This is a genomic window from Mucilaginibacter lappiensis (assembly GCF_050433765.1).
Taxonomy (GTDB): domain Bacteria; phylum Bacteroidota; class Bacteroidia; order Sphingobacteriales; family Sphingobacteriaceae; genus Mucilaginibacter; species Mucilaginibacter lappiensis_A.
Map to the genome: position 1 here is coordinate 173015 of NZ_JBNPWP010000011.1, position 57671 is coordinate 230685.

Here is a 57671-nt window from a genome sequence, read left to right on the forward strand (position 1 = left end):
GTAAACTGAATTGCTTTCATAAATATTAATTTGTATTGTTATTAAAAGAAACCTTTCGGTCTCAAAAAGGTCAAAAAATTTATATCAAAAAGGTTTCTATTTCATTTTTAAACATATCGGTCATCATTTTCATTTGTTCCTTGTTGTTAAACACACGACTTGTCAGGATAGAACCTTCCAGCGTGTTAAACATCCGTATGCCAAATGCATGCGCATCTATATCGGGTTTAAATTCGCCGGCGGTAATACCGTCTAAAACTATTTGGCCGAATGTGTTTTGTATTGACTTGATTGCTAAACCAACGCGACCTCTTATAGTTGGATCGGTATCGTCCGTTTCGGCGCCAAAATTTAATAACGGGCAACCGCCATTATCTATCAGAACCAGGCGGTCATGATAGAGGTCAAGAACTGCAAAAAGTTTTTCCTTTGCTGTGTTTTTGTTTTTAACTGTATCATTAATCACAGTAGCCAGTCTTTTTGAAAGGAAACTGAACGCCTCCTGCACAATTTCTTCTTTGTTTTCAAATTGCCTGTAGATACCGCCTTTTGTCAGTTTGGTAGCTTTCATAATATCACTTATAGCTGTTCCGGCAATACCTTTTTGGTTAAGTATTAAGGCCGCCTCTGTAATAATACGCTGACGTGTGTTTTCTCCCTTTTTCATGACAAGTCAAATATAGAGACCGAAAGGTCTCTATTGCAACTAATTTTTGTCATTCTATTGAAATAACATCATTAATAAATCATAGTTTCAGGACTGTAGAATTGAATCTTGACTATTCTAACCTGAATCCTTTAATTTACAGTCAGGAAAAGTAATTTTAGCTTTGTTCCGTAAAGCCTTGTTATTCCATATTAAATAACTAACCTATGTTTATCAGAAGATTATACACCAGCTTAATTTGTTTTTTGATTATCGTTTTGCCGGTTATCGGTTTTGCTAATCCAATAGCCGCAAAGCCGCAGGTGATTACTCTCAGTAACGCTAAACTTACCATGATGATTGATTATGGAGACAAAGCCTGTATTACATCACTGATCGTTAACGGTCAAAAAGTGATCAGTAATGCAAATGGAGTTTTTACATCTGTAAAGGTTGGAGGTGCTACTTACTCATCATTACATTTAAAAAAGAAACCGGTATTGGTGCAAACACAAGGCAGTATAAAGATCAGTGGGATTAGTTACGGCGATAAAGATTTAACTATTAATGAGAACTGGATCTTCCTGAAAAAGGGCAAGTCTGTAAAGTGGGTTATAGAAAGAAATTTATCCAAATTGGTGAAGGTAGAAGAGGCCGCCATGCCCGTTATTAATTTTGATGACATCAATACCTGGGAAGGCGCTTACCAGGGTTATGGCGGGCTGGCGTGGTTTTATCTGTTCAATGAAAAGTTGTGTACATACGGTGTGCACACAAGATCTTCCAGTTTTTGGAACAGCAAAAGCGGTAACGGGCTCAATATAACGGTTGATGCGCCGGGTAAAGAGGTAGCTATGAAATATACCCGTACTAATGAAGATAAACTGGCTTATACCATTACGGTTTCTAATCAGGAAATGCTGCCACGGACTGACAGTGGAACCAACAGGCGCCGGTTTATAAGAAAGGGAACAGATGTATGGTCTCCCTTTAATATAGCTGCAGGTACAAGTTCGCAAAGTTTAACATTCAGTTATTTTGATTATAATGAAAAATATGGCCGGGGTAAGCTCACGGGTATAAACGGGGAGCAGGTAAATGCCGTACTGAGTACAATTGCGCGCATTGGCGTGATTGATTCGCTGCATTTTGGGGGCAACAGCTGGCATACACCTTACGGGCCTATCTGTTTGCACGAACAATATATTGCTCAACTCGGCCTGGGGATAAACGATCCTAATTATCTTAAAGGATATAAAAGCTGTCTTGATTTTTACCGTGATCATGCTATAAAACCTGATGGACGGGTTTATCCCCGCTGGGCATATACCAATGAGGATGCCATGCCCGGGCAGTTTAATAAGTATGGCTTTTATGAGGCACAGTGGGGGATACTGATGGATTCCAACCCCGACTTTGTGACCAACGTTGCCGATTTGTACGATATGACCGGTGACAAGAGTTGGGTTAAAAGCCATCAGCTATCTTGTGAAAAAGCATTGGACTGGATACTAAAAAGGGACAGTAATCATAATGGTCTGGTTGAAATGATGACCGATAATCAAGGCCAAAAACAAAGCAGTGACTGGATAGATATCATTTGGGCATCGTATGAAAACGCCTTTGTTAACGCAAATCTGTATCATGCATTGGTTAAATGGGCCGATATAGAACGTCAGCTGAACAACAATGCCAAAGCACAATATTATGAAGGGTTTGCAGCCAAACTTAAAGCAAGCTTCAATAAACCAACAAGCGAGGGTGGTTTTTGGGATGAAGAAAAGAAATGTTACGTTCACTGGAGAGATAAGGACCAAACCATACATGGCCGCAACATGGTTACCCCGGTTAACTTTATGGCCATAGCCTATGATATTTGTGACGACGATGGCAGGAAAAAACTTATCCTGGATAATATTGAGGAGCAGATGCAAAAGGAAAAGCTTTTCTTTTGGCCGCTTGCCATGACATCATATGCACCCGGCGAAGGAAAAGAATGGCAGTGGCCCTTCCCCGGATATGAAAACGGTGATCTGTTTTTATCATGGGGATCAGTAGGGGTTAAAGCCTATGCAAGCTACAACCCGACCCTGGCTGTTAAGTATGTTAAAAATGTATTGGACAGGTATAGTAAAGATGGGCTCGCGTTTCAGCGGTATGGCCGTGTGAAACAAGATGGACTGGGCGATGATATATTATCTGGCAACAGCCTTTCCATAGTAGGATTATATCAGGCGATATATGGTGTAAATCCATTATATAACCGCTTTTATCTCGATCCGCATATCACTCCGGAGCTTGCCGGTACAGAGCTGAAATATAATTTCAGGGATCAACACTTAACTATCAACCTTGATAATGATAGCTATGCGGTATCAAACAAAATGTTTAAAATCATATGCAGTAAAAACTTCGGCTTTAATGCTACTAAAAATCAACTAAGCTATTTTGATGGTAGCAATTCTGTCGCTTCTTTACAAATCACTACAGACAGCCCACTAACCATAAAGTTGGATAACTGGAGCGCCGAAAAAATGGAATGGCAGCAAACCCTTACCAAACCTTCGGCAAAGGCACTTACTTATGTTATTAAACAATTAAAGCCCAATGCAAATTATATAGTATCTGTTAACGGAAAAGCCGTTCAAAAGATCAGGAGTGGCACGAAAGGTAACCTTTTGGTTAATCATCGTACGTCGGGAGTTGTTGAAAGAATTAATATAGACAATGGAAATTAATACTTATCCCCCGGATCAACAAAAAAGTCCCGGCGCGTTACGCGACCGGGACCATCTTTAATTATATATATTGATTTTTGAGGTAGATGCTCATTAAAAGACGTAAAATATACTGGCCTGTATACTATTATTCTTGAAGTCGCCTAAGATAGGCGAAGGTGTTTCCTGAACTTTTTGCATTCCGTAAACATACCTTGCACCGATTCCCAAACCCATTTTAGACTGATAGCCAAGACCACCGGCCACAGCAAAATCAATTTTTTTAGCAAACTTGGCATCAGTTATCCCTCCAATATCTTCCTTTACTTTAAAGCTTGCCTGCGGGCCGGCCTCAACATAAAAGCCGGAATTAGTACGGTATTTGAAAAGGATAGGGACAGAGGCATAAGAAAGTTTTATGTCTTGTCCGGCAAACGTTCCTGCCTTAACTTTGGCTCCCTGCAGGGAGTAGAGAAATTCTTCTGATACCAGGAAATTGTCAGTGAATTTGTAGGAAACCGTAAGTCCGGCGTGGAAACCAGGAAGTGGGTCTGTGGCAAAATTGGCACCTGTAAAATTACTGTAATTACCACCTGCAGTAATGCCGAACTCAAGACGGCTTGCGATTTTCTTAATAAAGCTTTGATTTTCGGGAGGTGTAGTGCTTGTCGTAGTTGTTTGGCTAAAACTCTTCGCGGATGCCAGAATAAGTACAGCTAAGATTAACTTTTTCATAAATTTCTTTTTTTATTATTATGCTTTTTTTTGTTTGCAGCCTGATGCTGATCGTGTTATTTGATTCAAAGGTGCACCCTGGAGCTGTATCCTGAATGGAAAAGGTGACCGAAGCGGGCAAAGTTGGGTTGGAAGCGGAATAAAAAGGCTTGAAAAAAAATGGAAATAGTTCTTTTCGGACGATTAAGCTTAGTTAGCAATCAGTTGATGGCAGAGAATGCAGTCCTGATCATCCATTGTTTTTTACAGGTGATACGGTTAGTGTAGCTGAACAGCTTATATTCCGGGAGCCACGCGGATGGCGTTTGATAACTGGGCATCCTTTGTCGGTATAAAAATGTACTTAAGGGTATCAGGCTTTTGTCAGCCAGCTGAGGAATTGAGAAGCTTTACCTTTACTGACGATCACTTTTTCACTAAAAGGGATATTCAGGTTCAGCGAGAGTTTTCGGGAGAAGAAACTGGATACGTCGATAATAGCTTTACGGCAAACCAGGAACTGGCGGTTTGCCCTGAAAAAATAATTCCCGGCCGATCTCTCCAGTTCGTCAAGGTTTTTATTAGGGTAAAAAGTTTTTCCTGAAAAGGTCAGCAAATGCGTGATCTCGTTTTCCAGATAAAACATAGCTATATCCTCAAGTTTTATAGGAATGATCTTATCCTGATGATAAACCAGCACAGAGGTGGCAGTTTGTGTTTCCCGGTTGAGCAGCATTTGCATCAGGGCATCATATTGCGGCGTTTGGTCTGCAGATAATACTTTTTTTAGCTGCCTGTATTTTTGGAGGGCCCAATCAAGGGTTTGGATGGTAAAGGGTTTTAATATGTAGTCTATTCCGTTAGCCTTAAATGCATCTAATGCATACTCGTCATAAGCGGTACAAAAAATGACCGGCACAGAAACAGGTTCAGCAACAAATATTTCAAAACTCAGGCCATCACCCAACTGAATATCGCTGAAGATTAGATCAGGGGCCTCCGACTTTTTGAAATAAGCTATAGCTTCCTTCACAGATCTGAGCTGGACAATATCCACTGGTTCGTCAATCAGTTGCTTGATGTTCAGTTCAAGTTCATCTGCAACTATCTCTTCATCCTCAATGATTACTATATTCATTTTTTAACAATTTAATACTTACTGAAAATGAGCTTTGATCTTCTTTGATAATAACCTCATCTCCCGACCAGAGATGGTAGCGTTCTGCGAGATTGGCCAGTCCGTAATTGGTTGATGAAACCTTCACTTTTTTCTTTTGGAGATTATTACTCATGATCAACCATTCATCTTTCTGGCTGATTTGTACCCTTAATGGCGCTTCTTGTGTAAAATCGTTATGCTTTATGGCATTTTCAAGTAAGGGCTGCAACGAAAAAGAAGGCAGGTAATAGTTTTTTAACGTTTCTTCGGGTAACATTATCGTACAATCCAACGCTTTACCAAACCTTATCCGCTGCATTTCAAGATAGTCGCATAACAATTCTACCTCATCTTCTAAGGTAGATATTCTTGATGCATGATGATAAATAGATGCCCTTAAAAAATTAGCCATATGAACAATATATGTATCTGCCGTATGCACGTCTTTGTGATAAAGGGCTTTTAAGGTATTAAGCGCATTAAACAAAAAATGGGGTTGTATCTGTTGCTTTAAAAGGAGGTTGGTGGCTTCGGCATTCGCTGTTTTTAATCTGGAAAGCTCCAGGTCGGCATGTAATTTATGTTCATATAACAACACGGAATTGTGCAACAGCATGATAAGCGTATTAATGACGATGCCAGACCCCACAAATGCAAAGAATGAACCGGCATCCCAAAATGACCATGCTTTGCCAGACACATAAGAAAAACAGGGCCTTAACAGGAGATAGATCAGCACGCTGACAGGGTAGGTTAACAGGACGCGGTAAGTTGAAAATTTTTTCGACCTGATCGAAAAGTATTTTGACAACACGATCATCAAACAGATATCGGCATGTCCGACCAGTAAAATACCGGACGTTGTAAGCAGCGTAAACGGTATAATATGACTTAGTGTGCCACTATTGTAAACGACCAGATAGAAGATAAAACCGATGATTACCGCCTGTAACCACGTCAGGCGGCTTAATCGTTTTATAGGTAGCTTCTCGTCCATAATAGCAAATGTAGGCAATAGATATATTGTTATTAACGATTGTTAACCGAAGCGGGCAAAAGCAGGTCTGAACTGTTCAAATTTGAATTGAAATGACAGGGACAGTTGCGAACAGCCAAAAATCACCTTTTTTCGGATTGATTCAATCTACTATATTTTATTGGTTAGTTCTACAGTCCATGGTCCCATCAGCGGCCCACACTGCGTTTTTTTCAGATAAGCTATAATAACATTCGGGCAGCATTTTGTCCGTTTCACTATGTTTTTTAATACATCAGCGCACTTTATGCCAATACCTTCGTCTCCAAATAAATGTCAAACTTAAATTTTACAAAATGAAAAAGACAAATGTATTCGGGATTAACCTGTTAATTGGCCTGCTGTTTATTTTCCTGGCTTCGTATATACAAACGCAGGAAACACAGGTTAAAGTTACCGGGATCAGATCCCCAAAGGGGAAGGTCATCCTTAATGTTTTTAAAGACAATGAAACCTACGACGACGAAAAGCCCTGCAAAAAATTCGTGTTTGATAAGAAAGCGCTTGTAAACGGAACACTGACCGTGAAGTGTGAGCTGGAGCCCGGAATTTATGGAATCACCCTGGTGGATGATGAAAATGAAAATGGCAAGATCGACAAAAATTTAATCAGAATGCCTAAGGAAGGATTTGGGTTCTCCAACTTCTTTATGGAAAAACTGAAAAAGCCAACCTTTGACGATTTTAAAGTTGATCTGAAATCTCCCAATAACCAAGTTGAAATAAAGGTAAAGTACATGTAATCCGCCCTTGTTCCCAATTACCTGAAAACAATCGGAAAACACCCTGCATTCCTCAATTCAATATTAAAAATCAATAAAAAAGAAATGAAAACAATATCAATATACAGAAAACTATTCACAGGCATAGCCCTGGTGGTATTAGCCATAAGCTTTTCATCATGTAAAAAAAATACCATAGATCCTTCGGGCCAATTCAATATCAAAGTAGTGAACGCTGCGTCTGCTTCGGGGCCACAAAGTTTTACGCTGGCAAATTCTGTGCTGGTGAACGGCGGATTGACTTTTGGTGATGCCTCTCCATATATTACCGCCCCTTCCGGGAAAAATATGGTTATGGAGTTTAAAGATGAGGGTACAAATAACGTACATGCATCTGGTTCGCTTTATACCGCTAATGGTGTAAGTTTTACCGTGTACATGGTTGGAAAAGGATCATCGGCCAGGGTGAAGTCATTTGAGGACGATCTGGCTGCCCCCAATAACGGCAAGGTAAAGATCAAATTTATCCATCTAAGTGATGAAGCACCTTCTGTTATCACTATAAAAAATTCGTCGGGAGATAACCTGGAGACTACTTTGGCCAGAAATATTTCGAGCGGTTATAAATATGTAGATCCTGGAACTCTTTCTGTCCAATTCTCAGGCACCGCATCAAGGAGTAATATTGGGAACTTCGACGTTACGGATCTGCAGGCCGGTAAAATTTATACGCTATACCTGATCGATTCGGCTAACGGCAGCCTCCTGTTGAACAAGATTCTGCATAACTAAGGAATTGAGTTTGGGAAAGCCTGGAGCCGTATTGTTTTTTAACGGTACGGCTTTTTATTGCAAACTGCCCGAAATGAATGTTACAGTAAGCGGTGTTTTACCGTAAAGGTGATACACCTTAAAATATCCGGGTTTCATAAACTGCTACCGGACAATCATTTATCTTTGATATAAAAACAACAAGAACACCGTGAGCAAAAAAGTGTATATAGCGGATGACGACCCCGGACGAATAGAATTGATAATTGTTTTTCTTGAAACCATAGGATACGAAGCGGAGGGAAGCACTGAGCTTTTAGATCTGCTTTTATTGGATACCATAAATTTGCCCGATGTTTTTTTGTTGAATATCGATATGTGGGGTGAAGACAGTGAGATGATAAGCAGCTACCTGAAAAGCAATGAGCCGACCAGAACCATTCCGGTGATCTTGTTTTCGACCTTAAAACAGGCTGAACAAAATATAAATGATCGTTATGCCGATGGTTTTATTTCGATACCTTTTGAAATAAATGATCTTCCCGGTTTGTTAAAAAAACTTACATCCTGATCTCTTGCTAAAATGCTAAATCAGACTGAGCGGGTGAGGCTATTCAGTAAGCCCCGATTGTAATTGGTTGCTCATCGAAGATCTGGTCCAGCCGACGTTTCCAGTTTTCCAGTTCTGCTGATAACTCCTCGGGTGATTGCCGTACTGGTCCGTAAATTACCTGGGGCTGCAATACCATGAAACCTGTAAACTCAAAAACACCGCGGTGTAATGGCTTCAGTATCCCGTCAAGGTCGCCGTTGAAGCCCGCCTTTAAATAATGATCGGCCGGGCCGCCAGTGGTTAGTGAAAGCATCGCCTTCTTACCGCTCAGGAGCCCGGTCTCATAAAAGTGCCCGTGCTTATAAAAACGCCCCATGGCAAATACCCGGTCTACCCAGCCTTTCAGAATAGCGGGAATTGCAAACCACCATAGAGGAAACTGCCAGATCATCAGGTCACACCATTCTACCTTTTCCTGCTCGGCATTAATTTCATTGGCAAAGCCACCAACTTCGGTGGCATAGATCTCTTCCAGTTGCTGTTTAAAAAAGGCCGGATCACGAACACTGCTGAAATTCTCCCGGTTGGAAACCGGATCAAACCGCATTGCATAAAGGTCGGAGGTTTTAACCTGGTGCCCGGCCGCTCTCAGGTGCGTTATGGCAGTGCGGTACATGGCGCCGTTCATACTTTGCGGTTCGGGATGGGCATAAATGATAAGTATATTCATTTTTGTGTCTTAATTTTAATGTCTGCTGCAAAATTATAAGGCGATCCGTAAATTAGATTTGCTGCAACCTATTGTGTGTGACATACAAAAATGTAAGTAATGAGTAAAATAAAACCAACATCTACCAATAACAGGAACCGGAACGAACTGATAGACTTTTGCGGAATGAACTATGCGCTAAATATGCTGGCAGGAAGATGGAAACTATTGATCCTGTATAAGCTCGAAAATAAAAAACTACGCTACGGGGATGTCAAAAAGCTTATGCCAAACATCACTGACCGCATGCTGACCTTACATTTACAGGAAATGGAACGTGACGGACTGATTATAAGAACGGTATATCCGGAAGTGCCTTTAAAAGTTGAATACGAACTAACTGAAAGCGCGGTTGCCTTAGCGCCTGTATGGAAACAACTGGAGCATTGGGGAATTGCGCATCGTAAAATGGTAGAAAGCCAATTAGTTAAATACTGATTGGTTTTTCTTTTTAGTGATAAAAAGTCCTTTTTTTGTAGAACAAACGTGTGCTTGAAATTATGAGCACGCTCTTGTTTAAATCAAAATACTAAATTGACTAAGAAGGAATCAGACATTATTAATTGTGATCACTCAGCAAAGCCGGCGATCTTTGAAATGCAATCACATATCGAGGCGATAGAGAAAAATGCTGCATTTTATGAAGAGAAAAACTTTGATAAACGCATAGAGATTATAGATCTCATCGAGTTTCAAATTATTGATCAGATTGAAGAACTCCTGCGAAAAACAGATCAACCAGATGAACTGACTTTACTAAAATATCGTGCTGAAAAAATAAAGTCTGAACTGGAAGAAATTGATATTAACCTATTTCAAAGGCTTCAGGCAAAGATCAAAACAGAGGGGTATACAGGGAAAGGATTCAAAAATCTGATCAATGAATATGTCGATTTTAATTGGGATCCTAACAATTACCAGGAAGAAATAGGTTATGATAACCTTGATATCTTTATCAATGGGTTATCTCCCTTTCAGACTATGCCGGAGCAGACTAAAGATTTGGAACCGGAAATGGTATATTACCAAAAAACACCAGCCAGAATAGTTTTCGAACTTGTAGAGAAAGTGCACTTCACGAAAGAAGACGTTTTTTTTGATTTAGGCTCTGGACTGGGTCAGGTAGCCATCCTGGTAAATCTTCTTGCCGGAGTTACAGCAAAAGGTATAGAGTTTGAGCCGACTTTTTGCGATTATGCGAAGGCTTGTGCGGCGGAGCTTAATTTATCGAACGTGTCATTTATAAATGTTGACGCACGGAAGGCAGACTATTCTGAAGGAACTGTATTTTTTATGTTTACGCCCTTCAAGGGTGAAATTCTGCAAGAAGTTTTAGCGGTTTTGAAGAAAGAATCCCTGCTAAGGAAAATTAAAATCATTACGTATGGGCCTTGCACTGCGCAGGTCGCCTTACAAAGCTGGCTGGATTTTGCAGCTCCTAAAGATGATAATATTTATAAACTGGGTGTTTTTACCAGTTTATAAAATTGAAGCGTTGTTCAGTCTATGGTAGGTGTTACCATCGCATTGAAATTTTATTTCACGTTTTCATGGGAAACGTAATACAATAGTTTTACAGCTATTGTATATGCTAACTTGTTGTATTGTAAAACTTTAATGGTAATTTTATAATACACTAAAACTTAAAACCATGAGAAGAATTATCATTGGCATGGCCGTATTGGCCTGCTTTTTATCTGCATGCAACAGCAAAACCAGTTCTACGGTAAACGGAAGCGATAGCACCGCGGTTTTAACAGCAAGAAATAAACAAGCCGCCCTAAACGCAGAGGAGGCTCTTATTAAAAAAGATGTGGAGGCAATGTTTAAAGATTGCGCCCCCGATTTTGTAGATTATGGAAATGGCGAATCCAAACCCATGACGAATCAGGACTCGATCAAAACCGGGCTGAAAAGCTTTTTAGCGGCTTTCCCCGACTTTAAGGGCGAAGATTTACAGGCTATAGCTCAGGGTGATACCGTAGTTGTAACCGGCTTATGGAGCGGTACCTTTAAGAATGCATTCATGGGCATGAAACCAACGCAAAAATCATTTAAAACCTCCGATGTCGATATTTTTAGCTTTAACAAAGAGGGAAAAATGACTTCGCACAGGTCTATACAATCTGAAGCAACTTTTTTTTCACAATTGGGAATCCCTACGCCGGCTAAAAAGTAATTAATTAAAGTGGCAATTATGTATAAAGCCTTCAGGTTAAATACTGAAGGCTTTTTGTGTTTATGAAGTTTATCTTTCATCAATTTAAAACTTGTTTTTAAACTGATACCGACTTCTTATTTAAATAACCCGGTAAAATGAATTTTACCTATTTCGTAACTACCATTCGGAATTTGTATATTGTAGAATATATTCCCCAGTCGGCATCGGAAATAGAGTGTTTTACTTTTAGAAGGGCCATAAAACGCTATAATTAATTTAGGACTAATTGTTGTAATAATTAATCTCTTAAGTAAGGTGAGTTAATAAACATGTTCAATTATATAAATGTATATTATTATAAAGCCTTTAAATTAAGCTTATTCATAGCTTTACTTTCATCCCCTTTGTTTGTTTCTGCCCAGTTAAAAAGACCCGGCTCCATTGAATATTTAAAAGCATGTAATGGTTTTAATGGCATTAAATTAGGATCAGATATTAGTGAGCTATCCGGTGGAGATTTATCATTCCTTGATAATAATAACCAGATAGATACCGATAGCTGCCTAAGTTATCTATATACAAATGCTGATGTATTAAAAATGGGTGAGGCTTTGTATATGGAGTCAATAGGTTTACGTGTTTATAAAAATAAGATTGTTAATATTTATCTTTTTTTCAAAAGATCTGAAGGCTATAAGGTTTTACGGGGTTTTTTAGCTGATTATGGTTTGTTCACCAGCAAGCCCGATGATTATGTTGATATTTATGATTGGAAATCAAGGGCGGTTAGCCTGTCTTTAAATTATGAAATTAGGATGGACATGGGGGTAGCCGTTTTTACCTGTAATGAAATACAAACCGAAATTCTGGTTAAAAGGCACAGGGCCAAAATTGATGCCCTGAATAATCCCGATGATAAGGGGATCAATTTAAAATCGGCAGGCGCTATCACACATTAATGTTACCAGGCTTGCCGTTTATTTTTTCTTATCCGGAAGTTGGGATAATACCTGCCATTTCTGATTTACAGCAGAGGCAAAGAAAAAAAGATCTTCTTTATTGGTGATATAAATGGTTGGCTGCTTCCCTACCAACACCACATCGCCGGTTACCTCTAATAAAGATTCATTAAGATTTTTTAAATCGCCTTCATCAAGTTTGAATTTGGGGGTTAAATTAAGTATTACTTTAAGCAGAGGTTTGCTGTTTTCTTTACCCAGGCTTATATCTACATAACCATTATGGGTTTTAACGTCAGAAATACTATCAACAACGGTCATTTTTTCGCCAATATGTTTGGCAACCCGATTAGCACGTATGGCATGCTGGGCAGAGGCAGTTAAACACCACAGCAGGGTAAATGTCATTAAGAAAATTGCTTTTCTCATATTTTTCAGTCAGTACTAAGTGGACCACTATATCAACATTATACGTATAAAACGGCAATATGTTATGCATATTGATCAATACAAAGGCATTTAAACTTAAATACTGGCTGTTGGTTAGTCGACTCTAAGCTGCAAAACAATAAAAAAGCACATAGCAATCTATTGTACATTGTATTGCTATGTATTATATTTGTTGTATGAATATTGAATTTGTTCAAAACTGGTTTTCCCAGGTAAAGAAAGGGACGCTATCTTATATCATTCTTATCATTCTTGAGGAAAAGGAATATTATGGCTATGAGCTTGTACAGGAAATAAAAATTCATACCACACTTGAAGTTGCCGAAGGTACATTGTATCCTTTATTAAACCGGTTAAAAACAGAGGGGATCGTGGATTCCAAATGGATAGAGCGGGAATCGGGCATACCCCGCAAATATTACACATTAAGCAAGGATGGCAAAGCAACTTTAGCTGAAATGAAGAAAATTTGGTCGGCATTAGAAATCGCTATACATAAAATTCAAAAATGAAGAGAATAATTTTTACCAATCCAACGGCCCAAAAGATCTATGACGATTATTTTAAAAGGGTTAACAGAAGCATCAGTATATTATCGACAGCTGACCAGCTTGAGATGCAGATGGAACTTAACAGTCATGTTTACGAGGCCACACATACCGCCTTGCCCGAAAATGAAATTGATGTACTCATGGATGCCCTTGAAAAATTGGGCGCGCCCGAAGTGGCACTGCAGCCGATTGTTGCAGTTAAAAAAGTGCGCCAGGCTACCCAGTCTTTTAATCCCAAACATGTTTTGCAGGCTCTATATCTGAATATTTTTAATGGTATAGGCTACTTCATACTGGCTTTTGCTTATATGCTGGTGTTGGCTTTTGGCTCACTGATAGTTTTCAAATTAGTTTCACCAACCCATACCGGTTTATTTGTTAGAGGGGAGCATTTTGTTGCATTTGGTTTTATGGTTGACCTGCCAGAGGCGGCTACTGAGTTACTTGGAGACCTGTTTATTCCGGTTGTATTCCTGTTAATGGGTGTGTTTTACTCTTTAACCACCCTCATATTTCGTTTATTGAAAAGGTAAGATCCTTTTTTGAATATCTATACATTGCTATGCTATGTATTTGCTATACTTAATTTATTTTCAATTTAAAACTTGTTTTTTAAACTGGTTGGGACTGATACCAACCTCTTTTTTAAATAATCTTGAAAAATAAGGGAGATTGTCGAAACCTAAGGAATAGGCGGTTTCGGCAATGTTATTATCCGAACCCTTTAGCAGATGTTTTGCTTCAGATATCAGGAAAATATGGATCAGTTCCATCGCTGTTTTGCCGGTTTCCTGCTTTAAAAGGTCACTGAGGTAATTTGGCGACAAATGAAGCTCAGAGGCCATCAGTTTTACGGTAGGCAACCCTTTTGTATGCAGTAATCCTTTTTCAAAATACTGCGAAAGCGCTTCGTTAAACCGGGACACCATTTTTCCTGACAGGTCAATACGGTTAATGAACTGTCTTTTATAAAAACGTTGTGAGTATTTTAGTATGGAATCAATGTGGCCCAGGATAATATCCTTGCTGTATTCGTCCTGGTTGTTATAATATTCTGTTTCAATTTTATTGAATAGTTCCCAAATGATCTGCTCTTCTTTTGGCGACAGGTGCAGTGCCTCATTGGTTTCATAATCAAAATAGCCATACTTTTTAATTTCTGAATGTAGTGCATGCCCGTTTAAAAAATCCTCATGTAGAAAGATAAGGAAGCCATCTTCTTCAAATTCAAGGTTTTTCAGCTCAATTATCTGTCGCGGTTTTACAAATGACATGGAGCCATTGTCATGGTCATACTTTGTACGGCCATATAAAAAGGTACCCGATTTCAGCTTTTTAAACCCTATCATATAAAAATCGCTGGTAAATGCCCTGTCGCCAATGGAACAGGTTTTATTGCAATGTACCAGGCTAAGCAGCGGATTTTCAGGTAACGGGAATCCGTTTTCACGATTCAGTTGGCCCAGGCTTTTATAATGTTTCATGGTTGAAAATAATTAAAGCATAATTCACACTATTAAAAGTATGAATTATGCCATGGTATTTAGTATGATCAAAGTAAAATTAGCATTGATTATTTTCCGTGGGCCGCCACCGCTACATCCTGCCATTCTTCCCATGATGCCAGGCGTTGTGCATACAATTGTTTTACCCATGGTAAAGCCACTTTGCCCAGGAAAAGGCGTAGCGGAGGGTTTTCGGCATCAACCAGTTTAAGCACAGCTTCGGATGTTGCTTCAGGCACTCCAAAAAATTCAGGAGTTGCACCCTCGGCGAAAGCGGCTTTTACGGCTTCATATTCGGGCATTGATTGTGTATGTATTGCAGAAGCGCCCCCCCAGTCGGTAGCAAAGCCGTTCGGCTCAACTATGGATACATTTATTCCAAAACCTTTAACCTCAGTTGCCAGGGTTTCGCTCAGTCCTTCTACCGCGAATTTTGAAGCGTTATAAATACCTAAAACCGGTAAGGTAGCTACACCCAAAACGCTTGATAGCTGGATGATATGCCCATGTCCTTGTGCCCTCATTACGGGTATCACAGCCTGGGTCAACCATAACAAACCAAATACATTGGTTTCTATCTGTTCGCGGGCTTCCTGTTCGCTGGTTTCTTCAATTGCGCCAAACAGGCCATAGCCAGCGTTATTGATCAGCACGTCAATAGTGCCAAAATGTTGTTTTGCCTTTTCGATTGCTGCAAAATCGGCTTCGCGATTATTTACATCCAATTGAATGGGAAGTATAGCGTCGCCATACTGCTGAACCAGGTCATTAAGGGTTTCAGGGTTCCGTGCGGTAGCTACTACTTTGTCGCCACGTTTCAGGAATGCTTCGGCCCAGAGCCTACCAAATCCGCGGGATGCTCCGGTTATAAAAATTGTCTTTGCCATTGTTAAATTATTGAAATTAAATATGATACAAAGCTATAGGAGGAGGCTCAGACAGATTTATACAAAAAAGGGGAAAACAGATACATATTAGGGTATTGATGTTTTATGTGAGGGATTTAAAGCTACTTTTTAGAGCAGGATAAGTAGATGGGGATGTACTTACCTTTTGATAAGACGGGAACTTGTAATATCTCCTGTGATCGCCTTAATTTTGCCTTTGTTTTCACTTATATCAAACCTGTCGAAATAAGTGATTGCCGCGTTACCTATTGATTTTAGCTTACCGATGTTATCAAGGCCGTCAAACCGGGTATAATAAGTGAATTTAGTGTTGCCGATAGACTTTAGCTTACCAATGTTATCAAAGCCATCAAACTGGTCATAATAAGTTATCTGCATATTGCCAATTGACTTTAGTTTACCAATGTTAGCAAAGCCATCAAACCGATCATAATAAGCTATCTGCATATTGCCAATTGATTTTAGCTTACCATAATTATCGGCAGCATCAAACCTGTCATACCAGGCAATGGCAATATTGCCAACTGATTTTAGCTTGCCAATATTATCAAGATCATACCTGTCGTAATAAGTGACTTGGATATTACCAATTGATTTAAGCTTGCCATAATTTTCATTCAGATCGTATCTGTCATAATAAGTGATGGCGTTGTTGCCAATTGATTTCAGCTTGCCAATATTATCAAAACCGTCAAATTGGGTCATGTAATCAAAATCTCCCCTTATACCGGTTTTTAGCGGGATGTTACCATTTATTAAAAGGTAAAGAATAATTTCATCATTAGCGATATCAATAGATTTGGCAGTGGTTTTTTGTGCCGAAATATCAGGATCAATATCTGAGAAAATTTGCGCCTTGCAAAATGTGTTGAGACTCAATAGAATGGTCAGCAAAAAAACAGGTTTAAACTGCATATTATAAGGATTGGTTTATGAATAAAATAAGGGATGTTATGCATCCCATTATATCCTTATGATTATAAATAACCATGATAGTTTAACCCTAATTATATTAAAAAGCTCCGGCCATATGGCCGGAGCTTTTTGCTTTTTAAACCTCCTCAACCTGCCAAACACCAGTAGCCACAGCTTTTTGGATATACTCAGAAAAATCTGTTGGTTTGCGGCCCAGGGCGCGCTGTATGCCATCGGTAAGGCTGGCATTACGGCCATCCAAAACCTCGGTGAACAGGTAGGTGATCAGCCATATAATATCCTGCGGCACCTCGTACTCAGTAAGCATGGCCGAGTAATCATTCATGGAGATCTGCTCATATTGGATAGGCCGGCCGGTGGCGTCCGCTATTTCATGCACAGCTTCCTGAAAAGTTAATAAACGCGGACCGGTAAGTTCATATAACTGCCCGGAATGCCCATCGTTGGTCAGTACCTCAACCGCTACGTCGGCAATATCATCAGCATCAACAAAAGGTTCGGGTATGTTGCCAACCGGGAGCGCTACGTGCCCGGCTAATACGGGATCTAAAAGGTAGCTTTCACTAAAGTTTTGGCAAAACCAGCTTGCCCGTAATATGGTCCAGTCGGTGCCGGCATCCATTATAATTTTTTCGCATTGTTGTGCTTCGTATTCACCCCGGCCCGATAATAAAACCAATTGTTTAACCTTACATTCTACGGCTAATTTGCTTAATGCCCTGATGCTGTCTTCGGCGCCGGGAACAGCCAGGTCTGGCTGATAGGTAATGTACACGGCATCCATGCCTTGTAATACAGGTAGCCAGGTGCTCTGGTTGTTCCAGTCAAAAGGTATTTCGGCTGATCGGCTTCCAACCCTTACGTTGTAGCCCATTTGTTTAAGTCTGTCTGTAACACGGCTTCCGGTTTTTCCGGTACCACCCAATACCAGTATTTTCCTTTCGGTGTTTTGTTGATCTTTCATAGTCTTATTTTTTTTAACAAAACTATATCAGCCCAAATTCAGAAAATAGAACAAAACCGACAGTGGGCGTTTAATTGGAGAGTGCGGATAGATTTTCGACGATCTCCTGTGATTTTTTTTGATACTGGACCGGCGAAAAACCGGCAAACTCCTTAAAGGAGCGTATAAAGTGCGACTGGTCGGCATAGTCGTTCTCAAAAGCAACATCCGTTAATTTATTATAATTGTTATTACGCAGATGGCCCAGGGATGCCTGAAAACGGCAAATGCGTGAAAACAACTTAGGCGGGATGCCAATGTATTCTTTAAACCGGCGCTCCAGGCTCCTTTCAGAAAGCTGTAAATATTTTTGTACCTCTCTTAGCGAAACAGCTCCTTTTGACTGCAGTATTTGAGCCATAGCATACTCCATCATATGGTTATGCCTGAAGTTATGGTTGATTTCCTGGGTTAAATAAGCAAATAATATATTGAATTGATCATGTACTGATGCTGTATTCAAAAGCTGCTCTGAAAGTTGATGTTCTTTTCTTTTTGCCAGATCATTTATATCAAGGCATGAGTTAGTTAATTCTTCGGCATTAAAACCAAATATGGATTTAAGCGCATTGGGATAAAAATAAATACCCAGCATGTTGAACATTCCGGTTAAATTCAATTCGGCATGGCGGGTGGTTTGCCCGAACAGAAAAACATCGCTTAGTTTTTTATCGCCCTGGGATAATATGCCCTTATGCAATGGTTGAAAAATAAGCCCAGGACAACCATCGGCCATTGTTCTGAAAAATTGTGGCGAAGTTTGGGCATTAGCGCTTTCCAGAACCCAGCAACTTCTGATGTATGCTTTAAGATGATCTGGTGGTTGAATTTGATAATAATTCATCGCTTTAAGGCATTTGATTGTACCACAATTGCTTACATAAATTTAGCAATTTTATATTTGACTATGCAAATGCCAGTTTATTACAGTTGAATCTCCAATTTATAACTGCGCTACAAAATCCCTCATCGCCTCGCCCGGATCGGGTTGTTTCATAAAGGTTTCGCCAATTAAAAAGCCATTAAAACCGGCCAATTTTAAATGCCTGATGGTTTCAGGGTCACTGATAGCGCTTTCTGATATTTTCATGAACTCGGCCGGAATGTGTTTGGCCAGTTCGTACGATGTTTCAACCGATACGGTAAAATCGGCCAGGTTGCGGTTGTTTACACCTATTGCATCCAGCTTGGGGTGGATGCTGCGCTCCAGTTCTTCGAGATTATGCACTTCAAGCAACACGTTTAAACCTATGCTTTTGGCCAGCGTAGCCATGGTATCAATTTGGGCGGGAGTAAGTATGGCTGCGATCAGCAAAATAATATCGGCGCCCAATGATTTGGCCTCGATAACCTGGTACTCGTCTATCATAAAATCCTTACGCAGGATGGGGATAGTATTTACTGAGCGGGCTTTAACCAGATCGGCTTTGCGGCCCATAAAAAAATTGCGGTCGGTTAAAACAGATAGAGCAGAGGCGCCTGCATTGGCGTAGCCGTTAGTAACGGCGCTAACCCTCACTTTATCATTAATAATGCCTTTTGAAGGCGATCTGCGTTTAAATTCGGCTATGATCCCGGTGCGCGTGGGGTCAAGCAAAAACTCTTTGAACGAATAGGTTTCCCGGTGAAAATATTCAGACTCTTCCAGCTCTACATATGAAGTACGCTTTTTTGCAGATGCTACTTCCTTTTTCTTGTAAGCAACTATTTTATCAAGTATTGTCATGCCCCCTAACCCCCTAAAGGGGGAATTTATTTGTTTAAAGTTTAAAAAATAATTTTGTCATGCCGAACTTGTTTCGGCATCCCACATGCAAAGCTGTACAACAAAATGGCCAGCTGCCCTGAGAGATCCTGAAACAAGTTCAGGATGACACCTCTTTAAAATTTGTTAACACAAAGTTATCATTATTTGCCAATTGCTATCAGCTTAGCCAGTTTTGCATTAACTCCTTACCGTATTGGGTCAATATCGACTCGGGGTGGAATTGTACGCCGCGCACATCATACTCTCGGTGCGATAATGCCATGATCGAATTATCTTCCTCGTCAATAGCGGTTACCTGCAGCACTTCTGGCAGGTCTTTGTCGCTTACTACCCATGAATGGTAGCGGCCAACCTTAAAGGTGTCTGGCAGGCCCTTAAAAAGCGGCTCCTGCCTGTTGGTTACCTTTATAGGTGTAGCTATCCCATGCATCGGCTGACTTAAATTATATAAGCTGCCGCCGAATACCTCGGCTATGGCCTGCTGACCAAGACATACGCCGAATATGCTTTTGGTAGATGAATACTTTTCGATCACATCAAGCAGTAGCCCGGCCTCTGATGGGATGCCCGGCCCTGGTGAAAGGATGATCTTATCAAAAGCATCCACATCGTCAATGGCAAACTTATCGTTCCTCCACACCTCGCATTGCTGCCCAAGCTCATTAACCAGGTGCACCAGGTTGTAGGTAAAAGAATCGTAATTGTCAATTATTAGTATGCCCCCCCGCCCCCTAAAGGGGGAGTTGGCTTTGCTCACTTGCTCGTTCATGTCTTTATATCTCTTATTCCGGATATTTAAATCGTTAGTATCTCTTGTCCCCCCTTCAGGGGGTAGGGGGCTTACAGCTCCTCTGCCAGTTCAACAGCTCTTCTTAAAGCCGCAATTTTGTTATCAACTTCTTTCAGTTCGCTTTCGGCTATAGAACCTGCTACAATGCCTGCGCCAGCCTGGTAATGCAGGGTGTTGTTTTTGCTAAGGAACGACCGGATCATGATAGCGTGATTAAAATCGCCGTTGAAGCCCAGGAAACCAATGGCGCCGCTGTAAAAACTGCGTTTGGCTTTTTCGTTCTCATCAATAATTTCCATTGCCCGGTATTTAGGCGCGCCGCTCAGCGTACCCGCAGGGTAAGTATCAGCCACAATTTTAAAGGACGATACGCCTGGCAGTAACTTGCCGCTCACATGCGATACCAGGTGAATCAAATGCGAATAATACTGCACTTCTTTAAAGGCTTTAACCTCAACCTGCTCGCAATGGCGACTTAAATCGTTGCGGGCCAGGTCAACCAGCATCACGTGCTCGGCCGATTCTTTAGGGTCATTCTCCAGGTTGCGGGCTATCTCGGCGTCTTTTACATCATCGCCGCTGCGTTTAAAGGTACCCGCAATAGGGAATATACTGGCCACATTATTTTTTATGGTGATCTGCGCCTCGGGCGATGAACCAAAGATCCTGAAATCGCCGTAATCAAAATAAAACAAATAAGGCGAGGGATTAATGGAGCGCAGCGCACGGTAAACATTAAACTCATCGCCCTGGAAAGTGCGTGAAAATGCCCTTGATGGTACAATCTGGAAAACATCGCCCCTGAAAATGTGCTGTTTCATTTTTTCAACAATGCTGATGAACTCCTCATTGGTGAGGTTTGATTGCTCGGCATCCTGGCTTTTGAAGCTGTACTCGGGGAAGTTTTTGTTTTTGATAAGGTACTCCAGTTTCTCGATACCGCCACCGTTTGTTGGTCCACCTTCGGCCTGGTTATAAAAAATGTACAATTCGTTCTTAAAGTGATCAATAGCGATGATGTAGCGGTAAATATGGTATTGCATCACCGGGATCTGCCGGGTTACATCATCACTTTGCTTTAGTTTGATGGTTTCAAAATGCTCTACCGCCTCATGCGTAAAATACCCAAACAAACCGTTCGATATTATTTTTGACGGATTGGCATCGGTTTCAAAGCTGTCGATGAAATGGTTGATCTGGTCTATCAGTTCAAATGTGCCCGCTTCATGGGTTTCGTGGCTGCCATCGGGATATTGCTTTTTTAAGATGCCGTTATTTAACACCAGACCGGCAATTGGCTCGCAGCATATGTAGCTCAAGCTGTTTTCGCGGCTGTGGTAATCAGAGCTTTCCAGCAGCAGCGAATTTGGGAACACATCCCTAAGGCGCAGGTAAATGCTTACCGGTGTGGTGGTATCTGCAAGCAGCTTTTTATGAGTAGTAGTAATTTTAAATTTATTCATGTTTGTTATCAAATTCGTTAAACAAAAAAAACCCGACGAATTGGGGTCGCCGGGTTTCCTATTTAGGTTTACAATTGATTAGTTATCTCTGATCAAAAACGCATCCGGCTGCCAAATTTAATTGGTGCCACCAGCTGTTTTTATGAGTGCTTTTAATCATCGTGGTCACAAATTTATAAAGAAAATTGAATTACCAAATTTTTTCTGAAAAATTATTATTTGCTAAATCCTATTAGCCACGTGGAATTAATAGAATACCAGCACAAATTATGATCAAAGCCAGCAAATAAAAGATAAAAATGGCTTTGTGCTTTGCTTCGGGCGTTGTTGCTTTTTTTGATTTGCTGTGACCAACAGTGATCAAAACAATAGCAATTACCATCATGAGCCAATGTTCAACCGTAAAGAAACGGGTAATTGGATCTTTCATGGTGGTGCTGTTAAACTGAACAAACGGGCTCACGAAATACAATATAATGCCAATAAGTAATTGGGTATGTGCCGATATCATGGCAAACAGGTTAAGCTTGCGGTTGCCCTCGGTGTATGGTTTTTTACCCATCAGGTTAACCAGTGCCAATAAGGCCGCCAAAACAATGAGTACTACTACAATGTAACGGAAGCCAGAGTGAAGATGCTGTAAAAAGCTATAAAGCGTCATAACATAAATTTTTGCGTGAATATACAATAAAAGCAAAAGCTGTAAAAGTATAGCGGTTATTTGACAGTAAGTTAACGTTTTGGGGAGAGATTTAGAAGTGGGACTATTTTTTGTCGCAAAAGACCACTAAAAGTGTCGTTAATGCCACCTCCGCATATGATTTTTAGTACCGAGATTTGAATTATCACCTAATATCAGGATTTATGAAAGATCAAACAATAAACTCCGGACACATCACCTTGAACCAATTGGTAGCGATTCAGGTGAAAGCGACAGAAAAAAAACTGATGCAAACTATAGCATCTATTAAACAGGAAGATATAAATCAGGTTCCCTTTGAAGGGAGCTGGACAGCCGGTCAGGTTTTTGAACATGTGAACCTATCGGTGTCGGGAGTAATAGATACTTTAAAAGCGCCCGCGGAAGTAACCGAAAGGAGTCCGGATCAACATGCTCAGGAACTCAAGGATCTGTTTTTAAATTTCGATCTTAAATTTTCTGCGGCTCCAACACTCATACCTTCAGACAGGGCTCATGATAAAAAAGCGTTGGTTAGCACCCTGGCAGGTACATTTGAAAGCCTGGTAGGTATCATTCAAACAGAAGACCTGACAGGCACCTTCGCCGGATTTAAATTTCCGGGAATGGGTCCGCTAACCCGGCTGGAATGGGTGTATTTAACTATTTATCATACCCAAAAACACATCCATCAGATAAAGAATATCATGAAGTATGTGTCCTAATAAAATCATTGTCATTGCGAGGAACGAAGCAATCTCATTAGGACGGGAAGCGGACTTTGCATGGGTTGATTAGCATGGCGAGATTGCCACGCTGCGCTCGCAATGACAAAAGTGGAGGATTTACTATACTCTATAAATAATCAGTCGCAGAAACCCCTCCTGCCGTTACATCACCCAACACACCCCTCCCGGGGGAGGGAATTAGAACAGAGATAAAACAATCGGAACCGGATAAAACAAAAAGAGCGCTGGAGTTAACTCCAGCGCTCTTTAATATTGGTAAATCCGAAATCGAAATTCGAAACTCCGAAATTAGATCAGTAACCTTACCGGCTCTTCCAGTAATGATTTTAGTGTTTGCAGGAACGCGGCACCTGTTGCGCCATCAACCACGCGGTGGTCACAGCTTAGAGTAACCTTCATAACGTTGCCTGGTACTACAGCGCCGTTTTTAACAACCGGTACCTGTTGTATACCGCTAACGGCAAGGATACAGGCATTTGGTGTGTTAATAATAGCGGTAAACTCATCAACACCAAACATACCTAAGTTTGATATAGTGAAGGTTGAGCCTTCCATTTCGGCAGGTTGTAATTTTTTAGATTTTGCTTTACCAGCAAAATCTTTTACTTCAACCGAGATATGACTTAATGATTTACCGTCGGCAAATTTAATTACAGGTACCAGTAAACCTTCGTCAACCGCAACGGCAACACCAATGTGGATATGCTCATTAGTGCGGATCTTATCGCCCAGGAATGATGAATTAATAGCAGGGTGTTGTTTCAAGGCAACAGCACAAGCTTTTAATACAAAATCATTAAATGATATTTTAACCGGGGCAACATCATTGATGCGGGTACGGGCAGCTATAGCCTGATCCATATCAATGGACATGGTTACATAAAAATGCGGGGCGGTAAACAAGCTTTCGCTTAAACGGCGGCTAATTGCCTTACGCATTTGTGTAACGGCCCTTTCGGTAAATTTCTCTTCGCCGGTGTAAGTTGGCAGGGTGATGGGAGCTTTTGCAGCCGGAGCAGTTGCAGTTGCAGGAGCTTCGGTACTTGCAGGAGCAGCAGCTGGTTTAGCGCTTGGTTTGTACTCTTCCACATCTTTCTTAATAATGCGGCCGCCTTCGGCGCTGCCTTTTACATCATTAAGGTTAATGCCTTTATCTTTTGCTATTTTACGTGCAAGCGGTGATGCTTTAACGCGGCTGTCATCAGCGGTTGATGAAGCAGCAGGCTCGGCCTCCGCGGTAGCGGTTTCAGCTTTTGGTGCAGCTTCCTCTGCCGGTGCGGCAGCAGGCGCATCGGCGGTATCCTGTAGTAAAGGAGTAATATCAGTACCCTCTTTACCCACAATAGCAATAATGCCATTAACCGGTGCAGCTTCGCCTTCTTTAGGGCCAATATATAAAAGTGTACCTGCTTCATAACCCACAACCTCCATAGTAGCCTTATCGGTTGCTACGTCAGCCAGGGAATCATCAGATTTTACTTTATCACCAACTTTAAAATTCCATTTTTCAATAACACCCTCGGTCATGGTATCGCTAAGGGCAGGCATACGTATTACAGTAGCCGGTATGCTTGAAAGGTCAACCTTTGGTGCCGCGGTAGCAGCAGGTTTTTTATCTTCAGTAGGTTTTTCAGCTTTTGCGGGGGCAGCAGCTTCAGCAGGTTTTTCTTCTTTCTTTTCAGCGCCACTATCCTGTGTCAGGGCGGCTTTGTAATCTTCGCCTTCGTTACCTAAAACGGCAATAACGGCATCAACCGGAACAGCGCTACCTTCTTCAACACCTATATATAACAAGGTGCCATCCTGATACGATTCAAAATCCATGGTAGCTTTATCAGTTTCAATCTCGGCCAATACATCGCCTGATTTCACTTTATCGCCAACTTTCTTATGCCATTTCGCCAATACCCCTTCGGTCATGGTATCGCTCATCTTAGGCATTTTAACTACTTCGGCCATATACTATTATATAGAATAATTATTTGATATAAATATAGAATTAGTCTCTGATATAAGGATAGTCCGCCTGAACATAAACATCAGTGTATAGTTCAGAAGCCTCAGGCCATGGTGATTCTTCAGAAAATTTAACTGATTCATCAACCTGTGCCTTGATCTTTGCTTCGATCTCTTCAAACCATTTATCATCAGCATAACCTTCTTTTACTATAACTTGTTTGGTTAATTCAATTGGGTCTTTAGCTTTATAGCTTTCCAGCTCTTCTTTAGTACGGTATTTTTGAGGGTCAGACATGGAGTGACCTTTGTAACGGTAAGTGCGCATTTCCAAAAAGGTTGGGCCTTCGCCTTTACGTGCACGCTGAACGGCTTCATCCATAGCAACGTGTACAGCAGCAGGGTCCATACCATCAACAGCTGATGACGGGATACCATAAGGTAAGCCTAATTTGTAAATGTCGGTTTGTATAGTAGTACGCTCAACAGAAGTACCCATAGCGTAACCATTGTTTTCGCAAACAAAAATTACAGGCAGTTGCCAAAGCGCGGCCATGTTAAATGTTTCGGTCAATGCACCCTGGCGCACAGCTCCATCACCCATGTAAACAATGTTCACAAACTCGGTACCCTTATATTTTTCGGCAAAAGCGATACCGGCACCCAGTGGTACCTGACCGCCAACTATACCGTGGCCACCGTAAAAATGCTTTTCCTTATCAAACATGTGCATAGAACCGCCTTTGCCTTTTGAGCATCCGGTAGCTTTGCCATATAGTTCGGCCATTACAGCATTAGGGGTTACACCTTTAGCAAGCGCATGAGCGTGGTCGCGATATGCGGTGATCATGCTGTCTTCCTGTTTTATTACAGACATGGCTCCGGCCAATACGGCTTCCTGCCCAATATACAGGTGGCAAAAGCCCCTGATTTTTTGTTGTCCGTATAGCTGTCCTGCTTTTTCTTCGAACTTGCGCATTAAAAGCATTTGTTCGTACCACATCAGGTAAGTGTCTTTGTTAATTTCGATTGAACTCATGTAATTAAAACAATCAATTTCTTGGAGTAAAGCGCAAATCTAATTATATCCTTGAAAATATCGAAACTGCAACGAATTTGTTGTGCAGATTTATTTTTATTTCAAATTAATGCTACAAATGAGCGGTGTAAACCGCGTTTTGTGCATTTAACCAAACTTTATACTGTCATATTGCTATAAAGCCAAAGGCTTTTTGATGGCATATAGCGGTTTGTCAGCAAATTTTGACGTTTTAAGGTCATTTTAACAATTATTTTTTTGATAAAAAAGCAAAAGGGCCTTAAAAACCACAACCATAAAGTAACATAAATGTAATGGGGATGGCCTTTGATTAATAAGATTTTTAGCTTAGATAAATAATTTATATTTATTGAAAAAAAAGTGCCATTTATTTGCAATTTTAAAAAATATAGATAGTTTTGTATCCAACGATAGACACAGTGTCTAATTTAATAAACAAATTTGTTGCCCCTAACAGCAAACTAAAGCATTAAATGAAGAAAATTACCCTTGCTATTGCATTGTTTTTCAGCGTTTTAGCCACACAGGCTCAAACAACAATCACTCCAAATATTCCCGCCGACAAGGCTCCTGACGAACAGGAAGGTTTAGCTAAAACATATTTATCACAAATTATGGGTGTTGCGTTATCTGCAACCTCAAACATGAAACTTTTTCATTTTGTATATGATTGGATAGGCACCCCTTACCATTTTGGCGGCGAATCAAGAAAGGGTATCGATTGCTCGGCCTTTACCAAAGAATTATACAGCGAGGTTTTTAACCTGGATATCAAAAGAAGCTCACGCGATATTTTTAGCATGGTGAACCCTGTAGGGAGGGATGACCTGAAAGAAGGTGATCTGGTGTTTTTTAAAATTCACAGCCGCCGCATTTCACATGTTGGTATTTATTTAGGGAATAACAAATTTGCGCATGCATCATCAAGAGGCGTTGCCATCAGCAGCCTTGACGATAATTATTACAGCCGTTATTTTTACAAAGGCGGTCGCTTGCTTGCTTCATTTAAAGATGAGTTTACCGGCTCTTCAGCTTCAACGCCCGATGCCGACGACAACAATAACTAAGAAATTCAATTAAATAATTAAATTAGTCCCTTCATGAACATGAGGGGATTTTTTTTTACCATAAGGCCATATATATTGCTCATTGTAGCCTGCGTGGTGCCGTTTTTACAGGCTTGTGAAAACCCCGTTGAAAGTAAACAAGCGGTTGTACATCACAAAAAACAGCGTCCCTCCAAAAGTTTACCGACTAAAGTGACCCCAGTTCAGCGCGATTCCTTTTGTATTGCCGCCGTTGGCGATATTATGCTGGGCACCTCATATCCTGATAGTACCACGCTGCCACCAGATAGTGCCCGCAATAGTTTTAAAGCGGTAACTGCCGAACTAAAGAAGGCTGATGTTGCTTTTGGTAACCTGGAAGGCACACTACTTGATCTTGGCGATCCGGCACATTTTAAATTGCATCAGAGGAGCAAGGCTTATTTGTTCAGGATGCCCACCCGGTATGGCTCAGTTTTAAAAGATGCAGGGTTTAATTTGCTGAGCCTGGCTAATAATCATATTAATGACTTTGACCTAAAGGGCCGCAACAGTACCACTAAAACATTAGATAGCCTGGGCATACATTACGCAGGTTTGCTTACTCGGCCGTCTACCGTGTTTGAGCTTAATGGCATTAAGTATGGCTTTTGCTCATTTGCGCCCAATGCCAATACTGTGTCCATCCATGACATGAAAGGGGCGGCGCGCATCATCAGGAAGCTTAAACAACGTTGCGATATTGTTATGGTATCGTTTCATGGCGGAGGCGAGGGGATTGACTTTGAACATGTGCCCTTTGCTGTGGAATCTTATGTTGGCGAAAAACGTGGCGATGTGCATGCCTTCGCCCATAACGCCATTGATGCCGGTGCCGACATGATATTTGGAAATGGACCTCATGTTAACCGTGCCCTGGAATTGTATAAGAACCGGCTGATAGCTTACAGCCTGGGTAATTTTTGCACCTATAAATGTGTAAGTGTAATTGGCATTTGCGGTATGGCGCCCCTGCTTAAGGTTTATGTAAATAAAAAAGGCGAATTTTTAAACGGCCGTATTATTTCATTTAAGCAAGCGCATGATAAGGGATTGATACGTGATACACTTGATCAAGCCATGCTCAGGATCAGAATGCTTACCGAAACTGATTTCCCGGAGGCAGGCCTGAATATTTCTGATAGCGGCGAAATAACGGTTCCCCCGCCGTTTGGTAATTCACTCACAAAAGTTACAATGCCCAAAGAATAAGCACGGTTAAAAAACATTAATTTGCATCTTGAATTAACTATTAACTCTTTTAAACAGACGTTCAACAGCGTATGAATAAATTTTTATTATCAATAACTACGGTTGCATTTGCGCTAACCGCGCATGCCCAGCAAGGCAATTCCCTCACAGAGAAAGATTATGCTCATGCAGAAAACTTTATGAGCTATAATACCGAGCAATTGGTTGACCACGGCAAGGTAACCCCTAACTGGATATCGGGCGATAAGTTCTGGTATCGGGTTTTAACCGCACAGGGCAGCGAATTTATTTTGGTTGATCCAGTTAAAAAAACACGTACCGCGGCTTTTGATCAACAGAAACTGGCAGCGGCACTATCAACCGCATCCGGCAAAACCTATGAGGGTAACAACCTGCCTTTCCGTAACTTGAGTTTTTCGGCTGATGAAAAATCAATTTCATTTGCTGCCGATGGTAAATCATGGAAATGTGACCTGCAGGGTTACCAGGTTACACCAGATAACGCCGTGGTTAGTACTCCGCGTGTGGTACGCACCGGCCGCAGGGGCGGGGGCGACGAAGTTTTTTCGCCAAATGGAAACCTGGCTGCATACATTAAGAACGATAACTTGTGGGTTCGTGATATTAAAACCGGCAAACAAACACAGCTTACAACCGATGGTGTAAAGGATTTTGGCTACGCAACGGATAATGCCGGCTGGAAATCATCTGACGGACCCGTATTGCGCTGGTCGCCCGATTCAAAAAAGATAGCCACCTTTAAGCAGGATCAGCGTAACGTGGGCGATATGTACCTGGTTACTACCAATGTTGGTCACCCTACATTAAAGGCATGGAAATATCCGCTGCCTGGCGATAAGGAAATAGCCACCATTCAGCGGGTGATCATTGATGTTGATAACCCTAAAGTGATCAATATCCAGGTGCCGCCTGATCCGCACAGGGCTACGCTGAGCGATGATATTTCGAGCAGCGGCACTTTTGATGATGTGGATTGGAACGCCGATGCCTCAAAGCTGGCCTTTGTTTCTACCTCGCGCGATCATAAGCAGGAGAAATTTCGTATTGCAGATGCAGCTACAGGTGCCGTACGCGAAGTTTTTGAGGAAACTGTAGCCACACAATATGAATCGGGTCAGGGAACTATCAACTGGAAATACCTGGCTAAGTCAAATGAAATTATCTGGTTCTCGGAACGCGATAACTGGGGACATCTTTATTTATACGATGCCCTGACCGGTAAGGTAAAAAATCAGATCACCAAAGGCGACTGGGCAGTAACCGAATTGCTTAAAGTAGACGAAAAGAATCGCCTGATATATTTTCTGGCAGATGGCCGCGAGCCGGGAAACCCATATTTTACCCACTTGTATAAAGTAGGCTTTGATGGTAAAAACCTAACACTGCTTACACCCGAAGAAGGAAATCACCAGATAACTTTATCGCCCGCAAACGGTTATTTTGTCGACACTTATTCAAAGCCCGATGTTGCCCCGGTTACCGTATTGCGTAACCTGAACGGAAAACTGATCAGCACGTTAGAAAAAACAGATATTTCAAGACTTGTTGCTGCCGGCTGGAAACCTCCTGTTCCCATCACGGTTAAGGCGCATGACGGCCAAACAGATATTTATGGCTTAATGTATACGCCAACCAGCCTCGATCCGTCAAAAAAATATCCTATTATTAATAATATTTATCCTGGCCCGCAAGGTGGTAGTGTAGGGAGTTGGTCATTCTCTTCGGCAAGGGGCGATTGCCAGGCCCTGGCCGAACTTGGATTTGTGGTTATTCAGCTGGAAGGTACCAGCAATCCGCTGCGTTCAAAAAGTTACCACGATATGAACTACGGCCATATGTCTGAAAACACCCTGCCCGATCAGGTTAGTGGTATGCAGCAACTGGCCCAAAAATATCCTTATATTGATATTAACCGCGCAGGCATCTGGGGGCACTCAGGTGGTGGTTTTGCAACCGCGGCAGCCATGTTCCGCTTCCCCGACTTTTTCAAAGTAGGTATATCAGAATCCGGTAATCACGATAACCGCAATTACGAGGATGATTGGGGCGAACGCTATATTGGCCTATTGGCGCCGCAGACCGATGGTACATCAAATTACGAGGCGCAAGCAAATCAAAACTATGCTAAAAATTTAAAAGGTAAATTGATGCTTGCCCACGGGTTAATGGATAATAATGTGCCCCCAACCAATACCATGCTGGTTGTTGAAGCTTTAGAGAAAGCCAATAAGAATTATGACCTGGTAGTGTTCCCTAATAGCGCGCATGGTTATGGCGCATATTCATTATATATGACCCGCCGCCGCTGGGATTATTTTGTAAAGAACCTGGCCGGTACCGAACCTCCGCAGGAATACTTGTTGAAAATTAAACCCGACTCACGCAATAGTGTGCAGTAAGATTATAAAGGGCCGTATCATTGATACGGCCCTTTTATGTTATGCTTCATCTTTGGTATTACGTACAAGGCTGATGCCTGTAAAGAAAAATAGCAGGGCTATAATACCTACTACTACCAGGGTGGTGGCCTGTCCGTTATGGTTGATGATCTGAATTCCTGTATAAATTAAGCCTATGATACCGAGTACGGTAAGTATGGCTCCAAAAGTTCGTTTTAGGTTCATGGTTTATATGCTGTTTTATAAAGCATTTTATAAAAACAAATAGTACACCAATAATTAATTGCTACATTTATTTACTAAATATTATCACCCATGACAAGCCAAATCATCTTTTCAATTATTGTATTAATTGTACTGGTTATTATATCAACCTCCTTTGTGTCTGTAAAACAGGGCACAATCGTGGTAATTACCATATTCGGTAAGTACCGGCGAATACTTACCCCGGGGTTGAATTTTAAACTGCCGTTTATTGAAAACATTTATTCTAAAATATCTATCCAGAACCGCTCGGTTGAGCTGGAGTTTCAGGCGGTAACCTTTGACCAGGCCAATGTTTATTTTAAAGCCATGCTGCTGTATTCAGTATTGGACCAGCAGGAAGAAACCATTAAGAATGTAGCCTTTAAATTTGTTGATGAGCGTAACCTGATGCAGGCCCTCATCCGCACGGTTGAAGGATCTATCAGGGCTTTTGTAGCCACCAAGCGCCAAAGCGAGGTATTGATATTAAGGCGCGATATTGTGGAGCACGTTAAAGAACAGCTTGATGTGATACTGGAAGGCTGGGGATATCACCTGCAGGATCTGCAATTGAATGATATTACGTTTGATGACGTGATCATGAAATCAATGAGCCAGGTGGTTGCCTCCAATAACCTGAAAGCCGCCGCCGAAAACGAGGGCCAGGCTTTACTGATCACCAAAACAAAAGCTGCTGAAGCCGAAGGTAACGCCATTAAAATATCGGCACAGGCCGAGCGTGAGGCCGCACAGCTGCGTGGCCAGGGTATTGCCCTGTTTCGTGAAGAGGTGGCCCGTGGTATGACCGTTGCCGCTAAAGAAATGGCCGAAGCCAATATGGATACCTCGGTGATCATGTTTACCATGTGGACAGAATCAATCAAGCACTTTGCCGAAAACTCACAAGGCAATGTGATATTTCTTGATGGATCAACCGACCAGATGCAGCATACATTAAAAGAAATGATGGGCTTAAACCTTTTACAGGCCGACAAGGTCAAAAAGTAAAAGTTTTAACCTGCATATTTCATGAAAGTAAGATGGATCAAGTGTATCGGCGTTATCGCCCTATTTTTATTGACGATCAGCGCGGCATCAGCCCAGCAGTTCCATCAGCTAACCGTTAACGATTTTGGCGGCACGCCCCGTGCAAATGCGCGGGGCGTAGTTGCTTACACCAATTGTACTATTGATTTCAAGTACCAGGCAAGCCGCCAAAACGGGGGCTATATACTCAATGCCTTTGTACGTTTGATACTGAACACCCAAAAATCATGGCTCGACAGGAGCCAGATATCCTCTGGTCAGCTGCTGGCCGAGGTATTAAAACACGAACAGGGTCATTATACCATTGCCTATCTGGAACAGCAGGAGGTGCTGCGCGAAATTGGTAAAACCCGTTTCAGTCGCAATTACCAGTACGAGGCCATGGCTATTTTTAACCGAATTGATGCCAAATACAAACAGCTAAATGCTGATTACGACGAGGACACCCAGCACATGACCGACCGCATGCAGCAACATAGCTGGGACGTATATTTCCAAAAACAGCTGCAGTTTATGCCGGATAATTCGTTTTAGATTTTCTCTACCGGGAAATCAGCGCTCAAACGTCAGCAAGGAGTGCTGACTGGCGGTATGCAGATCGCGCCATACCTGGTTTATCTCTGCATCGGGGTTAGCGGCCTGCAGCCCGCAATATGGATATAGTTCATCTACACATTCACGCGCTGTTTTTGCCAGCTTACGGCTGTTTGCACTTACCTGTTCCAGATGCGTTGCTTTACCGGCCAGGCTTCCCTGCCAGGACGCATCAACTGCCGCGTAAAACGCTTGGCGAACATTGTTCAGCTTATTGGTCAGGTTCTCCAGCGTTTGTTTGATGATTGTTTTTTGAGATGAGCTCAGCTTTTCGCCATTTATTTTTTCATCAAAGACAGGCCCGCACAGGTCAATAAAATGAACAGCGAGACCTGATATATTTGCCGCGAGCGTAGCTTCGGCCAGCTGTAAAAAAGGGTATTGGTATAAGGGCTCGCAGATTACCGCATGCTTGGGGTCAATTTTGAAACAGCGGTCCTTCTCAACAAAAAGGTTAGTCACTTCGTAAGCATCGCTGCCTGTGCCCATCATGCCTATAAATTTCCAGGCAGGCAAAAGCGTTACATCTTTTCTATCAAATATAAAGGGTAATATCAGCGGATTGCCATCCTCATCCAAAACTGTTTCTTCGCCCTTTTTAATAATGCAGTTGGCCGTTAAATGTGTGGCATGGTGTACACCACTGGCATATTTCCAGCTGCCGTTGATGATGTATCCATTATCGGTAATAGTTGCCGTACCGGTTGATGCACCGCTACCCGCAAGGCATAAATGAGAGTGAGCATAAAGCTGTGGCGCAACATTGGGCGACAAAAAACCACCAAACCAACCCGCCCCGCTGCACAGCGTTACTACCCAACCCACACTGCCATTGGCCCAGGCCAAACTCTCTTCCAGCCTTACCATATCGGGCAATGCCAGCTGCAAACCCGAATAAACCTTAGGCACGAGGAATTTAAACCACCCCTGCTCATAGATCAGCTCCAATTGATGGGGCTGCAACATACCTGCCTTTTCGGCATCCGGCGCTGCATCGCGGATAGTTTTTACCCACTCGGGCTTTAGGTGATATGATGGATGGTTGATCATTAGTTGTTTTTTAGCTAAAGCCCAAAGCAGAAGGCTTAAAGCCTTCTTTTCAAATTAACATTAAAGGCTTTCGGCTTTAAGCTTTGAGCCTTCTGCTTGCCTCTTCCATTCAAAATAGCCAAAAATGGCCACTACAAATAAAAACACGGTTAATACTGCAAACATGGGCAGCTTTTTATAGAACAGCAGCGGAATGGCAAACAGGTTAGATATATTTAAAAACACCCAGTTTTCCATTTTTCTTCGGGCCAGCAGCCACATGCCCGCCCAGGCTGTTGATGATACAAAAGCATCCCATACGGGCACGTTTGACGGCGTAAAGTTTTTAAGCAGCGCATACAGCACAGCCCAGCCGCCAAGCGATATGGCCAAACTTATCAGCCATTCGTTTTTGTTAGAATAGGTGATCTTAACCGGCGGCGCATCCCTTCTTCTTATCCAGTGCACCCAGCCGTAAATACTCATCACCACGTAATAAACATTCAAAGCCGACTCGGCATACAACTGTACTTCCATCAGCAGTAAAATAGATAATAAAGTAGCCGCAATGCCGGTAGGGTAAAGCCAGATATTATTAATACGTGCCAGCAACACTTCGGCAACCCCCAGGGCAACAGCAAGCCACTGTACCCAGGTGGTTTCCTTTATTTGTTCCATGAAAAGCGACATAAGGCTATGCATAGTCATGATTAATTAGTACTCATCAATTCGTGAAATTCGTTTCTATTCGTAACAATTAGTGCTCATTTTAAAAATTAAGACTTAATGATGCCATAAAATTGCGTGGAGCCTGCGGGAAAAAGTAGTTGTAGTTCACTACATGGCCACCTTCAATATCAGGGTAGGTAGCGCCATTGGCTTCATATTTCTTGCTGAAGATGTTGTTCACCTGCAAACCCAAACCAATATTTTTTACCGACCGTACGCTGAAGTTATATCTGAGCCTCACGTCGCTCACAAAATAACCTTTCAGGTAACGGTTCACCGCATAAGGGTTATCCGCGTTTTCGGGGGCTATACCAAAACCCTCAGGGTTTTGATTCATGGTATTATCAATATATTGTTTGCTGATGTATTTGCTGATGAAAGCGATCTCCCCACCTTTAACAGGGCTGTAGCTTATTACACTGGAACCAGTGAACGACGGTGAAAAGGCAATGTCTGTTTTTTTGAAGCTTTCACCCACCAATGTGCCATCATCATTAGAGAAAAACTGCTGGTAGTTTTTGATCTTGTTGGTACTTAAAGTGGCCGTTACGCCCCAGTTTAGCTGACTGGTAATTTTTACTTTGCCATCCAATTCCACACCGGCCCGGTAGCTGTCCTTTACATTGGTACGTATAGGTGAACCCACATCATTAAGCGCCCCGGTTAATATCAGTTGGTTTTTGTACAGCATATAAAAGGCGTTGATACCCCCTGTAAAAACAGCGCTGCTGGTGCGGTAACCGGCTTCAAAATCTTTCAGGTTTTCTGATTTTGGTCGGTTTTGCGGCGGCGAATCTACATAATCATCCCGGTTGGGTTCATGATTACCTACCGCGAATGAGGCATACACATTGCTATGCTCATTAAACTGATAGGTGATACCGGCTTTTGGGTTAAAAAAGTTAAGCTCGGCGTTTTGCTGCGCGTTGTTCAGGTTTTTATCTATCCCAAAAAAGGAATAATAAATGTGACGATACTGTACATCGGCATATAACAAAAACTGACTAAGATGCCATTCGGCACGGTAAAAAATGTTAAAATCATTCTTTTTGGCATTGTCGCGGTAGTATTCATAATCCGGACCGATACCTGCGCTTTCCTTAGTGTAAACAACGTTGCCATAATGCGCACCCGAGTACTGGTTATAAGCGCCGCCCAAAGTCATGTTCAGGTTGGTTTGGGGCTGATATTTCAGCGCGTAGGTAACGCCATAAAAGTCGTTATCCAACCAAAGACGGCGCACCAGATCGGTAGCACTGATGGTGGAGCCGCCAATCACAACAGGTGTCAAACCATAGTTTTTTAAAGAATCGGCATTCCTGAACTCCTCATAATAACCTTTGCCTTTGGTATAATGCAAAGCCCCGCTAAAGGATAGCTTATCTGATATTTTTTGATCGTATAGTAGCTGATAGTGGTTTTGGGTATAGTTATCAACCTGGTCTTTGTAGAACGAATCATCGGCATTTATCAGCCCCAGTTCATTATAAGTGCGGTTGTCTGAATGGGTATTATCTCCTATCACATAATCAGGCACACCGTTCCAGGCCTGGTAAGTACGCTCGTAGCCCGAAAATACATTTGCCCTTAAAGTGCTGTTTTTACCATACCATGCACCGCTTACAAAAAACGATTTGAGGTTAGATGACGCCCTGTCGATATAACCATCAGAATGGATGCGCGATAAACGGCCATCCAAACTAAAATGCCCGTCAAGCAAACCGGTACCCGCGCTCACTGTGTTTTTGATAGAACCATAAGAGCCCGCCGAAGTATTGATATCGGCATAAGCCGTATCGCGGCGGGTGGTGGTTTGTATATTGATACTGCCCCCAAAAGCGCCCGCGCCATTGGTTGATGTACCCACCCCACGCTGGATCTGGATATTATCAACAGACGAAGCAATATCAGGCAAATCAACAAAGTACGAACCCTGGCTTTCCGAATCATTATATGGTATGCCGTTAATGGTAACATTTACTCTCGTAGCATCAGAACCACGGATGCGGATACCGGTATAGCCAATACCTGCGCCCGCATCTGAACTAACTACCACGGATGGTGTTTGATTTAACAAATAAGGTAAATCCTGCCCAAAGTTGTTTTTTGCCAGATCCTTTTTACTCAGGTTGGTATAGGCTGTTGGTGAGTTTTTGCTTGCCCGGGTGGAGCTTACGGTTACCTCCTCGGCGGTAAGTGTGCCATTGTTTAGGGTAAGATTAATAACCTCGTTAGCTCTTAAAGCTACGTTTTTAGTGATGGCCTGGTAGCCTATATAACTGGCTTTAAGCAAATAATTGCCTGCCTTAAGATCAGTAAAACTATATTTTCCCGATGCATCAGCAACAACGCTTTTGGCCGGGGTTACAATAGAAACGGAAGCCCCGGGCAGTGCCTCGCCGGATGCATTAGTGATCTTTCCCGTGATGGAAAGCTGGGCCGATGCCATGACAGGCAGCAGCAGGGCGGTGATCGCCACAAATAAAATTTTCAAAATAATGAATAAACTAAAATAGTTAAACCATCTGCCCATCAGGGTGAACGTGCAGTACACTTAACCTGGTTACCTCTCCCTACGCCGGCATTACCCGGATCAGGTGCATGTTTAAGTCTTTAGTCGGGAGTCATTAGTCAGAAGTTTTGGATCGGAAGTCAATGAATGACTTAGAACTTAAAACTTTGGACTTAAGACTTAGAACTTAAGACTCAAACAATGGGTTTGATCTCAGCCTGTCTTTCAGTTTGGTAAAAACAATTTGTTTTTGAACCCAAAGCAAGGCACCCCTTGAGAATTATGTTGCAAAGATAGGGTTTGATTCGGGATTTTCCACAATTGTTTGCTTTTACGGCGTTATAAGGGCATTCATTGCCTGCGTGGTTGATTGAGAGTTTGACGCATACCATAAAACCTTTCTCCTTTTACCTTTCGGCTTTCACCTCAAAAATGTACTTTTGCAAACTTTTATTAAACTATTGCTATGCTTAGAACTCATACCTGCGGCGAATTAAATATCAGCAACTTAGGTCAAACCGTTACTTTATGCGGCTGGGTACAAAAATCACGCGATTTGGGCGGCACCACATTTATTGATGTGCGCGACCGTTATGGTTTAACCCAATTGGTATTCAATACTGATACCGATGCCACCCTGCGCGAGAAAAGCCGCGAACTGGGTCGTGAATTTGTGATAAAAGTTACCGGAAAGGTACTTGAGCGCTCTAACAAAAACCTTAAAATACCGACCGGCGAAGTTGAAATTGCCGTTAAGGATATAGAAATACTGAACGCTGCTAAAACCCCTCCTTTTCAAATAGAAGATGATACCGATGGCGGCGAGGAGCTACGGGCCAAATACCGTTATCTCGACCTGCGCCGTGCACCTATACGCAACAACCTGATTTTACGTCATAAAATGGCCCAGGAGGTACGCAAATATTTGGATGCACTTAACTTTATTGAGGTGGAAACCCCGGTACTCATTAAATCGACACCGGAAGGCGCGCGCGATTTTGTGGTGCCAAGCCGCATGAACCCGGGCGAGTTTTACGCCCTGCCGCAATCGCCTCAAACATTTAAACAATTGTTGATGGTGAGCGGTTTCGACCGTTATTTCCAGATCGTTAAATGTTTCAGGGATGAGGATTTGCGTGCTGATCGCCAACCGGAGTTTACCCAGATCGACTGCGAATTATCATTCATTACCCAGGAAGACATTTTAAATATTTTTGAAAGCCTTACGCAACACCTGTTCAAAACCGTAAAAGGTATTGACCTGGGTGCTTTCCCGCGGATGCAATATGCCGATGCCATGCGCCTGTATGGTTCTGACAAACCTGACGTACGTTTCGGGATGGAGTTTGTGGAGCTGAATGATATTGTAAAGGGTAAAGGATTTAGCATTTTTGATAATGCCGAATTGGTTGTAGGTATCAACGCCAAAGGCTGCGCCAGCTACACCCGTAAACAAATTGATGAACTTACCGAGTGGTTAAAACGCCCACAGATTGGCGTTACTGGCATGATCTATTGCCGTTATAACGAGGATAGCACCTTAAAATCATCGGTAGATAAATTTTACAGCGAAGATGAACTGACCAACTGGGCAGCCGCATTTAATGCTGAAAAAGGCGATTTAATGCTGGTACTTGCCGGGCAAACAGATAAGGTACGTAAACAACTGAACGAGCTTCGCCTGGAAATGGGTACCCGTTTGGGCCTGCGCGATAAAAATAATTTCGCACCGCTATGGGTGTTGGATTTCCCGCTGCTGGAGTGGGATGAGGAAACCGGCAGGTACCATGCTATGCACCACCCGTTCACCTCGCCAAAGCCAGAGGATATAGCTATGCTGGATACCGATCCGGGAGCCGTGCGTGCTAACGCTTATGACCTGGTGATTAACGGTACCGAAATTGGCGGTGGCTCTATCCGAATCCATGACCGCGCTTTGCAATCGCTGATGTTTAAGCACCTGGGCTTTTCGCCGGAGGAAGCACAAAAACAATTTGGCTTTTTGATGGATGCTTTTGAATATGGCGCGCCTCCGCATGGTGGTATCGCTTTTGGGTTTGATCGTTTAGCCTCTATTTTTGCAGGGTTGGATTCTATTCGCGATGTGATCGCTTTCCCTAAAAATAATTCGGGCCGCGATGTGATGATCGATTCGCCATCAACCATCGCCGATACGCAGATGAACGAACTTAAGATCAAAACAACTGTTTAAATTAATTATAACGCTGCATACCCAAAGCTCTCTTCAAATTTCTTCCTTCAGCAGAAATCTGGAGGGAGCTTTCTTAATAAAAGCCCTATGAAGAAATACATTTTACTGCTGAGCGCCATTGTTATTACAATAACTTCCTGCACTAATGGACCATCTGTTGAAATGGCTCAGCAAGCTAAAACCGATGACTCTACCATAACGGCATATCTGGCCGCTAATCCCGCTATAAAAGCAACTAAAGACCCATCAGGTTTATATTACCAGGTGGTAAAACAAGGTACGGGCGCTTATCCAACTGCAAATTCTGTTGTTACGGTTAACTATACCTGCAGCCTGATTGGCGGCCGACGGTATGACTCGGGGGATGATTTTACCAGGCCACTGTCTGATCTGGTAAAGGCATGGCAAATAGGTGTACCGCATGTAAAAGCGGGTGGCAATATCATGCTATATGTACCATCGCACTTAGCGTACGGACCAAGTGGTGCCGGGCCTATTCCTGAAAATGCCGTGTTAGCGTTTGACATCGACCTGGTCAGTTTTAAATAAAAAGCCCCTTTTTATGTAAATAGCGTTAGCTTTATATAAATTAAACCATCACTATAGTTTTTAATTGTAAAATCTGTTATAGGATTATAAGAATGATCATGAAAAAATACTTTTTGCTATTAGGTTTATTGGTTGTAACATTAACATCATGCCTAAAATTATCAAATCAGGAAACAATGCAACCTACTCCGGTTGATCCGGTGGTACAAGCCAAAGCCGATAGCGTGGCTATTACCGCTTATTTGGCAGCAAATCCAAGTATAACCGCAAAAAGAGATTCGGCGTCGGGTTTGTATTATCAGATAATAACTCCCGGTACAGGTGCCAATCCAACTGCAAATTCACTTATAACGGTTGCTTACACAGGCAAACTACTAAATGGCACCCAGTTTGATTCAAGTGTTTCCTATACGCAGGCCCTATCCAGTTTGATACCCGGCTGGATAATTGGCATTCCATTTATTAAAACCGGTGGGCGGATCTTATTGATCCTACCATCGAGACTGGGCTATGGCAATCAGGTAAATGGCCAAATACCGGCAAATTCGGTATTGGTATTTACTGTTGACCTGATCAGCTTTAGTTAATAGTTATAACATATTAATTGAAATAAAACAGGCCTGGTACAATTGTACCGGGCCTGTTTTATTTCAGGTATTTCCTGATATTTCCATTAAAATATCTAATAAGCTAAGAGATATAATTTTTGAAGTATTGTTCTTATCTTAACTGTTTAAAAAACCGGTATGAAAAAAAGTTACATTTTGTTTTTTTCACTGTTTTCGCTCAGTGCATTCGCGCAAAAAAATGATGCGGTAAAAACACAGGTAAGCAGTAAAGCCGACGCTTTACAAACCCAGATTATTGCCTGGCGGCGCGATTTTCATGAACACCCCGAACTGGGCAATCATGAGGTGCGCACATCAGCAATTATTGCCAAACACCTGCAATCGTTAGGGATACAGGTACAAACCGGCATTGCCACAACAGGCGTTGTAGGGATATTAAAGGGAGGTAAACCCGGCCCCGTAGTTGCTTTACGTGCCGATATGGATGGCCTGCCGGTAATTGAACGCACACCGGTACCTTTTGCATCAAAAGTAAAAACTACCTATAACGGACAAGAAGTTGGCGTAATGCATGCCTGCGGGCACGATTCGCACATGGCTATCCTGATGGGTGTGGCGCAGGTGCTATCGAGCATGAAAAACGAATTGCATGGTACCGTAAAATTTATTTTTCAACCAGCCGAAGAAGGTGTAGAGCCTGGTCAGAAGGGTGGGGCCGAAGAAATGGTGAAAGAGGGAGTATTAGAAAGCCCTAAAGTTGACGTCATATTTGGTCTGCATATTAATTCACAAACAGAAGTGGGTAAGATCACCTACCGGCCTGGCGGCACCATGGCCGGGGTTAATGATATGCAGATCATTGTAAAAGGGCGTTCGGCACATGGTGCCTACCCCTGGTCGAGCGTTGATCCTATCGTGGTTTCGGCGGAGATCATTAATAACCTGCAAACTATTGTAAGCCGTAATATTGATATAACTCAAAACCCCGCGGTAGTAACCATAGGGTCAATAAAAGGGGGCAACCGTTCCAATATCATCCCCGAGTCGGTTGAAATGCTGGGCACTTTACGCTCATTTACCCTGGCTGATGAAAAAACACTGATAGAAAGGGTTAAACAAATAGCCACCAAAACCGCCGAAGCGCAGGGCGCCACTGCCGAAGTGAAGATACCTTACAGTAACCATTATCCGGTTACATTTAATGATCCTAAGCTTACCCAAAAAATGCTGTCCAGTTTACAACGAACCGCCGGAGCCGAAAATGTGCTGTTGCGCCCGCCGGTTACCGGAGCCGAAGATTTTAGCTTTTATCAGGAAAAAGTTCCGGGATTGTTCTTCTTTTTGGGTGGAATGCCCAAAGGCCAGGACCCGCTTAAAGCACCATCGCATCATACGCCCGATTTTTATATTGACGAAAGTGGTTTTACATTAGGTGTAAAAGCCCTTTGTAACTTAACTTTGGATTATATGAATAGCAAATAGCATAAATTCTATTAACTGAATATCATGAAGAAAAATATATTAGCTGTGGTATTTGTAGCACTGTCCTTAACTTTATTATTAACAGCACAAAAAACATGTGCCGCAAGGGTAAGTAATGTAGATACCGTTAAGGTGTTGAAAGCAATAAAACCCGAGGTTTTGGAAATTGTAAATACCGTATTACAGGCTTCCTATACTTTTAAAATTGAGAAAGTATCTGATATATATACCCCCAATGCGGTTGTTAGTGATGAGCAGCAGCCGTTTTCATGGAATGGGCAGCTGGCCGGCGTACAGTGGGTAAACTCGGTTGAAAAGGCTGTTAAGGAATTTAAAATAAAAGATTTTAAAGTTAATGTAAAGCGCATCAAGATTTTCCAGCAAACCGAAGAAATTGCCTACCTGGTGGTACCTGTTGAATATACCGGCACTATTAACGGCGAACCATTTGATGAAGAGGGCGCGTTTTCATTTGTGTTGCGCATAGTGAGTGGCAAATGGCTCATTAAAAGCCAGGCATGGGTGCCTAAAAATGGCCTGTAATAGTATAAATCCTTAACCTTATATATGGAGCCCGAACTGCTAACCTTTAAAAGTTTTAATGATATAGTCCTGGTTAACGCCCTTACCGAATTATTGGACCAGCATGATATTCCGTATGATGTAGAAGAAAGTTCGGTGGCATTTAATCCAGCCTTTGTAAATAATGAACTATCGAAGGAATACGCGGTAAAAATAAACGGTAAAGATTTTACCCGCGTAAATCAGCTGTTAAATGATAACGAAACTGACGACATAAATCAAGTAGAAAAAGATTATTATTTATTTGATTTTACCGATGAAGAGCTGCTGGACATACTGGCAAAGGCTGATGAATGGAGCTCGTTTGATTATCAGCTTGCCCGTAAAATATTGACCGCACGGGGTGTTGAAGTAAATGACAAAACCCTGGCCGATCTGAAAAAAAGCCGGATAGAAGAATTAAAAGCGACAGAGCCGTCACAAACCTCCTGGATAATTATAGGCTATATATTTGCACTGGGCGGCGGTATAATAGGCCTTTTTGTTGGCTGGCACCTTTCATCCTACAAAAAAACACTTCCTGATGGTGAAAGGGTTTACGGCTACAATGAAAACGACCGGAAGCAAGGAAAGCGGATATTTTACTTGTCCATTGTGGTTTTCGTAGCCAGCGTTATTTATAAAATTGCACCTGCATTTACCGGGAACGGGTATTGATAAAAATTTGTCTGAACCATGATTTACACGATTTTAGGATAACCAGGATACTGATCAATAAAAAAATCAGAAAATCCTTTAATCCTATGAATCAAGGTTCAGACAATCTAATTCCCGCTGTTTGTGTCCTCACAAACAGCGGGAATTACAAACAGGTCAATTATTTATCCGCTCTGTACAGCTTAGAGATTGCTTCGTACCTCGCAATGACGCGCGGATATGGGATTAGGTCATCTGCACATCTGAAATCGGCACACCCGCACATCGAAAACCCTACCCCAATATCTCCTTAATATCATCAGCCGAAAGCGATTTGATAAAACTTTCTTCGGTGGTGATGAGCGCGCGACTGAGACTAAGTTTACGTTGCTGTAGGGCCAGGATCTTTTCTTCTACCGAATCTTTGGTGATGAATTTATAGATAAACACGTTCTTGGTTTGGCCGATGCGGTGCGTACGGTCAATTGCTTGTTGTTCCACAGCCGGGTTCCACCATGGGTCGAGGATGAAAACATAGTCGGCCTCGGTAAGGTTAAGGCCTACGCCACCTGCTTTGATCGAGATCAGGAACACGCGTGTTTTCTCGTCTTCCTGAAATTGTTTTACCACATCACCGCGGTTTTGGGTACTGCCATCCAGATATACGTAAGGTACGCCTTGCTGATCAAAATACTCGCGGTAAATGGTTAACTGTTTAACAAATTGCGAGAATACCAGCACCTTATGTCCGCCATCCAGCACATTGGCCAGGGTATGCACTACGTTTTCAAACTTACCGCTGTCGCCCTCATAATCCTTATCAATCATGATGGGGTGATTGGCAATTTGCCTCAGTTTAATAAGGCCCTGCAATACCTGTATCTGGGTTTTGGCAAAGGTGCCGTCCTCCAGGCTTTTCAGTAGTTCGTTACGGTATTCTGATTTTACTTTTTCATATACCGATGCCTGTTCCTCGCTCATCTGGCAATAGAAAAGGTTCTCGGTTTTTGGCGGCAGCTCGGTAGCCACCTGCTCTTTGGTGCGGCGCAAAACAAAGGGCTTTATCAGAGCTTGTAGCTTACGGGCCTTGTCTTCGTCCTTTTTCTTTTCAATGGGTGTTACAAACTCATTCTGAAAAAACTGTTGCCCGCCAAGTAAACCCGGATTAATGAACGACATTTGTGTCCAAAGATCGTTAACTGAATTTTCAACTGGTGTACCGCTCAGGATCAGTTTAAAGCGTGATTTTAGTTGCTTAACAGATTGGAACGACTTTGACGACGGGTTTTTAATGTTCTGGCTTTCATCCAGTATCACGTAATCAAAAAAGTATTCCTTAAACATTTCAATATCAATACGGCTGATGCCATAAGTGGTGATCACTACATCGTAATTGGCAAACACCTCGGCAGATCGATAGCGCATAGTTCCGGTATGCACCATCAGTTTTAACTGCGGTGTGAATTTTTTTGCCTCGTTAAGCCAGTTGTAAATTAACGATGTAGGCATGATCACCAGCGAGGTACTTTTGCTGCCCCCCGTCTCGGTATCCTCTTTATGCTTTTGTAGTAATGCAAGGGTTTGTATGGTTTTACCAAGCCCCATATCATCGGCAAGGCAGCCGCCAAAGTGGTAACCCTTTAAAAAATGGAACCAGTTATAGCCGGCTTTTTGATAGGGCCTTAAATTACCGGCAAAGTTTTGCGGCATTTCAACCTCTTCCAACTCCTCAAAATCAGTAAGCTTTTGCAGCTTGCGGGTCATGGTCACGTTGGCCATTTCGCCTTCGGCAAGGTCATTCACCAGGCCTATGTGGTGGCGGCGTAATTTAAGCTCATTACCGCCTTCGGTAAAATGCAGCAAGTTGCCATATTGCGAAAACCACTTTTCGGGGATCACCGCTATCTCGCCCGATGGCAGGGTAAATTCCTTTTTACGGTTCAGGATATGGTTTTTTAGCTGTATAAAAGGTATGCTGTATGGGCCAAACCATACAATGGCATGAATATCAAACCAGTCGTTATTTTCCTTTACCTCCAGGTCAATTTTGCTGTTGCCAAATACATAGCGTTTCTGGCCTTCAGGCTGTTCCAATTCAAAATCCTGCTCTATCAGTTGGTCGTGGTGTTGGTTAAGCCATTCAAAAACAGAGAAAGAATGATCGGCATCCTCATCATGGTTATCTACCTCCAGGTTTTGGAAAAGCGTTGATACCGTTCTGAGGCCCATTTGCTCCAGCTGTTGCATTTTATTTTTTTCCCAGGTGATGGAACGTTTAATACGGTGAAATATATATTCATCCCCGTTTTTTTCCATCCTTACAGATACATGCCTGCCATCGCCATAAGGAAAAATATAGCCGGCATATTTAAAGTACAATTGCAGCTGCGAAGTGCCGCCTTCAATATAAATAGGCTTTAAAGCTGCCTGTGCATCATATTTTTCGGTATTTATCGTGAATCCCTCGGCATAAACGTTATGCTTTTCTATCAGCGGGGCAACAAATTTTTCGAAGTATGATTGTTCTGACGAACGCGGGATAGCGATAAAGCGCTTGTTTAAAAATGGCTGCAATTTTTTACCCTCTATTTCCTTATCAAAATAATACAAGGTATCATCAAGTAGCATCCAGGCCGGGTGGTTACAAATGATCTCAGCATTTTTGAACATGAACTCAATCCGCATACCCTGGTACTTAATAGTCGGGAAATACCTGATCTCCTCTTCATTACGCCTGAAATGGAACAACACGGATGCCGGTTCGGTGGCTATTTGCAGCTTGCGTTCGCCCGGATAACCCTCCTTGCTCATTTGGTACACCTGCTTATTGCATAGCAGGGTTAATGCCTCGGCCATGCGCTTTTCCATTTTAGGGCGGATGGTATCAAACAGTTGCTCGTTAAAGATCTTGGCAAAAAACTCAAACGGACGGATGGGCTTTTTGTAATATCTTTTAATTACGTTGCCCTGTTCCATCTCCTCCAGTATTTTGATGAGTTTGATATCAGTATCATCAAGGCAATGGACAAATTCCTTAGCCGTATTGGAGAATAAACGCTGGTGGGTTAATGAAAATTCGCCGTTAGGATTAAGCTGAACAATGTGCGGTTCAATGACATACGACAGGTACTCATGCCGGGCAATGGCATATATAATTTGGCAAGGTTTTGTACTGTCGACGCGTAGCATTAAACTTTTAGATAAAAAATTTATTGAAGCTACATCAACAAAAAATTCAAACGTAATGAGAATTTGCTGTAATTGAAAGAGTTTTTTGTTAAATAATTGTTAACAGGTGCATTAATTTGGTTAAAGAGTTGATTTAGTTACCTAAAAGCTCAAATCAAAAAGTGATGCCGAACTTGTTTCGGCACCCCACGGACAGTTAGTCATTATACCGTACACTATTCATATGAGATGCCGAAACAAGTTCGGCATGACTTATTTATTTTCTCTGGAGCTGAGCGACTGCGGTAATTTATTCCCCCTTTAGGGGGCCAGGGGGCTTAAAACTCCAGCGTCAGTTGGTCACCGGGACCAGCTTCTCTTTCTTCTTTTTGTTTGGGTACGATATCACCAAAATTGGAGAGGGATATGCCCAGCAGCCTGATCCTGGCATCTTCGGGGTTGGTGGCGGCTATGAGTTGTTTGGCGGTTTTACTGATGGTTTCCAGATCATTGAAAGCAGTGGGGAACGATTGGTTACGGGTGATCTGTTTAAAATCACTGTATTTTACTTTGAGCGTGAGCGTACGGCCCTTTAGCTCATATTTAAGCAGCCGGTTGTGCACCGTTATCGCTATTTTATCCAGCTCGGCCTCCATTTCTTCGAGCGTGGTGAGGTCATAGGCAAAGGTATCCTCGGCCCCTAATGATTTTGTTTCGCGGTGTGGCTGTACCTCGCGGTTATCAATGCCCCGAACTATCTGGTAATAAAATTTGCCGGCTTTACCAAAATGCCGGGTCAGCTCATCCTCGGTAAGCTTTTTTAAATCGACGCCGGTATGCAGGCCCATTTGTTTCATTTTTTGGGCTGTCACTTTACCTACGCCAAAAAACTTTTCAACGGGCAGGCGTTCCATAAAATCTTCGATGGTTGATGGGCCAATAAACTTTAACCCATCAGGCTTATTAATATCAGATGCTATTTTGGCTACAAACTTATTGATGGATACCCCTGCCGATGCGGTTAGCTGCAGTTCATTTTTTATAGCTTGTTTTATTTGCCTGGCAATTTCAATGGCCGAGCCTATGTTTAGCTTGTCGTTGGTCACATCGAGATAGGCTTCATCCAGCGAGAGCGGTTCTATCAGATCTGTATACCGACTGAAGATCTCCCTGATCTTTTGCGAAACTTCATTATACGCCGCGAATCGAGGCCTCACAAATATGGCATCGGGACAAAGCTGTAACGCCCTTTTTGACGACATGGCCGAGCGGACACCAAACTTACGGGCCTCATAGCTTGCCGTGGCTACTACCCCGCCCCGGCCCTGCGGCAAGCCGCCTACCACCAATGCCTTGCCCCGGTAGTCCGGGTTATCCCGCTGCTCAACCGACGCGTAAAACGCATCCATATCAATATGAATAATTTTACGAATTATTTGTGTGAGCTCGTTTTGCATGGGATAAAACAAATATAGCTTTCTAACCCTATAAAGGGTCATTCAGCGTCGATGTTGGGGGGAGAGGGTTAAGTATCTCTATTCTTCTATTTAACATTTCACATTCTTCTTTGTAACAATAAACTATAATTAACATAAAAATTATATTGCATTTTAATTCCATTGTTGATATTTGGCAATTCCAAATCAATAAGAATGAAGTTTAAATATCTACTGCTTATTTCATTATCCTTTACCACCATTTCGGTATCGGCACAAAAAAGAAAATCTGTATCCGGTCAATCATCTTCAGCTGCAACATCACTATCCCGCCCCAAACTGGTTGTTGGCCTGGTGGTTGATCAAATGCGTTGGGATTATTTATACAGGTATTATGACCGCTACCAAACCGGCGGATTTAAACGTTTATTGAATGAGGGTTTCACTTGCGAAAATACCAATATTGACTATATACCAACCGTAACAGCCGCTGGGCACACCTGTATATACACTGGTTCGGTACCCGCTATACACGGTATAGCAGGTAACGATTTTATTATACAGGCAACCGGAAAATCCATGTATTGTACTGACGATAGCACCGTAAGGGCCGTTGGCAGCACCTCAAAAGCCGGGCAAATGTCACCACGTAATTTGTTGGTTACTACCGTTACTGACGAGTTAAGGCTGGCAACAAATTTCAGATCAAAAGTAATTGGTATTGCCCTGAAAGACAGGGGTGGTATTTTACCCGCGGGCCATGCGGCCAATGCCGCATACTGGTTTGATGATACCAGCGGCAACTGGATAAGCAGTACTTATTATATGACCGATCTGCCTACCTGGGCCAAAAAATTCAACGATCAAAAAATACCCGAAAAATACCTGAAACAGGATTGGAACCCGCTTTACCCTATAAACACCTACCTGCAAAGCGCATCGGACAACAGCGCCAAATATGAAGGCAAATTTGCGGGTACAACTACGCCAACCCTGCCGGTTAAAACATCAGAACTGTACAATGGCAGAATGGGCATGATCCGCTCTACACCTTTTGGTAACACCATGACGCTTGATTTGGCTAAAGCAGCTATTGAAGGTGAGCAATTGGGTAAAAACACCGTGACCGATTTTTTAGCGGTGAGCCTGTCATCAACAGATTATGTTGGTCATCAGTTTGGTCCAAACTCTGTGGAAGTGGAAGATACTTATTTAAGACTTGACAAGGACCTGGCTTCTTTTTTCAGCTACCTGGATGCAACGGTGGGCAAAGGCAATTATTCGGTTTTTATAACTGCCGATCACGGCGCCGCGCATAACACCAATTTTTTAAAGGATCATAACATTCCGGCAGGGCTTTGGGACGACGCAGCAACAGCAAAGGAAATGAACGCGATGCTGGAAGATAAATACAAGGTAAAAAACCTGGTGATCAGTATGGATAATTACCAGGTGAATTTTAGTAATGCCGCCATTAAAAAAGAAGGCTTAAACGAAGATGCTATTAAATTGGATTGCATCCAATACCTGCAAAAACAACCCGCCATTGCTTTCGCGGTTGATATGCAAAAGGCACAAACCGCAAACCTGCCCGAAGAACTGCGCAGCCGCATTATCAACGGATACAACGTAGAGCATAGCGGGGGTATACAAATTATTTTAAAACCGGGATGGTTCTCTGGACACGGCGCTACCGGTACAACGCACGGCACCTGGAACCCTTATGATACACATATTCCGTTGGTGTTTATGGGCTGGGGCATTAAACATGGTAGCCTTACACGCCAAACACATATGACTGATATTGCCCCTACTGTGGCATCGTTATTACACATACAGGCGCCTAACGGTAATATAGGTAAAACTATCAGCGAAGTGTTAGTTCAGGAAAAGCGATAAGAGGGGCGGGGTGCGTGGAGCCCGGATCGGGAAGTCCTGGCATTGGCGTAAACAGGTCTTAAATCAAATTAATACAGAGACGCATACTTGCGTCTCTTTTTCAATAAAATACGGTCACCAGAACAGGGAGAACAATGAAAAAGTACGTCTCTAAATTTCATTATTTAACGCAGGACCTTCCGGGGCGCAGTCATGTACAACAGGTGCAGATGGCTTGCGGGGCGGGCGCCAATTGGGTACAATACCGTTGCATGACCAAACCCGAGGATGAACTGATTGATGAAATAAACGAGATAGCCGAGATCTGCGATGACTGGGGTGCCACCCTGATCATTACCAATCATTATGACCTGCTTGACAGGGTTGACGCCCAGGGCGTACATATAGAGGATTTTGACGCTGATTTTGTGACCATACGCAAAGTGATAGGTGAAGATAAAACATTGGGCGCATCGGCCACAAATCCCGATGACCTGTTAAAAATACAAAACCTGGGCGTGGTTGATTACTGTGGATATGGTCCCTTTGCGCATACCGATACCAAGCCCAATGATTATACGCTGCTTGGTTTTGAAGGGTATCGCCAATTGGAAAAACTGCCCGTTAATATCCCGGTGATAGCGGTAGGCGGGATACAGCTGCAGGATGTGGAGCATTTATTAAAAACAAGTATTTATGGGATAGCGGTATCCGGAGCTGTTAATCTGTCGCTTGATCCGGCAGGAATGGTGAAGGAGTTTTACAGGAAGGTTTATTAAGTCGTCAGCCCCCTCTAATCTCCCCCAAAGGGGGAGACTTCAAAAAAGTATTTTAAAGCCCTCTCCTTTGGAGAGGGTTGGGTGAGGCTCCTCAATGACGTGTTGTAAGCAGGGGGAGTATTCCGTCAAATTGTATTAATGTCGTCACAATCACATTGACTATAAATCCCATATTTATTTTTCATTAAATATTCATTTAATCTGCCTACTTTTAAACAATGTCTTCGCACCACATTGTACGTGAAAAACAAGAGCCTGCTTTACTGGTTCTTGGGGTTGATAATTTTTCAGAAGAGCTGCTGGGTCAGCTGTTGGAGTGGAGCCCTACGGTAATAACCACTCCGCATACCGCCGAAAAACTGGATACCTTTGGTATTAAGGTAGATTGGGTGATCACAGACGGGGAAGGAGGGGTTTCACAGTCGGATGTTAAACTGATGCCGGTTGGTGATGACACATTGACAGGAGCAGCATTAAAATATTTGATCGCACACAACTATCCGGCGGTAAATATCGTAACTGATATATTGGATCTGGATGATTTTGCGGATTATGCCGGTAAAATTAACCTGGTGATATTTAAGGGGCATCAAAAAATTTATGCGGTTAATTCCGGCTTTAGCAAGTGGAAACCCGCGGGAGAGGTGATCAGGCTATTATCTGATGATGTTGAAGTAAATTACAGCGGGTTAGAAAAGGTAGATGCAGACAGGTATAAAACTACCAATGATGGTTTTTTTACCCTGCAATTTGAGCGGCCGTTTTTGTTTATTGCCGAGGACCTGGATTGAGTCATAATAAAGTATAAATAAGCTGTTTTTACAGCTAAAAATTTTGTTGGTGTGCTTTTTGTTAATTATAATTAAATACGCGTTAAACCGTTTAAACATTTATTAGTCTATGTATTTATATCAGCAAACAATATCGGGCTGATTGGTTAAAAAATTTTCATCATGAAACGGACATATAAAAACTTATTTTCATTTGCTTTAGGTGCTCTATTGAGCTTGCCTTTAGCTTTTACTGCCAGTGCACAGCATAGAGGTGGTAGCGGCGGCGGCGGTGGTGGCGGCGGTGCCGTAAGATCATCAGGCGGTGGTGGCGGTGGTGGTAGTTTCTCCAGACCTTCAAGTGGTGCTTCTGTTTCGCGCCCTTCATTTAATAATGGTGGCGGCGCACGTTCAGCTGTAGCTGCTCCACAACGTACTTATGGTTCAGGAACTGCAACGCGTAGCGGAGTAAGTGTAGCTCCACAACGTACCAATGGTTATGCCAACAGGCAAAACGTAGGTGTAGCACCTGGTGGTAGCCGGGTTAGCGGAAGCGCAACACGTAATTATGGTTACGGTACCCGTGGTTATGCCAGTGTTGACAGACGTGCCTACAACGGCGGTCGCGGCACTTATTACAGAGGCGGTAATTATGGATACGGACGCCGTGTTTATTCAGGTGCCTATGGCGGTCGTGGCGGTTATTTTGGTAGCCACTACTATTACCCATACCGTAACTATTATAACTCATATTATTTGCCAAGACTTGGTTTTAGCATAGGATTTTTACCTTATGGCTACTATCCATTCTATTGGGGCGATTATCAATATTTCTACAGCGATGGTTTATACTATCGTCAATATAACGACCAGTATACTGTTGTTGAACCACCGGTAGGTGCCGAGATTAAAAATCTTCCTAAAGATGCTCAATCTATCATGATCAATGGCGAGCAGTATTATGAATCAAACGGTGTTTACTACCAGCCTATCACCAAAGATGACGGAACCGCATCTTACGTAATTGCAGGTAAAGACGGCGAACTGAACACAGATCAGGGCGGTGGTAATGGCGATTATCAGCAAGCTCCTCAAATGGGGGACATTGTATCTCAATTACCAGAAGATAGCCGGAAAATAAAGATCAACGGTGAAAAGCTTTATGTATCTCCTGATGGTTTTTACTACCAGGAAACATCTGATAACAATGGGAACAAGGCTTACAAAATTGTAGGTACCCCAAGTGATGATCCCGGAGATCAACAATAAGAAAAATTAAAATTATATATAAACAGGCTGCCTCAGTAATGAGGCAGCCTGTTTTGTTTTTGTGCAGTATTATAGCCCCAAATATTAAATGTTATAAAAGTATTTATGCCGATGGTGGTAAATGGCTAACTTTGCCCCCTGTAATGTTAACCTGATATCATGAAATATATAATACCCGGTTCACTTTTTGCCATTCTCATATCCATATCATGGAGCGCCAATGCGGCAATTTTAAAAGATTCCCTAAAGTTATTCCGAGCCAATAATGCCAACATACAGTATGTAGGGCGTATTGATTTTTCAAACCCTTTAAAGCCCAGGATGTGGTCGCCGGGGGTGTACATAAAGGCCCGCTTTATGGGTAAAAAGTGCCAGCTGCTTATTAACGACGAAGTGATGTATGGCAAGAGCCATAATTACCTTGAAATTGCTGTTGATAATAACAAACCCTATCGCATACAAACCACCGGTAAAATCAATGTGATCACCGTAGCCGAAGGCCTTGCCGATGGGGAACATACCATAACAATCTGTAAAGACACCGAATCGCAAATAGGGTATATTGATTTTGTTGGTTTAAGATGCCTTAAGCTTTTATCCCCGCCCAAGCAGCCAACACATAAAATTGAATACATTGGCGATTCCATGACCAGCGGTGCAGGCATGGATCAGTCAACCACGCCTTGCGGTAAAGGCGAATGGTACGATCAGCATAATGCCTATATGAGCTACGGGCCGCGTACCTCCCGTAATTTGAATGCGCAATGGCTGCTTACCTCGGTATCAGGCATTGGGATGGTACACAGCTGCTGTAATATGGATGTAGCCATGCCACAGGTGTTTGATAAGGTTTACCTGCGCAATGATTCCCTGGCCTGGGATTTTAAACGTTATCAGCCCGATGTAGTTACTGTATGCCTGGGTCAAAACGATGGCTTGCAGGATTCGATCCTTTATTGCGATATCTACAGTAAATTCATTAAAACATTGAGGCAAAAATATCCGGCTGCGGATATAGTTTGTTTAAGCAGCCCCATGGCCGATGAAAAATTATCCATAGCATTACAGCATTACCTTACCGCTATTATCGCTAATGCTAATTTAACCGGCGATAAAAAGGTGTATAAATACTTTTTCTCCAAAAGATATTATCAAGGCTGTGGCACGCATCCCGATTTAAAAGAGCATGAGTTTATAGCCGACGAGCTAACAACCTACCTGAAGCAGCTAAAAGGGTGGTAGCTTCTTTTTTAAATTAAAGAAAACATTTTTAAATCGCGGCTATTATTATTTAAGTATTACTTAAATAAAACTGTTATGGAAAATCATAATCACCAGGAGTTAATTCAGAAATTACTGAATTGTATGTTGGCATGCGAACACTGTGCCACCGCTTGCTTACAGGAAGAAGACGTGCAAATGATGACCCGCTGCATCAGCCTTGACAGAGACTGTGCCGATATATGCACACAAGGAGCCCGCTTGCTGCAACGGGATTCTGTAATTGCACATCAATACTTAGTACTATGCGAAGAAATTTGCCGCCTTTGTGCCGACGAATGTGGTAAACATAACCATGATCATTGCCAACAATGTGCCGACGCCTGCCGCGTTTGCGCTGATGCCTGCCACGAACATCACCAGCCTATTACACAGGATTAACAGATGTGATAACTGGAAATTTATAGGGCCATGCTGAGTTTGTCGAAGCATGGTAGGAGGCCTCTGCGCTCGATTCCCATGACGTGTTTCAGTTTAACAATTAACAAATATGTCATTGCGAGCGCAGCGTGGCAATTTCCTCATGCAATTGGCGAAAGCAAAGTTTGTTACTTGTTCTGATGAGATTGCTTCGTACTTCGCAAGTATCCTTTATCCAATCCCTTTACTCATAGCTATGCCGCTCAAAATCATAATCAGATTGTGAGGTGATGATCTTTTTTCGCCGTTCAATATCCGTATCTACATTGTGATCGTAAATATTATCGGTAACGGCTATATCACGCTCCTTATCTTTTTCGGCAAAGTGGATGTTGGCCTCTGATATTTTTCCTATGGCCACATCATAAGGTCCCTTGGGCGACATCAGCTTTACAAATACCGGCAAACACTCAAACAGGATAAACAGCCACCCGATAAATGAAATAGCCAGGTAAGTATCCAGATCGCGCGAGCCGTTTTCATTGTAGGTAAGCTGTCCAAGCGCCCAGTTACGGTCGCTGAAGCCTGCAATGCTCGAAAGGCTGTCCAACTGGTGCTCGGTAAATAGCCGGGTGCTGTTCAGGCCCTCATAGTCCTTTCGTGTAGCAAGGTAATTGTCCATCTGCCCTAAATTTTGCGTCACCTCCTTTAAGCGGTTTTCCTTTTCTTCCAACACCGATTGCTTTTGCTTGGCATAGGTGCCATAACCCGTAATGCCCGATGTTTGGTTTGTTTTATCGCCAAAAACTTCCTGGTTAAGCAGGTAGCGCGAGCGGTTAATATCCCTTTCAAGCGAGTCCTTTTCCTTTTTCAGATCGCCGTTTTTGCCCATCTCCATCGCATATTTTTGCTGATAGGTTTTTTCGAGCGTATCAATTCTGCGGTGCTGGCCCTTCAGGTATGAGGTTTTTAACTTCTGGCGTATTTCTTTATCAAATATCTTTAGTTCAAGCGGTCGCGAAATAACTATCCCTATCATAATGGCCAGCAAAATACGCGGCGAAGCCTGTATGATCTGCTGGTTGGTGCTGCCCTCTTTATTAATGCTCGATACAATGTAGCGGTCCATGTTAAAAATGGCGGTTCCCCATATCAAACCAAACAAAATGGCAAAACCTACGGCAAAAGCATCACCATTAAAAACAAAATACATGGCATACCCGCCGGATAGTGAAGCAAACAAGGCGGTAAAAAATATAGTGGCGCCAATACCTACATATTTATTATGCTCAATAGGGTATTTTTTTAGGGTATCAATATGCGCTCCTGAACAAAACCAGAAAAAGCGTGTAATTTTTTTCATCTATATGATCCTTTTTTAGTGATGATAAGTGTTATAATAGTGTAAAGGTTTTAACCCATCATCGTTATTTAAGACACCTTATTGCATCAAAACACAAATATTGTGCAATATTATAGATAAAACGCACTTAGGCTTCGATTGTTACAAAAATCTGGCTTAATTATTTGATATAGAAAAAAAGCTACCTTTGAGTTATAATTTATTTGACATGAACGAGATAACCGTACAGGAACTAAAAGAAAAGATTGACAGTGGCGAGGATTTTCAATTGATTGACGTAAGAGAAGATTTTGAATTTGAAACATCTAATCTGGGCGGCCAATTAATACCGCTTGGCGGCATTTTAATTGAAGCCGATAAAGTAAGCAGAAATAAGCCGGTTGTGGTAATGTGCCGCAGCGGTAAACGCAGCGCGGCGGCCATTATGCAGTTGCAGCAGCTGGGTTATACCAACCTTAGTAATTTGCAGGGTGGTATTTTGGCCTGGGCCGCAGAAATTGACCCCACACTTAACGTATACTAATTATGGGTTTTAAGTTAGTGCTTAACGTATTGTATACCATAGGTATTGTTTTATGTCTGTTTGTAGCATACCAGGCCAATACCAGTAAAAACTATACGCTTTTGGGCGCTGCCATATTGGTAGCAGGGGTAGTTATTGTACTAAAAATAAGGTTGTTAAAAGACGTAAAAAACTCACAAAAAAAGCTGTAACTTCATTGCATGTTTATAGCAATTTTAGGAGTAATTGTGCTCGTTGTGGGTATAGTGCTCAAACGCTCGCCCGAGCCTGCTGGCCGTTTTAGCGGTGTAGTAAGTATTGCAGGGATAGCAATGGTAGCCGTTGGCTTATTACTATCCATGTTTAAAGTTATTGAACCCGGTAAAGTTGGTGTGCAAGCCCTTTTTGGTAAGGTACAGGACAATGTACTGGAAAGCGGTTTGCACATCATTAACCCATTAGTTGATATTACTACGTTTGATATACAAACCCAAACGTACACAATGAGTGCCGTTAGCAATGAGGGCCAAAAGGAAGGCGACGATGCCATTCGCGTGCTATCAAGTGACGGTTTGGAAGTTACCATTGATCTTTCTGTTTTATACAAGGTGACCCCTGACAGGGCGCCTTACATTCTTCAAAACATTGGCGAAAACTATATTGATAAGATCGTGCGCCCGGTATCGCGCACGGCTATACGTGATAACGCTGTAGCTTATGCCGCTGTGGACCTGTACTCTGTGAAAAGACAGGAGTTTCAGGATAAAATAAACCGCTACATTACTACAAATTTTGCCAAAAGAGGACTGGAGCTGCAGCAGATCCTGGTGCGCAACATTACCCTGCCAGCCTCGGTACGTGCCAGTATCGAATCAAAGATAAACGCCGAGCAGGACGCTCAGAAAATGCAGTTCGTGCTGCAAAAGGAACGTCAGGAAGCCGAACGTAAACGCGTGGAAGCCCAGGGTATAGCAGATTATCAAAAGATCCTGTCTACCGGTTTGTCAGACAAACAACTCCAGTACGAAGCCATCAAAGCCCAAAAGGAAATAGCCCTGTCGCCAAATACCAAAGTGATTATTATGGGTGGCAAAGGGAACCCTATTATATTGAGTGATAAGTAAGTTTTTGGCGGAGGCCCTTTCCTAATATTCAATTTGTCATCCTGAGGAACGAAGGATCTATGGTAAACTATATATGGAGCAGAACAGATGCTTCACTGCGTTCAGCATGACAAAATTTTTTATTAAAAGCGGAGTCATGGAATTTCCTGGCGGAGAACCGGCCACAATATGACGTTCCCAAAACCGCATGTACTGTGATTTTGTAATATCTTTATCTCCACTATGAAACTATCAGTATCAGACCACAACACCGGCGGCGATCTGTTGCTGCACAATAGCGAAACACAGTTGGACCGTCTGTTTTATACGCGCGACTTTGACTATAAATATTTTACCATAGCCTGGAACCGCGGCGAAAAGCAAACCGTAACCATTGATGGTTATCCGCATGATTTTAAGCCGCATACCGTACTGCCGCTCATGTACAATCAGTCGTTTTATTTTGAGCGCTCCGCGGATATTGTAGCCTGGCAGTTTAACCGCGAGTTTTATTGTATTGTTGACCACGACACCGAGGTGAGCTGTGTTGGCTTTTTATTTGGCATGAATGATAATGTGTTCATTGACCTGGACGACGATAACCGCAGAAAGCTGCAGATACTGCTGGATATATTTATTGAGGAACTGAAAACCAACGACGACATTCAGAACGATATGCTGGTGATGCTGTTGAAACGGCTCATTACCATGATCACCAGGCTTGCCAGGGCGGGCAAATTCCCCGATGTAAAACTGAACGACGACAGGTTCCACATTCTGCGGAAGTTTAATTTACTGGTTGAAATGAACTTCCATACCCAGCATAGTGTAAG

At 42.4% G+C, this 57671-nt stretch carries 57 protein-coding genes (2 of these 57 running past the window's edge); 32 read left to right on the forward strand and 25 right to left on the reverse strand.

Annotation, left to right across the window (positions count from 1 at the left end; translation table 11 throughout):
- A protein-coding gene (locus M2273_RS26080; protein WP_429400711.1) for a quinone oxidoreductase family protein crosses the window boundary here: on the reverse strand, window positions 1-20 show its start. Its footprint begins 973 nt before the window's first position; 20 of the gene's 993 nt are visible here — the first part of the coding sequence; the start codon lies at window positions 18-20; its stop codon lies off the left edge, out of view.
- A 59-nt stretch (window positions 21-79) separates the two neighbouring features.
- A complete protein-coding gene (locus M2273_RS26085; protein ID WP_429400712.1) occupies window positions 80-667 on the reverse strand; it encodes a TetR/AcrR family transcriptional regulator in 588 nt (195 codons plus the stop codon).
- Between the two features lie 206 nt (window positions 668-873).
- Here M2273_RS26085 and M2273_RS26090 point away from each other — a divergent pair, with 206 nt between their 5' ends.
- Complete coding sequence (locus M2273_RS26090) at window positions 874-3384, forward strand: hypothetical protein (RefSeq protein ID WP_429400713.1); 2511 nt, start codon at window positions 874-876, stop codon at window positions 3382-3384.
- Between the two features lie 93 nt (window positions 3385-3477).
- Here M2273_RS26090 and M2273_RS26095 read toward each other — a convergent pair whose 3' ends face one another.
- From M2273_RS26095 to M2273_RS26105, 3 genes are all read right to left on the reverse strand, one after another.
- Window positions 3478-4098 (reverse strand): porin family protein, encoded by a 621-nt coding sequence (locus M2273_RS26095; RefSeq protein ID WP_429400714.1) that lies wholly within the window; start codon window positions 4096-4098, stop codon window positions 3478-3480.
- A 352-nt stretch (window positions 4099-4450) separates the two neighbouring features.
- Window positions 4451-5215 carry a LytR/AlgR family response regulator transcription factor gene (locus tag M2273_RS26100; protein ID WP_429400715.1) on the reverse strand — a complete coding sequence of 255 codons (765 nt, stop codon included), beginning with the start codon at window positions 5213-5215 and terminating at the stop codon, window positions 4451-4453.
- Window positions 5196-6233, reverse strand: coding sequence for a sensor histidine kinase (locus tag M2273_RS26105; RefSeq protein WP_429400716.1), 1038 nt, complete (start codon window positions 6231-6233; stop codon window positions 5196-5198). The genes M2273_RS26100 and M2273_RS26105 overlap by 20 nt, the downstream gene beginning before the upstream one ends.
- Before the next feature lie 335 nt (window positions 6234-6568).
- On the opposite strand from M2273_RS26105, the gene M2273_RS26110 reads away from it, so the two are divergent.
- The 3 genes from M2273_RS26110 (at window position 6569) to M2273_RS26120 (ending at window position 8336) form a co-directional block, all read left to right on the forward strand.
- Window positions 6569-7015 (forward strand): DUF2141 domain-containing protein, encoded by a 447-nt coding sequence (locus M2273_RS26110; protein ID WP_429400717.1) that lies wholly within the window; start codon window positions 6569-6571, stop codon window positions 7013-7015.
- Between the two features lie 84 nt (window positions 7016-7099).
- The gene (locus M2273_RS26115) at window positions 7100-7786 is read left to right on the forward strand and encodes a DUF4397 domain-containing protein (protein WP_429400718.1); all 687 of its coding nucleotides are present in this window, start codon (window positions 7100-7102) and stop codon (window positions 7784-7786) included.
- A gap of 190 nt (window positions 7787-7976) precedes the next feature.
- Entirely contained in the window at window positions 7977-8336 is a 360-nt protein-coding gene (locus M2273_RS26120) for a hypothetical protein (protein WP_429400719.1), read from the forward strand.
- A gap of 43 nt (window positions 8337-8379) precedes the next feature.
- Here M2273_RS26120 and M2273_RS26125 read toward each other — a convergent pair whose 3' ends face one another.
- The gene (locus M2273_RS26125) at window positions 8380-9048 is read right to left on the reverse strand and encodes an NAD(P)H-dependent oxidoreductase (RefSeq protein ID WP_429400720.1); all 669 of its coding nucleotides are present in this window, start codon (window positions 9046-9048) and stop codon (window positions 8380-8382) included.
- 99 nt (window positions 9049-9147) lie between these two features.
- Between M2273_RS26125 and M2273_RS26130 the strand changes: the two genes are divergently transcribed.
- The 4 genes from M2273_RS26130 to M2273_RS26145 all read left to right on the forward strand — a co-directional run bounded on the left by M2273_RS26130 (window position 9148) and on the right by M2273_RS26145 (window position 12207).
- A complete protein-coding gene (locus M2273_RS26130) occupies window positions 9148-9525 on the forward strand; it encodes a winged helix-turn-helix transcriptional regulator (RefSeq protein ID WP_429400721.1) in 378 nt (125 codons plus the stop codon).
- Window positions 9526-9621: 96 nt separating this feature from the next.
- Entirely contained in the window at window positions 9622-10572 is a 951-nt protein-coding gene (locus M2273_RS26135) for a class I SAM-dependent methyltransferase (protein ID WP_429400722.1), read from the forward strand.
- 166 nt (window positions 10573-10738) lie between these two features.
- Window positions 10739-11266, forward strand: coding sequence for an ester cyclase (locus M2273_RS26140; protein ID WP_429400723.1), 528 nt, complete (start codon window positions 10739-10741; stop codon window positions 11264-11266).
- Window positions 11267-11577: 311 nt separating this feature from the next.
- Window positions 11578-12207 (forward strand): hypothetical protein, encoded by a 630-nt coding sequence (locus M2273_RS26145; protein ID WP_429400724.1) that lies wholly within the window; start codon window positions 11578-11580, stop codon window positions 12205-12207.
- 18 nt (window positions 12208-12225) lie between these two features.
- Here M2273_RS26145 and M2273_RS26150 read toward each other — a convergent pair whose 3' ends face one another.
- Window positions 12226-12636 carry a hypothetical protein gene (locus M2273_RS26150; protein WP_429400725.1) on the reverse strand — a complete coding sequence of 137 codons (411 nt, stop codon included), beginning with the start codon at window positions 12634-12636 and terminating at the stop codon, window positions 12226-12228.
- 197 nt (window positions 12637-12833) lie between these two features.
- On the opposite strand from M2273_RS26150, the gene M2273_RS26155 reads away from it, so the two are divergent.
- Together M2273_RS26155 and M2273_RS26160 are read left to right on the forward strand one after the other, a co-directional pair.
- Entirely contained in the window at window positions 12834-13169 is a 336-nt protein-coding gene (locus tag M2273_RS26155; RefSeq protein WP_429400726.1) for a PadR family transcriptional regulator, read from the forward strand.
- On the forward strand, window positions 13166-13741 hold the full coding sequence (locus M2273_RS26160) for a hypothetical protein (protein ID WP_429400727.1): 576 nt from the start codon (window positions 13166-13168) through the stop codon (window positions 13739-13741). The genes M2273_RS26155 and M2273_RS26160 overlap by 4 nt, the downstream gene beginning before the upstream one ends.
- Before the next feature lie 60 nt (window positions 13742-13801).
- Here M2273_RS26160 and M2273_RS26165 read toward each other — a convergent pair whose 3' ends face one another.
- From M2273_RS26165 to M2273_RS26205, 9 genes are all read right to left on the reverse strand, one after another.
- Window positions 13802-14692, reverse strand: coding sequence for a helix-turn-helix domain-containing protein (locus M2273_RS26165; protein ID WP_429400728.1), 891 nt, complete (start codon window positions 14690-14692; stop codon window positions 13802-13804).
- An 89-nt stretch (window positions 14693-14781) separates the two neighbouring features.
- Entirely contained in the window at window positions 14782-15600 is an 819-nt protein-coding gene (locus tag M2273_RS26170; RefSeq protein WP_429400729.1) for an SDR family NAD(P)-dependent oxidoreductase, read from the reverse strand.
- 159 nt (window positions 15601-15759) lie between these two features.
- Window positions 15760-16536, reverse strand: coding sequence for a hypothetical protein (locus tag M2273_RS26175; RefSeq protein WP_429400730.1), 777 nt, complete (start codon window positions 16534-16536; stop codon window positions 15760-15762).
- A 136-nt stretch (window positions 16537-16672) separates the two neighbouring features.
- Window positions 16673-17521, reverse strand: coding sequence for an NAD(P)H-binding protein (locus tag M2273_RS26180; RefSeq protein WP_429400731.1), 849 nt, complete (start codon window positions 17519-17521; stop codon window positions 16673-16675).
- Between the two features lie 70 nt (window positions 17522-17591).
- The gene (locus tag M2273_RS26185) at window positions 17592-18404 is read right to left on the reverse strand and encodes a DUF6597 domain-containing transcriptional factor (RefSeq protein WP_429400732.1); all 813 of its coding nucleotides are present in this window, start codon (window positions 18402-18404) and stop codon (window positions 17592-17594) included.
- A gap of 99 nt (window positions 18405-18503) precedes the next feature.
- Window positions 18504-19286: an indole-3-glycerol phosphate synthase TrpC gene (trpC, locus tag M2273_RS26190; protein ID WP_429400733.1), complete on the reverse strand. Its 783-nt coding sequence runs from the start codon at window positions 19284-19286 to the stop codon at window positions 18504-18506.
- A gap of 199 nt (window positions 19287-19485) precedes the next feature.
- Entirely contained in the window at window positions 19486-20097 is a 612-nt protein-coding gene (locus M2273_RS26195) for an anthranilate synthase component II (RefSeq protein ID WP_429400734.1), read from the reverse strand.
- Between the two features lie 71 nt (window positions 20098-20168).
- Window positions 20169-21581, reverse strand: a complete 1413-nt coding sequence (locus M2273_RS26200; RefSeq protein ID WP_429400735.1) for an anthranilate synthase component I family protein — start codon at window positions 21579-21581, stop codon at window positions 20169-20171.
- A gap of 232 nt (window positions 21582-21813) precedes the next feature.
- Complete coding sequence (locus M2273_RS26205) at window positions 21814-22242, reverse strand: cytochrome B (RefSeq protein WP_429400736.1); 429 nt, start codon at window positions 22240-22242, stop codon at window positions 21814-21816.
- 203 nt (window positions 22243-22445) lie between these two features.
- On the opposite strand from M2273_RS26205, the gene M2273_RS26210 reads away from it, so the two are divergent.
- On the forward strand, window positions 22446-22985 hold the full coding sequence (locus M2273_RS26210) for a DinB family protein (protein WP_429400737.1): 540 nt from the start codon (window positions 22446-22448) through the stop codon (window positions 22983-22985).
- 312 nt (window positions 22986-23297) lie between these two features.
- On the opposite strand, the gene M2273_RS26215 is transcribed toward M2273_RS26210, so the two are convergent.
- The gene (locus tag M2273_RS26215) at window positions 23298-24968 is read right to left on the reverse strand and encodes a 2-oxo acid dehydrogenase subunit E2 (protein WP_429400738.1); all 1671 of its coding nucleotides are present in this window, start codon (window positions 24966-24968) and stop codon (window positions 23298-23300) included.
- A 40-nt stretch (window positions 24969-25008) separates the two neighbouring features.
- Complete coding sequence (pdhA, locus tag M2273_RS26220) at window positions 25009-26004, reverse strand: pyruvate dehydrogenase (acetyl-transferring) E1 component subunit alpha (protein WP_429400739.1); 996 nt, start codon at window positions 26002-26004, stop codon at window positions 25009-25011.
- Window positions 26005-26498: 494 nt separating this feature from the next.
- Here pdhA and M2273_RS26225 point away from each other — a divergent pair, with 494 nt between their 5' ends.
- The 3 genes from M2273_RS26225 (at window position 26499) to M2273_RS26235 (ending at window position 30742) form a co-directional block, all read left to right on the forward strand.
- Entirely contained in the window at window positions 26499-27092 is a 594-nt protein-coding gene (locus M2273_RS26225) for a C40 family peptidase (RefSeq protein ID WP_429400740.1), read from the forward strand.
- A 33-nt stretch (window positions 27093-27125) separates the two neighbouring features.
- Window positions 27126-28322 carry a CapA family protein gene (locus tag M2273_RS26230; protein WP_429400741.1) on the forward strand — a complete coding sequence of 399 codons (1197 nt, stop codon included), beginning with the start codon at window positions 27126-27128 and terminating at the stop codon, window positions 28320-28322.
- A gap of 71 nt (window positions 28323-28393) precedes the next feature.
- A complete protein-coding gene (locus M2273_RS26235; protein WP_429400742.1) occupies window positions 28394-30742 on the forward strand; it encodes a DPP IV N-terminal domain-containing protein in 2349 nt (782 codons plus the stop codon).
- Between the two features lie 39 nt (window positions 30743-30781).
- On the opposite strand, the gene M2273_RS26240 is transcribed toward M2273_RS26235, so the two are convergent.
- Window positions 30782-30967: a hypothetical protein gene (locus M2273_RS26240; RefSeq protein WP_429400743.1), complete on the reverse strand. Its 186-nt coding sequence runs from the start codon at window positions 30965-30967 to the stop codon at window positions 30782-30784.
- A 90-nt stretch (window positions 30968-31057) separates the two neighbouring features.
- On the opposite strand from M2273_RS26240, the gene M2273_RS26245 reads away from it, so the two are divergent.
- Together M2273_RS26245 and M2273_RS26250 are read left to right on the forward strand one after the other, a co-directional pair.
- Window positions 31058-31996: an SPFH domain-containing protein gene (locus M2273_RS26245; RefSeq protein ID WP_429400744.1), complete on the forward strand. Its 939-nt coding sequence runs from the start codon at window positions 31058-31060 to the stop codon at window positions 31994-31996.
- A 21-nt stretch (window positions 31997-32017) separates the two neighbouring features.
- Complete coding sequence (locus tag M2273_RS26250; RefSeq protein ID WP_429400745.1) at window positions 32018-32569, forward strand: DUF922 domain-containing protein; 552 nt, start codon at window positions 32018-32020, stop codon at window positions 32567-32569.
- A gap of 18 nt (window positions 32570-32587) precedes the next feature.
- On the opposite strand, the gene M2273_RS26255 is transcribed toward M2273_RS26250, so the two are convergent.
- The 3 genes from M2273_RS26255 to M2273_RS26265 form a co-directional block, all read right to left on the reverse strand.
- Complete coding sequence (locus tag M2273_RS26255; protein WP_429400746.1) at window positions 32588-33679, reverse strand: acyl-CoA dehydrogenase; 1092 nt, start codon at window positions 33677-33679, stop codon at window positions 32588-32590.
- A gap of 60 nt (window positions 33680-33739) precedes the next feature.
- The gene (gene pnuC / locus M2273_RS26260) at window positions 33740-34336 is read right to left on the reverse strand and encodes a nicotinamide riboside transporter PnuC (protein ID WP_429400747.1); all 597 of its coding nucleotides are present in this window, start codon (window positions 34334-34336) and stop codon (window positions 33740-33742) included.
- Between the two features lie 91 nt (window positions 34337-34427).
- Window positions 34428-36881, reverse strand: coding sequence for a TonB-dependent receptor (locus M2273_RS26265; protein ID WP_429400748.1), 2454 nt, complete (start codon window positions 36879-36881; stop codon window positions 34428-34430).
- A gap of 484 nt (window positions 36882-37365) precedes the next feature.
- Between M2273_RS26265 and aspS the strand changes: the two genes are divergently transcribed.
- The 6 genes from aspS to M2273_RS26295 all read left to right on the forward strand — a co-directional run bounded on the left by aspS (window position 37366) and on the right by M2273_RS26295 (window position 42950).
- Window positions 37366-39111 (forward strand): aspartate--tRNA ligase, encoded by a 1746-nt coding sequence (gene aspS, locus M2273_RS26270; RefSeq protein ID WP_429400749.1) that lies wholly within the window; start codon window positions 37366-37368, stop codon window positions 39109-39111.
- An 87-nt stretch (window positions 39112-39198) separates the two neighbouring features.
- On the forward strand, window positions 39199-39660 hold the full coding sequence (locus M2273_RS26275) for an FKBP-type peptidyl-prolyl cis-trans isomerase (RefSeq protein WP_429400750.1): 462 nt from the start codon (window positions 39199-39201) through the stop codon (window positions 39658-39660).
- A 98-nt stretch (window positions 39661-39758) separates the two neighbouring features.
- Window positions 39759-40247, forward strand: coding sequence for an FKBP-type peptidyl-prolyl cis-trans isomerase (locus M2273_RS26280; RefSeq protein ID WP_429400751.1), 489 nt, complete (start codon window positions 39759-39761; stop codon window positions 40245-40247).
- A 159-nt stretch (window positions 40248-40406) separates the two neighbouring features.
- Window positions 40407-41711, forward strand: a complete 1305-nt coding sequence (locus M2273_RS26285) for an amidohydrolase (protein WP_429400752.1) — start codon at window positions 40407-40409, stop codon at window positions 41709-41711.
- Window positions 41712-41735: 24 nt separating this feature from the next.
- Complete coding sequence (locus tag M2273_RS26290) at window positions 41736-42254, forward strand: nuclear transport factor 2 family protein (RefSeq protein WP_429400753.1); 519 nt, start codon at window positions 41736-41738, stop codon at window positions 42252-42254.
- 24 nt (window positions 42255-42278) lie between these two features.
- Window positions 42279-42950, forward strand: coding sequence for a hypothetical protein (locus M2273_RS26295; protein ID WP_429400754.1), 672 nt, complete (start codon window positions 42279-42281; stop codon window positions 42948-42950).
- Window positions 42951-43223: 273 nt separating this feature from the next.
- Here M2273_RS26295 and M2273_RS26300 read toward each other — a convergent pair whose 3' ends face one another.
- Both M2273_RS26300 and dinB read right to left on the reverse strand, forming a co-directional pair.
- Window positions 43224-46118 carry a DEAD/DEAH box helicase gene (locus tag M2273_RS26300; protein WP_429400755.1) on the reverse strand — a complete coding sequence of 965 codons (2895 nt, stop codon included), beginning with the start codon at window positions 46116-46118 and terminating at the stop codon, window positions 43224-43226.
- A gap of 317 nt (window positions 46119-46435) precedes the next feature.
- Window positions 46436-47554: a DNA polymerase IV gene (gene dinB, locus M2273_RS26305; protein WP_429400756.1), complete on the reverse strand. Its 1119-nt coding sequence runs from the start codon at window positions 47552-47554 to the stop codon at window positions 46436-46438.
- A 195-nt stretch (window positions 47555-47749) separates the two neighbouring features.
- On the opposite strand from dinB, the gene pafA reads away from it, so the two are divergent.
- From pafA to M2273_RS26335, 6 genes are all read left to right on the forward strand, one after another.
- Entirely contained in the window at window positions 47750-49432 is a 1683-nt protein-coding gene (gene pafA, locus M2273_RS26310; protein ID WP_429400757.1) for an alkaline phosphatase PafA, read from the forward strand.
- Between the two features lie 134 nt (window positions 49433-49566).
- Entirely contained in the window at window positions 49567-50190 is a 624-nt protein-coding gene (locus tag M2273_RS26315; RefSeq protein WP_429400758.1) for a thiamine phosphate synthase, read from the forward strand.
- 218 nt (window positions 50191-50408) lie between these two features.
- Window positions 50409-50981 (forward strand): thiamine diphosphokinase, encoded by a 573-nt coding sequence (locus tag M2273_RS26320; RefSeq protein WP_429400759.1) that lies wholly within the window; start codon window positions 50409-50411, stop codon window positions 50979-50981.
- A gap of 162 nt (window positions 50982-51143) precedes the next feature.
- Complete coding sequence (locus tag M2273_RS26325) at window positions 51144-52229, forward strand: DUF6515 family protein (RefSeq protein ID WP_429400760.1); 1086 nt, start codon at window positions 51144-51146, stop codon at window positions 52227-52229.
- A gap of 159 nt (window positions 52230-52388) precedes the next feature.
- A complete protein-coding gene (locus tag M2273_RS26330; RefSeq protein WP_429400761.1) occupies window positions 52389-53471 on the forward strand; it encodes a GDSL-type esterase/lipase family protein in 1083 nt (360 codons plus the stop codon).
- A gap of 75 nt (window positions 53472-53546) precedes the next feature.
- Window positions 53547-53891 (forward strand): four-helix bundle copper-binding protein, encoded by a 345-nt coding sequence (locus tag M2273_RS26335; RefSeq protein ID WP_429400762.1) that lies wholly within the window; start codon window positions 53547-53549, stop codon window positions 53889-53891.
- A 223-nt stretch (window positions 53892-54114) separates the two neighbouring features.
- Here M2273_RS26335 and M2273_RS26340 read toward each other — a convergent pair whose 3' ends face one another.
- Window positions 54115-55233: a DUF4407 domain-containing protein gene (locus tag M2273_RS26340; protein WP_429400763.1), complete on the reverse strand. Its 1119-nt coding sequence runs from the start codon at window positions 55231-55233 to the stop codon at window positions 54115-54117.
- Window positions 55234-55441: 208 nt separating this feature from the next.
- Here M2273_RS26340 and M2273_RS26345 point away from each other — a divergent pair, with 208 nt between their 5' ends.
- From M2273_RS26345 to M2273_RS26360, 4 genes are all read left to right on the forward strand, one after another.
- A complete protein-coding gene (locus M2273_RS26345; protein ID WP_429400764.1) occupies window positions 55442-55756 on the forward strand; it encodes a rhodanese-like domain-containing protein in 315 nt (104 codons plus the stop codon).
- A gap of 2 nt (window positions 55757-55758) precedes the next feature.
- Entirely contained in the window at window positions 55759-55947 is a 189-nt protein-coding gene (locus M2273_RS26350) for a DUF6358 family protein (protein WP_429400765.1), read from the forward strand.
- Between the two features lie 9 nt (window positions 55948-55956).
- The gene (locus M2273_RS26355) at window positions 55957-56859 is read left to right on the forward strand and encodes a prohibitin family protein (protein WP_429400766.1); all 903 of its coding nucleotides are present in this window, start codon (window positions 55957-55959) and stop codon (window positions 56857-56859) included.
- 222 nt (window positions 56860-57081) lie between these two features.
- Window positions 57082-57671: the 5' portion of a helix-turn-helix domain-containing protein gene (locus tag M2273_RS26360; protein WP_429400767.1), read on the forward strand. 271 nt of this gene lie beyond the right edge of the window; 590 of the gene's 861 nt are visible here — the first part of the coding sequence; its start codon is at window positions 57082-57084; its stop codon lies beyond the right edge, outside the window.

Excerpts from the sequence above, each read along its gene's own strand:
- M2273_RS26085 (WP_429400712.1), bottom strand. The coding sequence starts at position 667 with ATGAAAAAGGGAGAAAACACACGTCAGCGTATTATTACAGAGGCGGCC.
- M2273_RS26090 (WP_429400713.1), top strand. The coding sequence starts at position 874 with ATGTTTATCAGAAGATTATACACCAGCTTAATTTGTTTTTTGATTATC.
- M2273_RS26095 (WP_429400714.1), bottom strand. The coding sequence starts at position 4,098 with ATGAAAAAGTTAATCTTAGCTGTACTTATTCTGGCATCCGCGAAGAGT.
- M2273_RS26100 (WP_429400715.1), bottom strand. The coding sequence starts at position 5,215 with ATGAATATAGTAATCATTGAGGATGAAGAGATAGTTGCAGATGAACTT.
- M2273_RS26105 (WP_429400716.1), bottom strand. The coding sequence starts at position 6,233 with ATGGACGAGAAGCTACCTATAAAACGATTAAGCCGCCTGACGTGGTTA.
- M2273_RS26110 (WP_429400717.1), top strand. The coding sequence starts at position 6,569 with ATGAAAAAGACAAATGTATTCGGGATTAACCTGTTAATTGGCCTGCTG.
- M2273_RS26115 (WP_429400718.1), top strand. The coding sequence starts at position 7,100 with ATGAAAACAATATCAATATACAGAAAACTATTCACAGGCATAGCCCTG.
- M2273_RS26125 (WP_429400720.1), bottom strand. The coding sequence starts at position 9,048 with ATGAATATACTTATCATTTATGCCCATCCCGAACCGCAAAGTATGAAC.
- M2273_RS26130 (WP_429400721.1), top strand. The coding sequence starts at position 9,148 with ATGAGTAAAATAAAACCAACATCTACCAATAACAGGAACCGGAACGAA.
- M2273_RS26140 (WP_429400723.1), top strand. The coding sequence starts at position 10,739 with ATGAGAAGAATTATCATTGGCATGGCCGTATTGGCCTGCTTTTTATCT.
- M2273_RS26145 (WP_429400724.1), top strand. The coding sequence starts at position 11,578 with ATGTTCAATTATATAAATGTATATTATTATAAAGCCTTTAAATTAAGC.
- M2273_RS26150 (WP_429400725.1), bottom strand. The coding sequence starts at position 12,636 with ATGAGAAAAGCAATTTTCTTAATGACATTTACCCTGCTGTGGTGTTTA.
- M2273_RS26155 (WP_429400726.1), top strand. The coding sequence starts at position 12,834 with ATGAATATTGAATTTGTTCAAAACTGGTTTTCCCAGGTAAAGAAAGGG.
- M2273_RS26160 (WP_429400727.1), top strand. The coding sequence starts at position 13,166 with ATGAAGAGAATAATTTTTACCAATCCAACGGCCCAAAAGATCTATGAC.
- M2273_RS26165 (WP_429400728.1), bottom strand. The coding sequence starts at position 14,692 with ATGAAACATTATAAAAGCCTGGGCCAACTGAATCGTGAAAACGGATTC.
- M2273_RS26170 (WP_429400729.1), bottom strand. The coding sequence starts at position 15,600 with ATGGCAAAGACAATTTTTATAACCGGAGCATCCCGCGGATTTGGTAGG.
- M2273_RS26175 (WP_429400730.1), bottom strand. The coding sequence starts at position 16,536 with ATGCAGTTTAAACCTGTTTTTTTGCTGACCATTCTATTGAGTCTCAAC.
- M2273_RS26180 (WP_429400731.1), bottom strand. The coding sequence starts at position 17,521 with ATGAAAGATCAACAAAACACCGAAAGGAAAATACTGGTATTGGGTGGT.
- M2273_RS26185 (WP_429400732.1), bottom strand. The coding sequence starts at position 18,404 with ATGAATTATTATCAAATTCAACCACCAGATCATCTTAAAGCATACATC.
- trpC (WP_429400733.1), bottom strand. The coding sequence starts at position 19,286 with ATGACAATACTTGATAAAATAGTTGCTTACAAGAAAAAGGAAGTAGCA.
- M2273_RS26195 (WP_429400734.1), bottom strand. The coding sequence starts at position 20,097 with ATGAACGAGCAAGTGAGCAAAGCCAACTCCCCCTTTAGGGGGCGGGGG.
- M2273_RS26200 (WP_429400735.1), bottom strand. The coding sequence starts at position 21,581 with ATGAATAAATTTAAAATTACTACTACTCATAAAAAGCTGCTTGCAGAT.
- M2273_RS26205 (WP_429400736.1), bottom strand. The coding sequence starts at position 22,242 with ATGACGCTTTATAGCTTTTTACAGCATCTTCACTCTGGCTTCCGTTAC.
- M2273_RS26210 (WP_429400737.1), top strand. The coding sequence starts at position 22,446 with ATGAAAGATCAAACAATAAACTCCGGACACATCACCTTGAACCAATTG.
- M2273_RS26215 (WP_429400738.1), bottom strand. The coding sequence starts at position 24,968 with ATGGCCGAAGTAGTTAAAATGCCTAAGATGAGCGATACCATGACCGAA.
- pdhA (WP_429400739.1), bottom strand. The coding sequence starts at position 26,004 with ATGAGTTCAATCGAAATTAACAAAGACACTTACCTGATGTGGTACGAA.
- M2273_RS26225 (WP_429400740.1), top strand. The coding sequence starts at position 26,499 with ATGAAGAAAATTACCCTTGCTATTGCATTGTTTTTCAGCGTTTTAGCC.
- M2273_RS26230 (WP_429400741.1), top strand. The coding sequence starts at position 27,126 with ATGAACATGAGGGGATTTTTTTTTACCATAAGGCCATATATATTGCTC.
- M2273_RS26235 (WP_429400742.1), top strand. The coding sequence starts at position 28,394 with ATGAATAAATTTTTATTATCAATAACTACGGTTGCATTTGCGCTAACC.
- M2273_RS26240 (WP_429400743.1), bottom strand. The coding sequence starts at position 30,967 with ATGAACCTAAAACGAACTTTTGGAGCCATACTTACCGTACTCGGTATC.
- M2273_RS26245 (WP_429400744.1), top strand. The coding sequence starts at position 31,058 with ATGACAAGCCAAATCATCTTTTCAATTATTGTATTAATTGTACTGGTT.
- M2273_RS26250 (WP_429400745.1), top strand. The coding sequence starts at position 32,018 with ATGAAAGTAAGATGGATCAAGTGTATCGGCGTTATCGCCCTATTTTTA.
- M2273_RS26255 (WP_429400746.1), bottom strand. The coding sequence starts at position 33,679 with ATGATCAACCATCCATCATATCACCTAAAGCCCGAGTGGGTAAAAACT.
- pnuC (WP_429400747.1), bottom strand. The coding sequence starts at position 34,336 with ATGGAACAAATAAAGGAAACCACCTGGGTACAGTGGCTTGCTGTTGCC.
- aspS (WP_429400749.1), top strand. The coding sequence starts at position 37,366 with ATGCTTAGAACTCATACCTGCGGCGAATTAAATATCAGCAACTTAGGT.
- M2273_RS26275 (WP_429400750.1), top strand. The coding sequence starts at position 39,199 with ATGAAGAAATACATTTTACTGCTGAGCGCCATTGTTATTACAATAACT.
- M2273_RS26280 (WP_429400751.1), top strand. The coding sequence starts at position 39,759 with ATGAAAAAATACTTTTTGCTATTAGGTTTATTGGTTGTAACATTAACA.
- M2273_RS26285 (WP_429400752.1), top strand. The coding sequence starts at position 40,407 with ATGAAAAAAAGTTACATTTTGTTTTTTTCACTGTTTTCGCTCAGTGCA.
- M2273_RS26290 (WP_429400753.1), top strand. The coding sequence starts at position 41,736 with ATGAAGAAAAATATATTAGCTGTGGTATTTGTAGCACTGTCCTTAACT.
- M2273_RS26295 (WP_429400754.1), top strand. The coding sequence starts at position 42,279 with ATGGAGCCCGAACTGCTAACCTTTAAAAGTTTTAATGATATAGTCCTG.
- M2273_RS26300 (WP_429400755.1), bottom strand. The coding sequence starts at position 46,118 with ATGCTACGCGTCGACAGTACAAAACCTTGCCAAATTATATATGCCATT.
- dinB (WP_429400756.1), bottom strand. The coding sequence starts at position 47,554 with ATGCAAAACGAGCTCACACAAATAATTCGTAAAATTATTCATATTGAT.
- pafA (WP_429400757.1), top strand. The coding sequence starts at position 47,750 with ATGAAGTTTAAATATCTACTGCTTATTTCATTATCCTTTACCACCATT.
- M2273_RS26315 (WP_429400758.1), top strand. The coding sequence starts at position 49,567 with ATGAAAAAGTACGTCTCTAAATTTCATTATTTAACGCAGGACCTTCCG.
- M2273_RS26320 (WP_429400759.1), top strand. The coding sequence starts at position 50,409 with ATGTCTTCGCACCACATTGTACGTGAAAAACAAGAGCCTGCTTTACTG.
- M2273_RS26325 (WP_429400760.1), top strand. The coding sequence starts at position 51,144 with ATGAAACGGACATATAAAAACTTATTTTCATTTGCTTTAGGTGCTCTA.
- M2273_RS26330 (WP_429400761.1), top strand. The coding sequence starts at position 52,389 with ATGAAATATATAATACCCGGTTCACTTTTTGCCATTCTCATATCCATA.
- M2273_RS26335 (WP_429400762.1), top strand. The coding sequence starts at position 53,547 with ATGGAAAATCATAATCACCAGGAGTTAATTCAGAAATTACTGAATTGT.
- M2273_RS26340 (WP_429400763.1), bottom strand. The coding sequence starts at position 55,233 with ATGAAAAAAATTACACGCTTTTTCTGGTTTTGTTCAGGAGCGCATATT.
- M2273_RS26345 (WP_429400764.1), top strand. The coding sequence starts at position 55,442 with ATGAACGAGATAACCGTACAGGAACTAAAAGAAAAGATTGACAGTGGC.
- M2273_RS26350 (WP_429400765.1), top strand. The coding sequence starts at position 55,759 with ATGGGTTTTAAGTTAGTGCTTAACGTATTGTATACCATAGGTATTGTT.
- M2273_RS26355 (WP_429400766.1), top strand. The coding sequence starts at position 55,957 with ATGTTTATAGCAATTTTAGGAGTAATTGTGCTCGTTGTGGGTATAGTG.